50 protein-coding genes and 1 pseudogene (2 of these 51 only partly in view) are annotated in these 56,925 nt (G+C 70.6%); 26 read left to right on the plus strand and 25 right to left on the minus strand.

The window, feature by feature from the left end; genetic code table 11:
- The 4 genes from D456_RS0108010 to D456_RS0108025 form a co-directional block, all read left to right on the plus strand.
- Positions 1–319 carry the 3' portion of an SCO family protein gene (locus D456_RS0108010; protein ID WP_017575652.1) on the plus strand. Its footprint begins 287 nt before the window's first position, so the window shows 319 of its 606 coding nt (coding positions 288–606); its start codon lies beyond the left edge, outside the window; its stop codon occupies positions 317–319.
- A complete protein-coding gene (locus D456_RS0108015) occupies positions 316–1,551 on the plus strand; it encodes a Dyp-type peroxidase (protein ID WP_017575653.1) in 1,236 nt (411 codons plus the stop codon). The genes D456_RS0108010 and D456_RS0108015 overlap by 4 nt, the downstream gene beginning before the upstream one ends.
- A 16-nt stretch (positions 1,552–1,567) precedes the next feature.
- Positions 1,568–2,086, plus strand: a complete 519-nt coding sequence (locus D456_RS0108020; protein ID WP_017575654.1) for a copper chaperone PCu(A)C — start codon at positions 1,568–1,570, stop codon at positions 2,084–2,086.
- Positions 2,087–2,162: 76 nt separating this feature from the next.
- A complete protein-coding gene (locus D456_RS0108025; RefSeq protein ID WP_026115678.1) occupies positions 2,163–2,861 on the plus strand; it encodes a class I SAM-dependent DNA methyltransferase in 699 nt (232 codons plus the stop codon).
- 37 nt (positions 2,862–2,898) lie between these two features.
- On the opposite strand, the gene D456_RS0108030 is transcribed toward D456_RS0108025, so the two are convergent.
- Both D456_RS0108030 and D456_RS0108035 read right to left on the minus strand, forming a co-directional pair.
- On the minus strand, positions 2,899–5,226 hold the full coding sequence (locus tag D456_RS0108030; protein WP_239643785.1) for a DUF6351 family protein: 2,328 nt from the start codon (positions 5,224–5,226) through the stop codon (positions 2,899–2,901).
- A 199-nt stretch (positions 5,227–5,425) separates the two neighbouring features.
- Positions 5,426–5,992 carry a pyridoxamine 5'-phosphate oxidase family protein gene (locus tag D456_RS0108035; RefSeq protein ID WP_017575657.1) on the minus strand — a complete coding sequence of 189 codons (567 nt, stop codon included), beginning with the start codon at positions 5,990–5,992 and terminating at the stop codon, positions 5,426–5,428.
- 278 nt (positions 5,993–6,270) lie between these two features.
- Here D456_RS0108035 and D456_RS0108040 point away from each other — a divergent pair, with 278 nt between their 5' ends.
- Positions 6,271–6,927 carry a response regulator gene (locus D456_RS0108040; protein WP_017575658.1) on the plus strand — a complete coding sequence of 219 codons (657 nt, stop codon included), beginning with the start codon at positions 6,271–6,273 and terminating at the stop codon, positions 6,925–6,927.
- 30 nt (positions 6,928–6,957) lie between these two features.
- Here the strand turns inward: D456_RS0108040 and D456_RS0108045 are convergent, their stop codons facing one another.
- From D456_RS0108045 to D456_RS0108055, 3 genes are all read right to left on the minus strand, one after another.
- Positions 6,958–8,703, minus strand: a complete 1,746-nt coding sequence (locus D456_RS0108045; protein ID WP_017575659.1) for a GAF domain-containing sensor histidine kinase — start codon at positions 8,701–8,703, stop codon at positions 6,958–6,960.
- An 831-nt stretch (positions 8,704–9,534) separates the two neighbouring features.
- The gene (locus D456_RS0108050) at positions 9,535–10,212 is read right to left on the minus strand and encodes a nucleoside/nucleotide kinase family protein (protein ID WP_017575660.1); all 678 of its coding nucleotides are present in this window, start codon (positions 10,210–10,212) and stop codon (positions 9,535–9,537) included.
- Between the two features lie 70 nt (positions 10,213–10,282).
- The gene (locus D456_RS0108055; protein ID WP_017575661.1) at positions 10,283–10,819 is read right to left on the minus strand and encodes an NUDIX hydrolase family protein; all 537 of its coding nucleotides are present in this window, start codon (positions 10,817–10,819) and stop codon (positions 10,283–10,285) included.
- Positions 10,820–11,108: 289 nt separating this feature from the next.
- Here D456_RS0108055 and D456_RS0108060 point away from each other — a divergent pair, with 289 nt between their 5' ends.
- Positions 11,109–11,522, plus strand: a complete 414-nt coding sequence (locus D456_RS0108060; protein WP_017575662.1) for an STAS domain-containing protein — start codon at positions 11,109–11,111, stop codon at positions 11,520–11,522.
- 19 nt (positions 11,523–11,541) lie between these two features.
- Here the strand turns inward: D456_RS0108060 and D456_RS23820 are convergent, their stop codons facing one another.
- Positions 11,542–13,233, minus strand: coding sequence for a PH domain-containing protein (locus D456_RS23820; RefSeq protein ID WP_017575663.1), 1,692 nt, complete (start codon positions 13,231–13,233; stop codon positions 11,542–11,544).
- On the minus strand, positions 13,230–13,727 hold the full coding sequence (locus tag D456_RS0108070; RefSeq protein WP_017575664.1) for a PH domain-containing protein: 498 nt from the start codon (positions 13,725–13,727) through the stop codon (positions 13,230–13,232). The genes D456_RS23820 and D456_RS0108070 overlap by 4 nt, the downstream gene beginning before the upstream one ends.
- Before the next feature lie 95 nt (positions 13,728–13,822).
- On the opposite strand from D456_RS0108070, the gene D456_RS0108075 reads away from it, so the two are divergent.
- The gene (locus D456_RS0108075) at positions 13,823–14,731 is read left to right on the plus strand and encodes an SPFH domain-containing protein (protein ID WP_026115680.1); all 909 of its coding nucleotides are present in this window, start codon (positions 13,823–13,825) and stop codon (positions 14,729–14,731) included.
- Positions 14,732–14,743: 12 nt separating this feature from the next.
- Complete coding sequence (locus tag D456_RS0108080; RefSeq protein WP_017575666.1) at positions 14,744–14,992, plus strand: hypothetical protein; 249 nt, start codon at positions 14,744–14,746, stop codon at positions 14,990–14,992.
- A gap of 131 nt (positions 14,993–15,123) precedes the next feature.
- Here the strand turns inward: D456_RS0108080 and D456_RS0108085 are convergent, their stop codons facing one another.
- Together D456_RS0108085 and D456_RS0108090 are read right to left on the minus strand one after the other, a co-directional pair.
- The gene (locus D456_RS0108085) at positions 15,124–16,788 is read right to left on the minus strand and encodes an FAD-binding dehydrogenase (protein ID WP_017575667.1); all 1,665 of its coding nucleotides are present in this window, start codon (positions 16,786–16,788) and stop codon (positions 15,124–15,126) included.
- A 142-nt stretch (positions 16,789–16,930) separates the two neighbouring features.
- A complete protein-coding gene (locus D456_RS0108090) occupies positions 16,931–18,025 on the minus strand; it encodes an alcohol dehydrogenase catalytic domain-containing protein (RefSeq protein ID WP_017575668.1) in 1,095 nt (364 codons plus the stop codon).
- A gap of 176 nt (positions 18,026–18,201) precedes the next feature.
- Here D456_RS0108090 and ddaH point away from each other — a divergent pair, with 176 nt between their 5' ends.
- Both ddaH and D456_RS0108100 read left to right on the plus strand, forming a co-directional pair.
- The gene (gene ddaH, locus D456_RS0108095) at positions 18,202–19,029 is read left to right on the plus strand and encodes a dimethylargininase (RefSeq protein ID WP_017575669.1); all 828 of its coding nucleotides are present in this window, start codon (positions 18,202–18,204) and stop codon (positions 19,027–19,029) included.
- A 183-nt stretch (positions 19,030–19,212) separates the two neighbouring features.
- Positions 19,213–20,529 carry a GAF domain-containing protein gene (locus D456_RS0108100; protein ID WP_017575670.1) on the plus strand — a complete coding sequence of 439 codons (1,317 nt, stop codon included), beginning with the start codon at positions 19,213–19,215 and terminating at the stop codon, positions 20,527–20,529.
- A gap of 256 nt (positions 20,530–20,785) precedes the next feature.
- On the opposite strand, the gene D456_RS0108105 is transcribed toward D456_RS0108100, so the two are convergent.
- Complete coding sequence (locus D456_RS0108105; RefSeq protein WP_017575671.1) at positions 20,786–21,361, minus strand: hypothetical protein; 576 nt, start codon at positions 21,359–21,361, stop codon at positions 20,786–20,788.
- Positions 21,362–21,736: 375 nt separating this feature from the next.
- Here D456_RS0108105 and D456_RS0108110 point away from each other — a divergent pair, with 375 nt between their 5' ends.
- Together D456_RS0108110 and D456_RS0108115 are read left to right on the plus strand one after the other, a co-directional pair.
- Entirely contained in the window at positions 21,737–23,059 is a 1,323-nt protein-coding gene (locus D456_RS0108110; protein ID WP_017575672.1) for an aminotransferase-like domain-containing protein, read from the plus strand.
- A gap of 26 nt (positions 23,060–23,085) precedes the next feature.
- Entirely contained in the window at positions 23,086–24,072 is a 987-nt protein-coding gene (locus D456_RS0108115; protein WP_017575673.1) for a D-alanine--D-alanine ligase family protein, read from the plus strand.
- Between the two features lie 78 nt (positions 24,073–24,150).
- Here the strand turns inward: D456_RS0108115 and D456_RS27900 are convergent, their stop codons facing one another.
- Entirely contained in the window at positions 24,151–24,654 is a 504-nt protein-coding gene (locus D456_RS27900) for a zinc ribbon domain-containing protein (protein ID WP_017575674.1), read from the minus strand.
- Between the two features lie 1,124 nt (positions 24,655–25,778).
- Here D456_RS27900 and D456_RS23830 point away from each other — a divergent pair.
- Entirely contained in the window at positions 25,779–27,098 is a 1,320-nt protein-coding gene (locus D456_RS23830) for a C4-dicarboxylate transporter DctA (protein ID WP_017575675.1), read from the plus strand.
- Positions 27,099–27,146: 48 nt separating this feature from the next.
- On the opposite strand, the gene D456_RS24990 is transcribed toward D456_RS23830, so the two are convergent.
- The 6 genes from D456_RS24990 to D456_RS0108155 all read right to left on the minus strand — a co-directional run bounded on the left by D456_RS24990 (position 27,147) and on the right by D456_RS0108155 (position 36,307).
- A complete protein-coding gene (locus tag D456_RS24990; protein WP_051049425.1) occupies positions 27,147–29,219 on the minus strand; it encodes a serine/threonine-protein kinase in 2,073 nt (690 codons plus the stop codon).
- Positions 29,220–29,533: 314 nt separating this feature from the next.
- On the minus strand, positions 29,534–30,973 hold the full coding sequence (locus tag D456_RS0108135) for an NCS2 family permease (protein ID WP_017575676.1): 1,440 nt from the start codon (positions 30,971–30,973) through the stop codon (positions 29,534–29,536).
- 171 nt (positions 30,974–31,144) lie between these two features.
- Positions 31,145–33,574: a xanthine dehydrogenase family protein molybdopterin-binding subunit gene (locus tag D456_RS0108140; protein ID WP_017575677.1), complete on the minus strand. Its 2,430-nt coding sequence runs from the start codon at positions 33,572–33,574 to the stop codon at positions 31,145–31,147.
- A complete protein-coding gene (locus D456_RS0108145; RefSeq protein WP_017575678.1) occupies positions 33,574–34,932 on the minus strand; it encodes an 8-oxoguanine deaminase in 1,359 nt (452 codons plus the stop codon). Before D456_RS0108145 ends, D456_RS0108140 begins: the two co-directional genes overlap by 1 nt.
- Positions 34,929–35,447 carry a (2Fe-2S)-binding protein gene (locus D456_RS0108150; RefSeq protein WP_017575679.1) on the minus strand — a complete coding sequence of 173 codons (519 nt, stop codon included), beginning with the start codon at positions 35,445–35,447 and terminating at the stop codon, positions 34,929–34,931. Before D456_RS0108150 ends, D456_RS0108145 begins: the two co-directional genes overlap by 4 nt.
- The gene (locus D456_RS0108155) at positions 35,438–36,307 is read right to left on the minus strand and encodes an FAD binding domain-containing protein (protein WP_017575680.1); all 870 of its coding nucleotides are present in this window, start codon (positions 36,305–36,307) and stop codon (positions 35,438–35,440) included. Before D456_RS0108155 ends, D456_RS0108150 begins: the two co-directional genes overlap by 10 nt.
- A gap of 218 nt (positions 36,308–36,525) precedes the next feature.
- On the opposite strand from D456_RS0108155, the gene D456_RS0108160 reads away from it, so the two are divergent.
- Together D456_RS0108160 and D456_RS0108165 are read left to right on the plus strand one after the other, a co-directional pair.
- Entirely contained in the window at positions 36,526–38,100 is a 1,575-nt protein-coding gene (locus D456_RS0108160; protein ID WP_026115682.1) for a PucR family transcriptional regulator, read from the plus strand.
- Positions 38,101–38,138: 38 nt separating this feature from the next.
- Positions 38,139–38,840 carry a pentapeptide repeat-containing protein gene (locus D456_RS0108165; RefSeq protein ID WP_017575682.1) on the plus strand — a complete coding sequence of 234 codons (702 nt, stop codon included), beginning with the start codon at positions 38,139–38,141 and terminating at the stop codon, positions 38,838–38,840.
- Positions 38,841–38,966: 126 nt separating this feature from the next.
- Here D456_RS0108165 and D456_RS25550 read toward each other — a convergent pair.
- The 3 genes and pseudogenes from D456_RS25550 to D456_RS0108185 all read right to left on the minus strand — a co-directional run.
- A pseudogene (locus D456_RS25550) lies at positions 38,967–39,220 on the minus strand (alpha/beta hydrolase); the annotation flags it as partial.
- A gap of 155 nt (positions 39,221–39,375) precedes the next feature.
- Positions 39,376–40,443 carry an endo-1,4-beta-xylanase gene (locus tag D456_RS0108180; RefSeq protein ID WP_193373819.1) on the minus strand — a complete coding sequence of 356 codons (1,068 nt, stop codon included), beginning with the start codon at positions 40,441–40,443 and terminating at the stop codon, positions 39,376–39,378.
- Between the two features lie 59 nt (positions 40,444–40,502).
- Positions 40,503–41,150: a cytochrome P450 family protein gene (locus D456_RS0108185; protein WP_017575686.1), complete on the minus strand. Its 648-nt coding sequence runs from the start codon at positions 41,148–41,150 to the stop codon at positions 40,503–40,505.
- 361 nt (positions 41,151–41,511) lie between these two features.
- On the opposite strand from D456_RS0108185, the gene D456_RS0108190 reads away from it, so the two are divergent.
- Positions 41,512–43,218 (plus strand): serine/threonine protein kinase, encoded by a 1,707-nt coding sequence (locus D456_RS0108190; protein ID WP_239643787.1) that lies wholly within the window; start codon positions 41,512–41,514, stop codon positions 43,216–43,218.
- Between the two features lie 51 nt (positions 43,219–43,269).
- On the opposite strand, the gene D456_RS0108195 is transcribed toward D456_RS0108190, so the two are convergent.
- Entirely contained in the window at positions 43,270–44,208 is a 939-nt protein-coding gene (locus tag D456_RS0108195) for a LysR family transcriptional regulator (protein WP_017575687.1), read from the minus strand.
- A 70-nt stretch (positions 44,209–44,278) separates the two neighbouring features.
- Between D456_RS0108195 and D456_RS0108200 the strand changes: the two genes are divergently transcribed.
- The 5 genes from D456_RS0108200 to D456_RS0108220 all read left to right on the plus strand — a co-directional run bounded on the left by D456_RS0108200 (position 44,279) and on the right by D456_RS0108220 (position 48,864).
- The gene (locus tag D456_RS0108200; RefSeq protein ID WP_017575688.1) at positions 44,279–45,502 is read left to right on the plus strand and encodes an MFS transporter; all 1,224 of its coding nucleotides are present in this window, start codon (positions 44,279–44,281) and stop codon (positions 45,500–45,502) included.
- Positions 45,503–45,643: 141 nt separating this feature from the next.
- Positions 45,644–46,591 carry a ring-cleaving dioxygenase gene (locus D456_RS0108205; RefSeq protein WP_017575689.1) on the plus strand — a complete coding sequence of 316 codons (948 nt, stop codon included), beginning with the start codon at positions 45,644–45,646 and terminating at the stop codon, positions 46,589–46,591.
- Entirely contained in the window at positions 46,591–47,220 is a 630-nt protein-coding gene (locus D456_RS0108210) for an alpha/beta hydrolase (protein ID WP_017575690.1), read from the plus strand. Before D456_RS0108205 ends, D456_RS0108210 begins: the two co-directional genes overlap by 1 nt.
- A gap of 188 nt (positions 47,221–47,408) precedes the next feature.
- A complete protein-coding gene (locus D456_RS0108215) occupies positions 47,409–48,176 on the plus strand; it encodes a sulfite exporter TauE/SafE family protein (protein WP_017575691.1) in 768 nt (255 codons plus the stop codon).
- A gap of 202 nt (positions 48,177–48,378) precedes the next feature.
- Positions 48,379–48,864 carry a hypothetical protein gene (locus D456_RS0108220; RefSeq protein WP_040698932.1) on the plus strand — a complete coding sequence of 162 codons (486 nt, stop codon included), beginning with the start codon at positions 48,379–48,381 and terminating at the stop codon, positions 48,862–48,864.
- A gap of 29 nt (positions 48,865–48,893) precedes the next feature.
- Here D456_RS0108220 and D456_RS0108225 read toward each other — a convergent pair whose 3' ends face one another.
- Both D456_RS0108225 and D456_RS0108230 read right to left on the minus strand, forming a co-directional pair.
- Positions 48,894–49,283 (minus strand): VOC family protein, encoded by a 390-nt coding sequence (locus D456_RS0108225; RefSeq protein ID WP_017575693.1) that lies wholly within the window; start codon positions 49,281–49,283, stop codon positions 48,894–48,896.
- 275 nt (positions 49,284–49,558) lie between these two features.
- Positions 49,559–49,927, minus strand: a complete 369-nt coding sequence (locus tag D456_RS0108230; protein WP_051049426.1) for a DUF742 domain-containing protein — start codon at positions 49,925–49,927, stop codon at positions 49,559–49,561.
- 427 nt (positions 49,928–50,354) lie between these two features.
- Here D456_RS0108230 and D456_RS0108235 point away from each other — a divergent pair, with 427 nt between their 5' ends.
- Positions 50,355–50,651, plus strand: a complete 297-nt coding sequence (locus tag D456_RS0108235) for a 4a-hydroxytetrahydrobiopterin dehydratase (RefSeq protein ID WP_017575695.1) — start codon at positions 50,355–50,357, stop codon at positions 50,649–50,651.
- Between the two features lie 27 nt (positions 50,652–50,678).
- On the opposite strand, the gene D456_RS0108240 is transcribed toward D456_RS0108235, so the two are convergent.
- Positions 50,679–52,292 carry an AMP-binding protein gene (locus D456_RS0108240; protein ID WP_017575696.1) on the minus strand — a complete coding sequence of 538 codons (1,614 nt, stop codon included), beginning with the start codon at positions 52,290–52,292 and terminating at the stop codon, positions 50,679–50,681.
- 103 nt (positions 52,293–52,395) lie between these two features.
- Between D456_RS0108240 and D456_RS0108245 the strand changes: the two genes are divergently transcribed.
- Positions 52,396–53,436 carry an acyltransferase domain-containing protein gene (locus D456_RS0108245; RefSeq protein WP_017575697.1) on the plus strand — a complete coding sequence of 347 codons (1,041 nt, stop codon included), beginning with the start codon at positions 52,396–52,398 and terminating at the stop codon, positions 53,434–53,436.
- A gap of 8 nt (positions 53,437–53,444) precedes the next feature.
- Here D456_RS0108245 and D456_RS26825 read toward each other — a convergent pair whose 3' ends face one another.
- On the minus strand, positions 53,445–53,597 hold the full coding sequence (locus D456_RS26825) for a hypothetical protein (RefSeq protein WP_160166721.1): 153 nt from the start codon (positions 53,595–53,597) through the stop codon (positions 53,445–53,447).
- Positions 53,598–54,476: 879 nt separating this feature from the next.
- Between D456_RS26825 and D456_RS0108250 the strand changes: the two genes are divergently transcribed.
- The 3 genes in view from D456_RS0108250 to D456_RS0108255 are tightly spaced (at most 48 nt apart) and all read left to right on the plus strand, a layout consistent with a single transcriptional unit that may run on beyond the window.
- On the plus strand, positions 54,477–55,472 hold the full coding sequence (locus D456_RS0108250) for a tyrosine-type recombinase/integrase (RefSeq protein WP_040698952.1): 996 nt from the start codon (positions 54,477–54,479) through the stop codon (positions 55,470–55,472).
- 48 nt (positions 55,473–55,520) lie between these two features.
- Positions 55,521–56,327: an exodeoxyribonuclease III gene (locus tag D456_RS25555; RefSeq protein WP_083904541.1), complete on the plus strand. Its 807-nt coding sequence runs from the start codon at positions 55,521–55,523 to the stop codon at positions 56,325–56,327.
- 2 nt (positions 56,328–56,329) lie between these two features.
- A protein-coding gene (locus D456_RS0108255) for an alpha/beta fold hydrolase (RefSeq protein WP_026115688.1) crosses the window boundary here: on the plus strand, positions 56,330–56,925 show its 5' portion. Its footprint extends 166 nt past the window's final position; 596 of the gene's 762 nt are visible here — the first part of the coding sequence; its start codon is at positions 56,330–56,332; its stop codon lies beyond the right edge, outside the window.

The following is a 56,925-nucleotide window of genomic DNA, read 5'->3' on the forward strand; positions in this document are numbered from 1 at the left end:
AGACCCCTTCGACGTGGTCATGGTCACCACCGACCCCGAACGCGACACCGGAGAACAACTCGGTACCTGGCTCGAACGCTTCGACCCAGGCTTCCAGGGACTGCGGGGCGACGACACCACCACCGTCGAGGCCGCCACCGACTACGGCATCCCCGTCGAGATCCCCGAGGAGACCGAGGACGAGAACTACCACGCCACCCACGGCGAACGCGTCGCCGTGCTCACCCCCGGCGGCGAGGCCGCCGGGTTCATCGACGGCAGCACCGCGGCCGAGGACATCGCCGCACTGCTGCCCGACCTGGCCGAGGACCTGCTGTGAGCCCCGGCCCCTCCAGGCGGGGCCTGTTCGCAGGCCTGGGCGCCACAGGGGTCGCCGGACTGGCCGCCGGGGGCCTGGCAGGACACGCCGTCACCGAAGGCACCCGGTCCGAGAACCCGGCCCTGGCGCCCGCACACGCACGCGTACGGACCACCGGAGGACCTCCACCGGCCCTGGCCCTGCCCACGCCCGCGCACGTCCACGTGCTCGCCCTCGACCTGAACGGCGAGGAGGCCCCCGAAGTGCGCAGGGCCGCGCGCGAGGTCTTGCAGGCCTGGGACGACCACGTCCCTGCCCTGCACGAGGAGGGCCTTTCCGGGCTCGTCGAGGGCTCGCCCACCCAGGGCCTGCACCCCGCCTCCCTCGGGGTGACCACCGGGGTGGGCGCCTCCCTGCTGGAGCGGGCCGGACTCCCCGGACACCGCACCGAGGAGATGGCGGACCTGCCCTCCTTCGGGACCGACGAGCTGGAACCCGAGCACTGCGACGGCGACCTCATGCTGCACGTGGGCGCCGAGGACCCCGTCGTGGTCAGCTCGGCCGTGGACCACCTGGTCGGACTGGCGGGCGAGCACGCACGCGTGCGCTGGGCCCTGCCCGGTTTCCGGCGTTCCACCGCCACCGCCCACGACCCGTCCGCCACCCCCCGCAACCTCATGGGCCAGATCGACGGCACAGTCAACCCGGACCCGGCCGAGGCCCTGTTCGACACCCAGGTCCGGGCGGTCCACGGCCCACCGGACCTGGCCTGGATGGACGGCGGCACCTACGTCGTCGTGCGCCGTATCCGCATGCTGCTCGATGCCTGGTTCGCCCGCGGGGCGGACGAACGGGAAGCGGTCATCGGCCGCCGCCTCTCCGACGGGGCGCCCCTGGGCGGCGAGCACGAGGACGACCTGCCCGACCTGGCCGCACGCCACGACGACGGCACACCGGTCGTACCCGAACACGCCCACATCCGGCTGGCCTCACCCGAGGCCACCCTGGGCGCACGCATGGCGCGCCGCAGCTTCTCCTACGACCTGGGCTGGCAGCCCGGGGGCCGGCGCCGGGCCGGGATGCTCTTCACCGCCTGGCAGGCCGACCCGCGCCGGGGCTTCACCGCCGTCCAGCGATCCCTCGACGAGGGCGGCGACGCACTCAACGACTACGTGCGCCACGAGGGCAGCGCCCTGTTCGCCGTACCGGCCGCCGCCCCGGGACGGACCCACCCGCTCCTCGACCACCTGTGACCCGAGAGGGACCGGCATGAGAGACCACACGGGTGCCCGCCGCACCCTGAGCGCCGTCGCGGTGCTCGCACTTGCCACCGCCTGCTCCACCACCACACCGGAGGAAGAAGGCGGCACCGGCCACGCGCCCGAACGCGGCCACGCCCACAGCGGTGACCTGACCGTGTCCGGCGCCTGGATGCCCGAACCGGCCAACCCCGAGGTCGGTGCGCTCTACTTCGAGATCGCCAACGGGGCCGAGGCCGACCGCACCCTCACCGGTGTGGTCACCAGCCTCTCCGAGACCGCCGAGCTCCACACCACCGGAACCGGCGACAACGGTGCCTCACACATGGAGGAGGTCGAGGAGATCCCCGTACCTGCCGGGGAGACCGTCGAACTCACCTCCGGCGGACACCACGTCATGGTCCTGGACCTTCCCGAACCGCCCGCCGAGGGCGAGGAGTTCACCGCCGTCCTGACCTTCGCCGGCGGCACCGAACTCGACCTCACCGTGCCCGTGGAGGCCATGGCCGGCAACAACGGCGACCACTGACCCGCCCCCGCCCCGGGATGTGCCCGGGGCGGGAAAACGTTGGCTCCCGTCCACCTTGATCAGCCACCATCTCCCCATGGCCGATTTCGCTGTTTTCGACACCCGCAACTACCGAACCGTCGACGTGGCCACCGGCTACGACGGCTGGTCCGCCACCTACGACGGCACCGTCCTGGACGCCATGGACCTGGCCCTGCTGGAGCGACTGGACCCCGGCGACCTGAACGGGACCCGCGCCGCCGACCTGGGCTGCGGCACCGGGCGCACCGGCGAGTGGCTGCGTTCACGCGGCACCGCCCGCATCGACGGTGTCGACCTCAGCACCGGCATGCTGGACCTGGCCCGCTCCCGCGGCGCCCACGACACCCTCGCCCGAGCCGACGTACGCGAGAGCGGCCTGGCGAGCAGCGCCTACGACACCGTCGCCGCCTCCCTCATCGACGAGCACCTGCCCGACACCGCACCCCTGTACGCCGAGGCCGCACGGCTGGCCCGCCCCGGCGGCCGGTTCCTGCTGGCCGCCTATCACCCCCACTTCGCGATGGTCTCGGGCATGCCCACCCACTACACCGACGACTCGGGGCAGGACGTGGCCATCACCACCCACGTCCACCTCGTCAGCGACCACGTCCGCGCCGCCCTGGCCGCCGGCTGGCAGCTGTCCGGCATGGTCGAGGGCACCGTCGACGACACCTGGATCGCGGCCAAACCGAAGTGGGAACGCTTCCGCGGCCACCCCGTCTCCCTCGCCCTGGCCTGGTACCTGCCCGCCTGAGGCCGGAGACGCGCCCGCCGCGGGCGCACCGCCGGCCTCAGAACCGTTGCCAGGTCCCGGCCAGGCCCTGCTGTCCGCGCCCGGGCTCGTCCCAGTCGCACACCCCCTCGGAGAAGATCGCCTCGGCCCGTTCGGCCTGCTGCTCGGTGAACTCCCCGGGATGGCGCTCCGCGTCGAAGGGCCTCAGCGCACACGCCACCACGTCCGAGGCCAACGGCCCGCCCGCCTCGATGCGCGGCGAGGTGTGCACGGGGAAGGCGTCGGCACACCGGTCGCCCCGCCCGGCCGGCAGCGGCACCTGCTCACCCACCACCCGTTCGGCGTCCGGACCGGCCCCGATCCAGCACGAGTCCTGCAGGAAGCCGGGACGGGAGGCCCGTATCGCGTCGATCGGCTCCCAGCGCGGGTTCTGGGCCTGCTGCTCCCGCATCCCGCTCACCCAGGCGTCCAGCTCCACCAAGGAGCGCAGGGCCAACGGCGAACCGGACACGAACCCGTCGGGGGAGCGCTCCTTGTCCTCCACCAGCATCACGTGGTTGTCGGCGGTGCCGTTGGCCTGCTCCAAGCGCTCGCGCACCGAGAACGAGTGGTAGCGCATGTGCAGGTCACCGCCGGGCAGGTCGTCCTCGTAGAAGCGGTGGTCCACGACCGGCACGTCGGCCAGGCCCCCGCCGCCGTTGAGCAGCCGCCCCGACCGGTAGGCCGCCTCGGTCGCCGCCTGGTCGGCCTCGGTGCGCTCGCCGGAGAGCGCACCGTCGGCGTCCAGGCCACCGATGTGCTCGTTCAGGTGCAGGAACTGCTCGGTGTCGATGACCCCCTCCACGAGCGCGTGCAGCCCGTACTGCACACCCACGTTGTCCAACGGCCGACGCGGCAGGCCGCTCTGCGGGTCCGTGCCGTAGACGTTCTGCGTGGCAGCGAAGACCTCGCACCGTGCCCCGCCCGGGTTGTCCTCGGGGTGGTAGAGCACCTCCTCGGGAAGGTCCTGACGGCACGCCCCGCGCGGGTCCACCCGTGAGGCCTCACGCGCCAGCCGGTCGATGCTCTCGAACTGCAGGAAGCCCGACACCGCGTGCTGCTCGACCCGGTCCAGCTCCCCCGGGTGTTCCCGAGCGTACTCACGCAGCAGCAAGGCGTCGGTCACCACCGGGACCACGGAGAAACCCACGTCCGGGAAGGCCTGCGAGACCACGATCCCGTCCAACAGGCCCGGATAGTTGTCGGCGATCTGGTGCGCCTGGTACGCCCCGCCCGAGTTCCCCCATCCCAGAGTCGAGTGCGGCACCCCCATCGTCGTCACGAACCGCTGGTGCACCGCCGACATCGTCTCGGCCGCCAGCAGATCGTTGCAGTTGTTGCCGAACACGTTCAACGACGCCGACGCCACCGCGTACCCGCGCTCGAGCATCGGAGCGTCCAACACCCCCGCGGTGTCGGGGCCCTGTACGTACCAACCGCCCGTGCAGCCGCCCCCGAACTTGTACACCAGGCGACCGTTCCACCTCCGCGGAGCGGTCCACGGGTCGGGCTCCTCCTCCTCCTCGGGTGTGTGCAGCACGGCCGTCTCGTACACCGAGCGGTTGACCGTACCCGTCTCCACCCGCGCCACGAACGGGACCCGCGTGCCGGCCGCGGTCGTGGCCGTGTCCGCGTCCGAGGGCACCACCCCGGGACCGGGCAGGGGATGCCACCGGCCGTCGGTGTCGCGGTAGACGTGGCGCACCACCGTGCGGGCCGAACAGTCCTCGTCCAACGCCGGGCCCAGGGTGGCGCCCCCGCCCCCGGCCGGCTCGAACCGGTCGGTGTCGCAGAGGAACGGCTCCTGGTGCGGGCCCGAGAACACCGGACCCTCGACAGGATGGTTGACCACCGTCAACCCGTCCGAGCCGCCGCCCTCCACCGAGGCCACCAGCTCCGACTCCCCCTCGGCCAGACCGGTGAGCAACCCCTCCAACGCCGGGTTCCCGCCCGCCTCCACCAGCCGCAACCGGTCGGTGACATCCACCCCCGCCGCGCTCAACCGCACCCGTTCCGGGGCCACCGACGCCGGCGGTTCCACCCGGACCAGCGCCCTGCCACCGGTCACCGTGTCCGAACGCGAGGACAGCACCGACACCGACACCTGCGGATCGGTCCGGTCCGCGGCCGGGGCGAAGGGGGCCGCGGAAGACGGAAGGACCCCCGCCGTCGCCGGAGAGCCCGGCACCGGGCCCGTTCCCGAGGCCGCCAGGAGCCCCGCCAACACGGCCGCGCCCGCCACCGACGGGCTGCAGCGGCCCCACAGCCTCACACGCACGGGGTCCACACCCCCGCCGGCACGTCGGTCGAAGAGGCGGCGGGCGGCAGAACATCGTTGCAGTGGCACGGAGCGATCGTGCCGACGGGACCGGAACCGGTGACACCTACACACCGGGGATGAACCGGGCTTTGCACTCCCATGACGGTATCGGTACCCCGGACCCGGCGACCTGCAACACAACACCGGACGACGGGCGCGCACCCGCAGAACGGGCGTCCGGTCCACCCCACAGCGGACCGGACGCCGACGGGAACAGCACCAGGCCTCAGCCCCGGGCGATCCTCCTGCCCGACACACGCCCCGGGGTGATCTTCAGGATCTGGTCCCGGTCACCCTTCGCCCACGGGCGGGGGAGGCGGCCCTGCGGAACACGGGCCAGCTCACCGCTGTGCTGCACCCAACGGCACCGCCCCGAGGCGAGCACACTCCACCCCTCGCGGCGCTCCTCGTCGAAGAGGTCGACCTGGAAGGCCGCATACCCACGGGCGAACCGCATGATCGTCCCGGCCAGCGTCGACCGGAACACGATCGTGTCGTGCACGAGGGCGTAGTTGACCGGCAACACTGTCGGAGCCGCGTCCCCCTCGATGGTGAAGGCCACCCGGCCGATGTCCCGGGAGGCCAGCAGGTTGAAGCAGGTCTGCCGCTCCAGGACCGTGAACTGGGAGTCGTCCGTCTCGGCGAGGTCGGCGCCCTCCAGGAGGACCTCGCCCTCGGTGAGCCGGTCGGACCCCGCGAACTCCTCGCCGGCCTCCCGCTGTCCGGGAGGCGACGCCCCCGACGCCGGACCCCGGCCGCCCCGCGCAGCCTCGGAACCACTCGTCTCAGCCATCACAAGCACCCCCAGGTGGTGTGCCTCCGAATTACTACCCCCGCCATACTCCCGGTTCCAGAACCCGAAGGCATGGTCCGCCGGTCACCCCCCCGCACGGCGAAGGTCCCCACCCCCCGATTACCCGGCGGGCCACACGCCCCAAACAGAAGGGGACGTTCGGCAGCACTACGGACGAGCCGCACTGTCTAAGCTGGTGAACGGGCGTTCTCGGCCCCGCCCCGGGGCGGCATTGCCGCCCCGGGGACCACATTCAGCGCTGAGGAGGTGCGCACCCGATGGGTGGCGACGACAACATCCGGGTGTTCCTGGTCGACGACCACGAGATCGTCCGACGCGGGGTCGGATCACTCCTGGAGGACGAGGACGGTATCGCAGTGGTCGGCGAAGCCGGCACCGCTGCGCAGGCCCTGGCCCGTGTGCCCGCACTCGAACCCGACGTGGTCGTCCTCGACGTCCGCCTGCCGGACGGCGACGGCGTCACCGTCTGCCGAGACATCCGCTCCATGCTGCCCCGGACCCGCATGCTCATGCTCACGTCCTACTCCGACGACGAAGCCCTCTACGGAGCCGTCATGGCCGGGGCCTCCGGCTACATCCTCAAACAGATCCACGGCACCGACCTCGTCGGCGCCGTGCGCACCGTCGCCCAGGGGCGGTCCCTGCTCGACCCCGAGTCAACCGCCCGCATGCTCCAGCGCCTGCGCGAGCAGGCCGGGCGCAAGGACCCCCTGAGCGAACTCACCGAACAGGAACGCCGGGTCCTCGAACTCATCGGCGAGGGCCTGACCAACCGGGAGATCGGCGCACGCATGTACCTCGCCGAGAAGACCGTGAAGAACTACGTCTCCCGCGTCCTGGCCAAACTCGGCATGGCCCGGCGCACCCAGGCCGCCGCCTACGCCGTGCGCCTGTCCATGGAACAGTCCGCCTGACCCCGCTCGGCCCGGCCCCGCCGGAACGGTTCAGCGGAGTACCGGCACCGACCACTCCACGAGCGCGCCCTGCCCCGGCTCCGACCGGACCGACAGGGAGCCCTCGAGTTCCTCGGCACGCACCGCCGCGTTGCGCAACCCGCTGCGCGCTGCTCCCTCGGGGATCCCGCACCCGTTGTCACGCACCCGCAACGCCACCGAACCGTCGGCCACGGCCACCTCCACGTCCACCGATGTGGCGCCCGCGTGCCGGCTCACGTTCGACAGCAGTTCCCGCAGTACCGCCAACAGGTGCTCACCCGTCCGCTCGTCCACGGCGTTGTCGATCGCGCCCTGGGTGAGCAGGCGGGGGGAGAAACCGAGTGTCTCCGAAGCGCTGTTGACCAGGTCCAGGATCTGCGACCGCAACCACGACTGGTCCTCCTCCGCCGAACTCTGCAACGCGAAGATCGTCGACCTGATCTGCCGGATCGTGTCGTCCATGTCGTCGACCGCGTTGCGCACCCGCGTCGCCGACGTCGAGTCCTCGATCCGGCGCACCGTCCCCATCAACGTGATCGCCGTGGCGTACAGGCGTTGGATCACCGTGTCGTGCAGGTCCCGGGCGATACGGTCCCGGTCCTCCAGCACGCTCAGGCGCTCGGAGTCCAGCCGCGCCTCCGCCAGTTCCAACGCGATCGCGGCCTGATTGGCGAAAGAGGACAACATGCTCGACCAGCTGCTCCGGAAGTCCGGCCGCGACCTCTCGCGCGCCAGGACCAGCACCCCGCGCGCACCGTCGGGCGGGCCGAACGGCAACACCAGCACCGGGCCCATACCGAGCCGGCTCAGGAACTCCGTGCCATCGGCGGGGTCCCCGGACACGTCGGCCTGCAACGGCCGGCCGCCCAGGTAGACCCGGCCCAGCAGGGTCTCGGCCGCGCACGAGAGTGTCGCACCCCGGGCTCCCGTGGCCGGGTCCTGGTGGTCGGGGCCCTCCCGGACCCGCACCGTGAGGGTCTCCGGTTCCTCCCCGGGCATCGCGATCACCGCGAGGTCGGCCTGGGCCATGCTCCGTGCCCGCTGCGCCACCAGACGCAGCACCTCTTCCGGGGGAGCACCAGACAACAGGGTCGTGGTGATGCGCCCCGACGCGTTCAGCCATGTCTCCCGGCTGCGTGATTCCGAGAACAGTTGGGCGTTCTCGATCGCCGTGCCCGCCGCCGTCGCCAGGGCCCGCAACAGCAGTTCGTCGTCGCCGGTGAACTCCGAACCGTCCCGCTTGTCGGTCATGTACAAGTTGCCGAACACCTGGTCGCGGATCCGGATCGGCACGCCCAGGAACGTGTGCATCGGAGGGTGGCCTTCCGGGAAGCCGCGCGATTCCGGGTGCTCGGAGACCTCCTTGAGCCGCAGGGGTTCGGGCTCCTTGACGAGGAGCCCCAGGATCCCCTCGCCCCGGGGCCAGTGGTCGATGCAGGAGATCTCGTCCTCGGCCAGGCCCACCGGGATGAACCGGCTCATCTCACCGTCCGGGCCGATCACACCGAGCGCACCGTAGCGGGCATCGACCAGACTCGTGGCGGTCTCGACGACACGGACCAGGAGCGGGTCGAGGTCCAGCCCCTCACCGATGGAGACCACCGATTCGAGGAGTATGCGGATGCGTTCCTGCGTCGCCGAGATCATGCTCATCCGTGAGCGGACCTCGTCCAGGAGGTCGTCCAGGCGCACCTCGGGCAGGGACAGTCGTTCCTGCTCTGCGTTCAGGGGGCGACTGCCGTCGGTATCACTCATGGAAGCTCTTTCCCGGCAGCGGCAAACAGTGCGCTTCCGAGTCTAGGGGGAGTTTTCGGGAAAGCGCGTTGGAGTGCCGTTTGCCGGACGTGGAGCGGATCACAAAGGAAAGAGTGGGGAGGAGGAATCCGGACAGTCGTGTGGGATCGGGGAAACGCAAGGGTCGTGTGTCACCAGTCTGCAGGGTCTTGTGGCCCATGGCGGCCGGTGATTTCCACCGGATTCCGCCGGGAGGTTCCGGATCCGGGCCGGAGGGGACGGGCGCGGTGAATCCGGGGCTGCTGGAGAGGATCGCGGACTTCGGAACACGGCCCCGAAGATCTCGCTCAGGACAATTTCACGGGGCCTGGGGAGGGAAACCCCCTTCCAGGACGCGGAGTGTGTCGGACCGGCCCGTGGCGCCCGCCGGCGAGCCTTCCCGATCCTTCCGGAACAGGGCCGCCCCTCTGAAGGAACCAGGGCATCGGTGGAGAACAGCAGGCCCGTCCCCCGGGTATTGGCGAGAGCGGTTCGGGAAAATGGTGCAGCCCCTCGGAGGCCGGGGCGGGGAGGCCGGCTCGCCGCGTGTTCTGGGGGTCGGAGTGGAACGCCGGGGCGCCGAAAATCTGGAACGGACCCCTCCTCCTGCGCAGCCGGGAGAGGGGAGCCGGTTCCTTCGCATTCCTGCTCGCGTGTGCAGGGAGAAGGGATCCGGTGCGGTATCGGTTTCCGGCGGAAAGAATGGCCGGGGCGGACCGTCCGGGGGCGAACACCGAGAAGGGGCCCCTCCCTTCTCCGTGAATGTCCGGTGAATGCCAGGGCCCGGACACCGGGTACACCCAGAGGAACCCCTCACCCCTGGCGTGGACGCACCGTCCTCCACCACCCCCGCGGAACCCGCCCCCCGGGAACCACACGGGTGCACCGCTCACGCACGGCCTTGACCAGCTCCCCGTTGGGGCGGTCGCTGCGCTCCACCCAGGCCCGCGCCTGGTCCGCGTCCGCGCCCCCGCGTAGCTGGCGGCGCACCAGCCTGTGCTCGCGGTCGGCATCGGGCACCTCCACGTACCACAGCTCGGTGTAGATCTCCCGTGCCGAGGACCACGGCTCCTCGTCGGAGGCCAGGTAATTGCCCTCGGTCACCACCAGCCGGGTGTGCGGAAGCACCACGTGCCGGGCGGCCACCGGTTCGTGCAGGCGGCGGTCGTAGTCGGGCACGTAGACCGGGTGGCCGGTCTCCACCGTCAACCGGTGCAGCAGCGCCACGTACCCGTGGGCGTCGAAGGTGTCGGGGGCGCCTTTGCGGTCGCGCCGGCCCAACCGGTCCAGCTGGGCGTTGGACAGGTGGAACCCGTCCATGGGCAGGTACCCGGCCGCGCCCCTGCCCAGTTCCTCCTCGATCCGGTGGACCAGGTAGCGGGCGAGTGTGGACTTTCCGGCGGCGGGCGGCCCCGTCAACGCCAGGACCGTGCGCCGGCCCTCGCGCGAGGGGACCAAGGACAGTGCGTGCTCGACGAGGGACTCCGGCATGAACGAAAGACTACGGCCCCGGCCCCCGGACCCGGTCCGGGGGCCGGGCAACGGCGTGTGGGCGCCCTCCTCAGAGCGCCTGGCCCACGTGGGCCAGCGCCTGACGCACCAGGGCTCCCTGGCCTCCGGTCATCTCTTCGCGCACCTTCGGGTCCGCGGCCTCCTCCGGTGTGAGCCAGACCAGGTCGAGCGCGTCCTGCCGGGGCTGGCAATCACCGGTGACCGGAACGATGTAGGCCATGGCCACGGCGTGCTGACGGGGGTCGTGGAAGGGGGTGATGCCCGGGGTGGGGAAGTACTCGGCGACGGTGAACGGCTGCAGGGAGGCCGGGATACGCGGCAGGGCCACCGGCCCCAGGTCCTTCTCCAGGTGGCGCAGGAGGGCGTCGCGGATGCGCTCGTGGTAGAGCACACGCCCCGAGACCACCGACCGGTTGAAGTCCCCGCTCTCGTCGGCGCGCATGAGCAGCCCGATGTGGGTGACCATGCCCGCCTCGTCGACACGGACGGGGACGGCCTGCACGTAGAGCAGGGGCATACGCCCCCGGACGCTCTGGAGTTCCTCGGCGGAGAACCAACCGGGTTGGGTGTCGGCGGTGTCGGTCATCGGGTGCGCGGCGGGCCCGGAACGGGAACGCCGCTCCCTCCCTTCGTTGGACGCGAGGTGTGCCCTATCGCTTCTACCGCACAGGCCCGGTGAACGCACAGTGCCGTGAAGGCCCGGAGTGTCCGAGAGAAGACCATGAGCGAACAGTGACCGTGTGCACTTCCGTATGTCCGAGTGGTGAGAAAGGGCTGACCCCGGGGGGTGAAGGCCCCCGAAGCCTCTCCGGAGAGGTTACGATCTCGCAGGCGGTCGCGTAGTGGAAAGAGTGCGTCCAGTGAGAGGTGGCCCAGTGGCGAACGATGCCGGGTTCTCGGTCCGGGAACGCTTCCGCTGCTCGGGGGCGACGGTGGTGCCCGTCCACGGCGAGATCGACCTGGCCACCGCCGACCACCTGCGTGACCGGCTCCTGCGCACGGCTCGCCACCGTGCTCACGACTGCCTGGTCGTGGACATGTCCGGGCTCGACTTCTTCGACGCCAGCGGGGTGCGCTCCCTGGTCGCGGTCCACCACGAGCTCACCCGCCAGGGGCGCCATCTCGCCCTGGCCGAGCCCGCCCCCGTGGCCGCACGGGTCATCCAGGCCCTCGAACTGGAGAGCCTCTTCGAGGTCTACCCCGTGGTCCGGATGGCCCGCGCCCACGCCGACGGGCGCCCCGTCCACCACGCCCCCGACACCGGTTGCACGGTGCCGGGCACGAGCTGACCGGGCGCCCCGCCGGAACTCAGGGAAGCACCGGACGTTCCGGTTGCCCGTCCTGGTCCTCCACACGCTCCACGAACGGCGCCAGCAGATCCGGCACGGCTTCGTCGGCCCATGCCAGACCCTGGCCCAGACCCACGTCGGTGGCGGTGTACTGGCCCTCGCCGGCCGCGGTCGTGGCCGACACGTCCGCCAGGCCCAGCCGCCGTTGGAAGGGCGAGCGGGTGATGCGCCAACCGATGACGGCCGAACGTTCCACCGCCACCGTGGTGCGCACCGCCATGCCGCTCCGCACCACCAGATGGTGCGGGTGCACCGCGTGGCCCAGGTTCCGGTAGGAACCCGCCGCGTACCAGAACGCCGCCGCCCCGAAGAGCACCGCCGCGGCGAACCAGCCCCACACCGGCGCGCCCTCAGCGGCCCCGGAGGTCAAGGGCACGCCCATGGTCTCGACCTCCACCGAGCTCCAGATCCCGGACCAGGGCCCACGCACCTGGACGTGCGCCCACGCCAGCCCCCCTGCCGCCGCCGCGCCCGCCAGTGCGGCCGTCCCCGCGCGGGTGAACCGGCGGCGCAGCGCCGCACGCGGGTGTGCTCGGGGGGCCGGGTCGAAGGGGGAACCGGTGGTCCGCAGCAGGGCGGCGGCCAGCTTCCGTGCGAGCTTCCCGGGCATGGCGGGGGACAGGCGGCTCTTGGCGGCGGTCTTCTCGTCGTCGCCGGCGGAGAGCCCCGTGGCCACCGCCCGGACCTCGGCGCCGCCCACCGAGCGCAGGACGAAGGGTTCACGCAGCGTCACGCCGTTGAGCCGCCGTCCCTCCACCGACAACGACACACTGGTCAGCAGGCCGCGGCGCAGCCGCACCGTCCCGTCGGGCTGCCGGATCAGGCGGTAGTTCCACCAGGTCTCCACCGCCACTGCCAAGGTGACGACCGCCCCCAGGAACAGCAGAGCGAGCAGCGCCCCCGGCACCAGCAGCAACAGCCGTCCCATGATGAACGAGCTGATCTCCGCCCTGCTGGGCAGGCCGAACCGGCCCGAGAGCCATTCCCAGCCCTCGCCGCCCGTCTGGGCGTTGATGCTGGCCAGAGTGGCCAGTACACCGAAGCCGATACCGAGAGTGGCGCCGGTGGCGGGTGCGTAGGCGAACCAGCGCGGGTCCAGCCGCGCCAGCTCCTCGTCCTCCCCCTCGCTCCCGCTCTGCCCGTCCTCACCGGCGGCCTCCGGGACCGGGCCGCGCTGCAGCAGCTCACGCCGCAGCTGTTCGCCCTGTCCGGCGGTGACGAACTGCAGCTGCAGCTGTTCGGAACCGCCCGCCCCTGCAGCTTCCCCGGTACCTACGGTGACCGTGCACAGACCGAACACACGCGCGTACAGGGGCGCGGCCACGTCGACGCTGCGGACCCGCTCGCGCGAGATCGAACGGTAGGCCTTGGCGATCAGGCCCGAACGCATCTCCATGCGTTCGTCGGTGACCCGGTAGCGCACCGCCCGCAGCCGCAGCAGGTCCAGGTAGGTCGTCCCCGCGAGGACGAGGACCGCGGCGGGGACCGGCAGCACCGCCCACCACCAGGCCCAGGGCGCGAGGGCCAGACCGATGGTCAGACCGATCGCCACCGGGGCCGTGAACAGTACCCCGACGGCGGCGTCGGCCCACACGCTCAGCCGGCTCAGGCCTTGCCAGGCGCCGGCCGGTTCCTCCTCGTTCGGGCTCATGTGGCATCCCCCGGGGTGGCCTCGGTGGTCTCGGTGAGCTGGTCGACCACCTCGGTGGCCAGTGTGTGGTCCAGGCCGCTGATCTCGATCGGTCCGGCCGCCGAAGCGGTCGTCACGGTGACGCTGGAGAGCCCGAAAACGCGCTGGAGCGGTCCCCGTGCGGTGTCCACGGTCTGGATGCGCGACATGGGGGCCACACGCCACTCCTGCCACACCCATCCGCTGGAGGTGTAGACGGCGGTGTCGGTGACCTCCCACCGGTGCACCCGGTAACGCCACTGCGGCATGACCACGGTGACGGCCAGACCGACCGCGGCCACGGCCGCCGTCGTGAGCAGGAACCAGGAACGGATCGGTTCGACGAGGACCGCCGGTACGGCCGGGACCGCTGTCACGGCCACCGTGGTCATCAGGGCCCGGGTCGTCCACCACATGATCGCGCGCCGGTCCACACGGTGGCGGGGCGGGCGCAAGCGTAGAACCTGATCGCTCATCGTGGCCTCGTCTCCTCTCGAGGGGGTTGGGGGGTCTATTTAAAGTGATATCACAATGCTATGCTCGAGTCATCACTCGACAAAAGGAGAAATCCGTGCCTGAGGTACCGTCCGTTACCGATACCGCCCCCCAGCACCGCGAACGCGACACCTCCGGGGCAGCAGGGGGCCCCATGCTCCTGGCGTCCCTGGCCCTCGTCCTGGTCGGCATCGCCGTCGCCTTCGCGCCCGCCGTGGGCATGCCCGAATTCCTCATCGGGGTCGGCCTCGCGATCGTCCTGGCGGGGGGCTTCCTCTCCATCGGGCTGACGATGGTCGCGCCCAACGAGGCCCGCGTCGTCCAGCTCTTCGGGCGCTACGTGGGCACCATGCGCGCCGAGGGTCTGCACTGGGTCAACCCGCTCACCGTGCGCACCAAGGTCTCCACGCGCATCCGCAACCACGAGACCTCCGTGATGAAGGTCAACGACGCCTCCGGCAGCCCCATCGAGATCTCCGCCGTGGCCGTCTGGCAGGTCGAGGACACCGCACGCGCCTCCTTCGAGGTCGACGACTTCGTCGAGTTCGTCTCCATCCAGACCGAGGCCGCCGTGCGCCACATCGCCGGCAAGTACCCCTACGACTCCCACGACGACGTCCACGCCTACTCGCTGCGCGACAACGCCGAGGCCATCACCGAGGAACTCTCCGAGGAGGTCGTCGCCCGCGTCGAGTCGGCCGGGGTACGTGTGCTCGAGACCCGCTTCACCCACCTGGCCTACGCCCCCGAGATCGCTCAGGCCATGCTCCAGCGCCAGCAGGCCGGTGCTGTGGTGGCGGCCCGCCGCGAGATCGTCGAGGGGGCCGTCGGTATGGTCGACCGTGCACTGGAGATCCTGGCCGCCGACGAGGTCGTCGACATGGACGAGGAACGCAAGGCCACCATGGTCAGCAACCTGCTGGTCGTGCTGTGCTCCGACACCCCCGCCAGCCCTGTCGTCAACACCGGAACCCTCTACCAGTAGGGGGGAGAGGCCGTGTCCGAGCGCAAGAAGGTGCTGTTGAGGCTCGATCCGGCCGTCCACGACGCCTTGGCGCGGTGGGCCGGCCAGGAACTGCGCAGCACCAACGCCCAGATCGAGTTCGTCCTGCGCCGCGCCCTCGACGAAGCCGGCCGCATGCCCAAGGACGCGGGAGACCTGCCCCGCCGTGGCCGCCCCCGCAAACGCCGCTCGGAAACAGGCGAGGACACACCCGGTGAGGAAGACCCCTCCCAGGACCGGTGAGAGCCCGGTCCACCCCCTGGACCGGCCGCCTCGCACCGAGGCGGCCGGTGGCCTTCCCGAGCGTTCCCGGCGGGCCGCGTGAACCGGGAGCCGAGCGGGGAACGCCGACGGCCGGGCCCGGGAGGCGGGGTTCAGCCGATGGCGGCGGCCGCGGCCCGTCCGGCGGTGCGGCCGGAGAACATGCAACCGCCCAGGAACGTGCCCTCCAGGGCGCGGTAGCCGTGCACCCCGCCGCCGCCGAACCCGGCGGCCTCACCGGCGGCGTAGACACCGGGCAGCGCACTGCCGTCCGAACGCAGCACCCGCGCGTCCAGATCGGTGTGCAGCCCGCCCAACGTCTTGCGGGTGAGCAGGTGCAGGCGCACCGCGATGAGCGGGCCCGCCTTCGGGTCCAGGATCTGGTGCGGGGCAGCCACCCGGCCCAACCGGTCGCCCCGGTAGGAACGCGCGTTGTGGATCGACATCACCTGCAGGTCCTTGGTGAAGTCGTTGGCCATCTCCCGGTCGCGTGCGACCACCTCGCGGGTGACCGTGTCGGCGTCCAGGGCACCGTCGCCGGCGATCGCCTGCATCTTCTCGATCAGCGCCGGCAACCGGTCGGCCACAGCGAAGTCCACCCCGTGCTGCTTGAAGGCCTCCACCGGCCCCGGGGCACCCGGCAGCACCCGCTGCAGGACCAGCTTCAGGTCCTTTCCGGTCATGTCCGGGTTCTGTTCCGAGCCCGACAGGCCGAACTCCTTCTCGATGATCTTCTGCGAGAGCACGAACCACGTGTACTCGTGGCCGCCGGCCATGATGTGCTCCAGAGTGCTCAGCGTGTCGAACCCGGGGAAGTTGGGCGCCGGCAACCGCTCACCGGTCGCGTCCAACCACAGCGACGAGGGCCCGGGCAGGATCCGGATGCCGTGCCGCTCCCAGACCGGGTCCCAGTTGGTGATGCCCTCGGTGTAGTGCCACATCCGGTCGCGGTTGACGATCCGGGCACCGCTCTTCTCCGCGATGCCCAGCATCCGCCCGTCCACGTGTGCGGGCACGCCCGAGAGCATGTGCTGCGGAGGACTGCCCAGCCACTCGGGCCAGTTGCGCCGCACCAGGTCGATGTTGCCGCCGATCCCCCCGGAGGTGACCACCACTGCCTGCGCCGACAGCTCGAAGTCACCGACCGTGTCCCGGCTGCTGGCCCGGCCGCGCTCGACGTCGCTGGGGGCGAGCACCGCCCCGCGCACGCCGGTCACCGTGCCGCCCTCGACCACCATCTCGTCCACCCGGTGACGGAACCGCAGCTCCACCCGGCCGCTGTCCACGGCTGCGCGCACCCGGCGTTCGAAGGGGGCCACCACCCCCGGCCCGGTACCCCAGGTGATGTGGAAACGCGGAACGGAGTTGCCGTGCCCGCCGGCCAGGCCCCCGCCGCGCTCGGCCCAGCCCACCACGGGGAAGAAGGACATGCCCATCTTCTTCAGCCAGGCGTGCTTCTCCCCGGCGGCGAAGTCGACGTAGGCCTCGGCCCACTTGCGGGGCCAGGCGTCCTCGGGGCGGTCGAAGCCGGCCGTTCCCATCCAGTCCTGCAGGGCCAGCTCCGCGGAGTCGCGGACCCCCATACGCCGCTGCTCGGGTGTGTCCACCAGGAACAGTCCGCCCAACGACCAGTGCGCCTGCCCGCCCAGGGACTGCTCGGGCTCCTGCTCGACCAGCAGCACCCGTTTGCCCGCCTCGGCCAGCTCCGCCGTCGCCGCCAACCCGGCCAGACCGGCACCCACGACGATCGCGTCGGCCTGTTCGGCTCTCTCGCTCATCCGCTTCCCTTCGTTCTGCGGTCCGTGCCCCGGACCCGGCGGGCGCGCTCGCCCCGACTGTGCCGCGCACCGCGACGCGGCCACAAGGGCCGGACCTACCGCGGTACACATCGGTGACCGGAGCGTGACCGGCGCCCCGGCCTCAGGCGCCGAAACGCACCAACGAACGCCCGCCACGGCCCCGGCGCATCCGGTCGAAGGCCTCGGGCAGCTCTTCGAGGGCGATCTCGTCGGTGATCATCGTGTTCAGGCGCAGATCACCCGAACGCACCAGTTCGGCCACCACGGGGATGTCGCGGTCGGGATCGCTGGAGCCGTACACGCACCCGCGCAGGGTCCGTGCCTGGTGGAAGAGTTCCAGGGCGTTGAAGGAGACCTCGTCCTCCACGCTGCCCACCCCCACGACCGTGACGGTGCCCCCGCGCCTGGTGGAGTTCCAGGCCGCACGCACGACCTCGGCCGACCCCACGACCTCGAAGGCGTGGTCGACGCCGCGCCCCTCGGTCCGGGCACGCACGTTCTTGGCCAGGGACCCGTCGGCGAGCACGAAGTCGGTGGCGCCCAGGGAACGTGCCAGCTCCTCCTTGTCGGGGGAGCGGTCCACCGCCACGAGCGGGTCGGCGCCGGCCAGGCGGGCCGACTGCAGCAACGACAGACCCACACCGCCCAGCCCCAGCACGGCCGCGGACTGTCCCGGACGCACCTGGGCGGAGTTGTTGACCGCGCCCCAGGCGGTCAGGACCGCACACCCCAGGACGGCGGCCACACCCGTGTCGATCCCCTCGGGGAGGGGGACCACGGCATTGGCGGGTACCACGGTGGCCTCGGCGAAGGCCCCGATGTTGAGGCCCGGGTGCAGGGGGGTGCCGTCGGGGAGCTCGGCGTAGGGACGGGCCGCCCCGTCCAGGGCGTGCTCGCACAGGTGGGGTTCACCCTGGCGGCAGTGCCAGCACGTACGGCAGGCCGGCTCCCAGTTCAGCGCCACGAGCCGGCCGGGGGACAGGCCCGACACACCCTCACCGACGGCCTCGACGGTCCCGGCGCCCTCGTGGCCCAGCACGGCGGGCCACTTCTGGGGCAGAGTGCCGTTGGACAACGACAGGTCGGAGTGGCACACGCCCGCGGCCGACAAGCGCACACGCACCTGACCGGGACCGGGATCGGGCAGGACGATCCCGCTGATGCGCGGGTCGGCGTTGAGACCGTCGAACACGGCGGCCTTGACAGTGGTGGGCATACGGGGGGCCTCCAATCGCGGAACTGCCGCGACTCTAGCAATACCGACCAGTCGGTCAAGGATGGGGGCAGCCGCTGAGGGAGACACACCCGGGCAAGGGTCTTTGCCCGAGCATGCCCGGGTATATCCCCAGCATTCCCACTCGGAAGCCAGAACCCGGCCCACAGGGAGGTCCCATGGCCCGAACGAGCGGCGCACGGACACAGCGCCACTTCCTGATGTGTCCGCCCACCCACTTCGCGGTCGAGTACGCCATCAACCCCTGGATGGACCCCTCCGTGGCCGTCGACCGCGACCGCGCCCTGGACCAGTGGTCCCGCCTGCGCGACCTCTACCGTGCCCTGGGGCACCGCGTCAGCGAGATCGCCCCCATCGAAGGCCTGCCCGACATGGTCTTCGCCGCCAACGGCGGCCTGGTCGTCGACGGACGCGTCTACGGAGCCCGCTTCGCCAGCGCCGAACGCACCCCCGAGGGCCCCGCCTACCTCGACTGGTTCCGCAAGGCCGGCTACACCGAGACCCGCGAACCCAAACACGTCAACGAGGGCGAGGGCGACTTCGTCGTCCTCGACACCCTCGCCCTGGCCGCCACCGGTTTCCGCACCGAGGCCGCCGCCCACCAGGAGGCCGAACGCTTCCTGGGCCGCCCCGTGGTCACCCTCCAACTGGTCGACCCCCGCTTCTACCACCTGGACACCGCCCTGTTCGCCCTGCCCGGCAACACCGTCGCCTACTATCCACAGGCCTTCTCCGCGGGGAGCCTGCGCGTACTCGAGGCACTGTTCCCCGACGCCCTCCTGGCCACCGAACACGACGCCGCCACCCTGGGGCTGAACTCGGTGTGCACCGGCACCGACGTCGTCATGGCCGCCGAGGCCGCCGACCTGGCCGAGCGCCTGCGCCGCCGCGGGCACACCGTGCACACCGTGCACATGGACGAACTCCGCAAGGCCGGCGGCGGAGCCAAGTGCTGCACCCTCGAACTGCGTCCGACCCCCGACTGAGGAACGCCGCCGCCCCGGGTGCTCCCGGGCACACCGGGGCGGCCACGGCCCGCGCGAGTCCCAGGACCCGACGTGTGCGGCCGTCGGCGGTCCCCGAACACGGGCCCGTCCCGGCCGGGTGGCTTCCACCGGCCCGAGGCACGACACTGGTGTATCCACAGCGAAGACGAGCTCAGGGGACTCATGTCTTTTCCGTCCTTGGACACGGCGCTACCGGCAGGGGTCGACGTCCGTGAACACGCACGTCTGCTGCGCCGCGTACACGACGCGGCTCTGAGCGGACGCCCCGCCCCGGCACCACCGCGACCGGTCGTGCGGGACTCCTGGGCCCGCGTGCGGCGCTTGGGAATCGACCCCGACAGCGGGCCGCCTCCGCGCACCGCACGCCCGGAGGAACTGCACCGCGACCGCACCGCCTCGCCCATCGCCGAAGTCCTGCCGCTGATCCGCCGCTCACTGGTACCGGTGGCCGAGCAGGCCGACCACATCATGCTCGTCACCGACGCCGCCGGACAGATCCTGTGGCGCGAGGGCTCCTACCGCGTACGCTCCGTGGGAGACCGCCTCGGACTGATCGAGGGCGCCTACTGGAACGAGGCCAGCACCGGGACCAACGCCATCGGCACCGCCCTGGCGGTGGGCCGGCCGGTGCAGATCTACTCGGCCGAACACTACGTACGCAACCTGCACACCCTCACGTGTGCGTGCGCGCCCGTGCACGACCCCCGTGACGGCCACCTGATCGGCGCCGTCGACGTCACCGGCCCGGTCTCGACCGTGCACCCCTCCACCCTCGCCCTGGTCCACACCGCCGCCCGGCTGGCCGAGGCCCACCTGCAGAGCATGCACCACACCCACCTGGAGCGCCTGCGCTCGGTGGCTGCGCCCATGCTGGCGGGGTTGAACGAGCCGGCCCTGGTCGTGGACGAGTCCGGTTGGACAGCTGCGGCCGTGCACATGGAGCCGGTACGCAGGGTCCTGCTGCCCCGCCACCGGAACGGGGCCGGGACCACCACGTGGCTGCCCGCTCTGGGGGAGTGCTCCCTGGAACCGCTGCCGGGCGGATGGCTGGTGCGTCCCGGACCCCGCGGCGAGTCCACCCCCGTCTCGGTCACGCTGGACCTGGCCGCTCCCGAGCCGACCGTGGCCGTGGCCGGACACAGCGGGGAGTGGGCCTACCGGCCCTCCCCGCGCCACACCGAGCTGTTGCTGCTGCTGGCCGTCCACCGGCACGGGCGCACCGCCCGCCAGCTCTCCCAGGACCTCTTCGACTCCCCCGAACACGTGGTCACCGTCCGCGCCGAGCTCTCACGCGTGCGCCGCAGGCTCGGGGGCATCATCGAGAGCCGCCCCTACCGGTTCGACAGCGAGGTACGCGTGCGGGTGCACGTGCCCGGTGGCCCTGAGGGGCTGCTGCCCTCCTCCACCGCCCCGGCGGTGCGGCAACTGCGGCAGACGGACGCCGAGAGGATCACGGGCATGACCATCGGTCACCCCTAGGCAACCCGGTGCAACCGTTGCTGTCGTTGCGCGGGTGTACTGGACTGGGAGCGCGCAGCCCGGGCGGGGCCGTACTCCGAGCACGGCCCCGCCCGGGGAACCGGGTACGGGCCCTGCCGTGCCACGAGGGGGGCTGCGGGAGGGACACGAGCACGACGTACCCGGTGCCTGTGCGCGCGGGAGCCCGGAAGCTCGACAGCCGGGCTCCCGCCGGTGGGACCGCCAGGGGCGGGGACGGCTCAGGGGCGGGGACGGCTCAGGGGCGTGGCCCGCCCCCGTCGGAACACTGCAAGCAGTCCGTGCTGAAGAGCTCCTCCCGGTCCACACGCCCTACGAACTCTCCGGACAGGCCGTCCCCGCCCTCCTGCCCGGACAACAGGGCCCGGCGCGGCAGCGTTGCCTCGAAGGAGGCCTCCTCCCCCTCCTCGGTCCTACCGGTGCACACCACCATCAGGTACCCCTGCGGCTCCTCCTCGGGAGCCGCGGTGAAGGTCGGCCCCAGCTCGGGGGCGGCGGTGAAGGTCGGGCCGTCCCCGGCCGGCCCGTCGGCCGGCGTCCCGCCCTTCTCCGAGTCCGAGGGTGTTCTGGAGGGGGAGGGCGACCCCGGTGCCTCGACCGAGCACACCAGCCCTTCGGAGAGGGGATGGCCGTGGCTCGCGAAGGCGCGCTCGGCGCCCGGGCGCAGGGCCGTCGCGGACAGGTCCTCGGCGGCCCGTTCCAGTTCGGCCCTCGTCGCGTCGGGCTCCTCCTGTCCGGACGAGCACGAGGCCAGCGCACCGCACAGCAGCACCGCGGCCAACGGTGCGAGGGCGGCGGTCGAGCGCACTCCCATGGGTCCCTCCTGGATCATCGGTGCAGGCACGCAGCCGTGAGGCACACGCACCCCGGCGCCCAAACTCGCCGATGCGAGCTATCAGTGATATGTCCGACTCGGGTTAAAAGAGTGAAAAGTTACCCATGTTCTGGTCAAGCTGTATGGACGCGAGCAGGCTCGGGTAGAGCACCCGATGCCCTAGAATCGATCGCATTTACCGGTCCGTCCTGCGAGCACGGCCGGTATGTGCAAGCACACCCCGCCCGCACTCACGGGCGCACCGGGTGAACCACGGCCCCGCGCCGGGAGTCGAACCGGGCACCGACCTCGACATCCGTACTCGACGACCGCACCGCGACGGCCCACAGACCGTCCTTCCTCCGGAGGTGGATCGTGTCCGCTGACCACCGAGAGCAGCAGCCCGGCCAACAGGGTTCGCGCATCGACCCGCACGTGGATCGCTACGCGCTCCGAGCGCAGGGCATGGTCGCGTCGGAGGTCAGGGCACTGTTCGCCGTCGCCTCGCGTCCCGAGATCGTCTCCCTGGCCGGCGGCATGCCCAACGTCGCCGCCCTGCCCCTGGAACAGATCGGGGACCTGGTCAAGGACGTCGTCTCCGAGGAGGGCCCGGCCGCCCTGCAGTACGGCTCGGCCCAGGGCGACCCCGTCCTGCGCGAACAGCTCTGCGAGTACATGACGCTCGAGGGCATCGATGCCGCACCCGACGACGTCATCGTCACCGTCGGCTCCCAGCAGGCCCTGGACCTGATCACCCGTGTCTTCGTCGACCCCGGCGACGTCGTGCTCACCGAGGCCCCCACCTACGTGACCGCGATCAACACCTTCGCCGCCTTCCAGGCCGACATCCGCCACGTGTCCATGGACGAGGGCGGTGTCGACGCCGGAGAACTCGACGAGGCCCTCACCCGCGCCGCACGCGAGGGCAAACCCGTCAAATTCTTCTACACCATCCCCAACTTCCAGAACCCCGGCGGCATCACGATGACCGCCGAACGCCGCGCCGAGGTCATGCAGGTCTGCGAGCGCCACGACGTGCTCGTGGTCGAGGACAACCCCTACGGCCTGCTGCGCTACGACGGCCAGGCCCAGCCCACCCTCTACTCCCAGGGCAGGGGCAACGTCATCTACCTGGGGTCGCTGTCCAAGACCCTCTCGCCCGGCCTGCGCATCGGCTGGGCCCTGGCCCCCTCCGCCGTCCGCGCCAAACTGGTCCTGGCCGCCGAGTCGGCCATGCTCAGCCACTCCACCTTCAACCAGCTCGTGGTGCGCCGCTACCTCGACACCTTCCCCTGGCGCGAACAGATCAAGACCTTCAACACCATGTACGGCGAGCGCCGCGACGCCATGCTCTCGTCCCTGTCCGCTCTCATGCCCCGGGGTTGCACCTGGACCGAACCCGAGGGCGGCTTCTTCGTCTGGGCGACCCTGCCCGAGGGCATCGACGCCAAGGCCATGCTCCCGCGCGCGGTCACCGAACGTGTGGCCTACGTGCCCGGCACCGGCTTCTACGCCGACGGCCGCGGCCGCGCCTCCATGCGCCTGAGCTTCTGCTACCCCACCCCCGAACAGATCCGTGAGGGCGTGCGCCGCCTCGTCGGCGCCATCGAGGGCGAGCTCGACCTGCGTGATACCTTCGGCTCCACCCTCGGCCCGTCGGCCGAGGGCAGCCAGGCACCCGCGGCCGACCTGCCCTGAGCATCTCCCAGAGGGCAATGAGCACGATGACAGAAGAACAGAAAGAGGTCCCCGCCGTGGCCGACCTGGACCGGGTTCTCGTCCTCGCCGGAGGACTGTCCCCCGAACACGAGGTGAGCCTGAACTCGGGCCGCAGCGTCGCCGAGGCCCTGCGCCGCCTGGACGTGGAGGTCCAGGCCACCGACGTCGACTCCGGACTCCTGGACCGTCTGGCCCAGGACCCGCCCCAGGTCGTCTTCCCCGTCCTGCACGGCGCGGCCGGCGAGGACGGCGCCATCCGCGAGGTCCTGGAACTGGCAGGGGTGCCCTACGTGGGCGCCCGACCGCAGGCCTGCCGCCTGGCCTACTCCAAACCCACCGCCAAGGCGCTGCTGGCCGACCGGGGTGTGAACGTGCCGCGCGGGGCCACACTGCCCAAGTCCCTCTTCCACGACCTGGGCGCCCCCGCACTGCTGGAGCGCCTGGCCGACCGGCTCGGCCTGCCCCTGTTCGTCAAACCCGACCGGGGCGGCTCGGCCTTCGGTGCCGCACCCGTGGCCTCCAGCCAGGACCTGTCGGCCGCACTGGTCTCCTGCTTCGCCTACAGCGACTCCGCCCTCATCGAGGAGCAGGTCCGGGGCACCGAACTGGCCGTGGGGGTGCTCGACACCGGCCAGGGTCCCCAGGCCCTGCCGGCCGTGGAGATCGTGCCCGACGGCGGGGTCTACGACTACGCCGCCCGCTACACCGCCGGGCGCACCGAATTCTTCTGCCCCGCCCGCCTGGACGGGGCCACCCTGGAGGCCGCCGCCGAGGTCGCGCTCACCGCCCACCGCACCCTGGGCCTGCGCGACTTCTCCCGCACCGACCTGATCGTGCGCCCCGACGGCGAGGTCGTCTTCCTGGAGACCAACGTCGCCCCCGGGCTGACCGACACCTCCACCTTCCCCATGGCCACCGCGGCCGCAGGGACGGACTTCGCCGTGTTGTGCCGCGAACTGGCCCAGCAGGCCTACCTGCGTTCGTCAACTTGACCCGGCCCTGAAGGGGTCGGGCTCGGAGGTGGCGCCCAACTGGCTGCCGGGTGGGCTCCTCCGTCCTGCCACCCCCTGCTATGGGGTGGCAGGGGCGCGTGACTCACGCCCCGCGTTCCACACGCTCTGGCCGCGGGCGGCGAGGTTGCGGGAAGCGTTCCGGTCGGCGTGGACAACGACCCCGCACCCCCGGCAGATGAAAAGTCCCTGGCCCACACGGTTGCGCTTGCCGGCGTGGTCGCACGCGGCGCACGTCTGCGACGTGTAAGCAGGATCAACGAAAACCACGGGCACACCCGCCCGCTCGGCCTTGTAGACGAGGAAGCCGGCGAGCTGGGCGAGGGCCCAGGAGTGGAGCGCGACCCGTTGGGGCGTCGGAAAGAGACCGCGGCCGCAGGCCGTCGTTCTGGCCCGCAGGGCGAGTTGGCGCTTGCGGTGGCGGTTCAGGCCCCGCCCGGCGGCCCTGTAGCCGGTGGAGGTGGTGGCGCTGTGGGCGATGCCCAGCTCCACACCGATGAACCCCTCCGGCTCGTACTGCTCGGCCTCGGCCACCTCACACGTGGCCAGGGGGTAGAAGAACACCCCCTCGCGCTCGATCAGGTCGGACCCGCCCTGTGCCGGTACTCCCGGAGCATTTTGAGTGCCTCGGCCGAACAGGCGAAGCCGATGTTCTTGACACGGCCGGCCGTGGTCCGGATCGAGACGGTCTGCGCGTCCAGCTGCCAGGACAGGCACCGCTCGTCGTAGGGATGGACAGCCTCGGGCCGGAACCCGACGGGCTCGGACTCCGCCGTACCACGTGCTGGGCCGCCTGCGCGCCCAGCCCGCGGGCCTTGGGGTCGGCGTAGGTGTGCTTGCGCAGCTCGTGCTCACGCGGCACACCGCGCTCGAACGCGACCTGGGAGACCCGGTTGGCGGCCCCGTTGACCGCGCCCAGGGTCGCCGACAGCGCCGACGCCTGCTCGGCGCCCGGGGTGAGCTCGACCTGCACCGTGATCTTCACACGCGTGAGCACAGCGCCGCCCTCTGGCACCTCGGGGGCCAATCCCGGGATCCGCAGGGCCCGCGCTCGTCTGCGCCCGGCCCGGGCCCGTGTCACCGGCCCGGGTCCGCCAGAGCCTCCTCGAGGGCCCACGGCCCCACACAGAATGGGCCGACTTGTTCGGGAGCCGGGTAGGCCCGGCACTTGTACGCCGTCCGCATACACCGAAGATCACAGAAGTCATGTACAGCAGGGAGCCGTTTCCCGGTTCCCTCCCCCTGAAGGTCGGGGCCTCCTCCGGAAGACAACGGTGACCGCACGCCCCGAGTCGCAGGTCACTTTCGTTCCGGTCGGGCCCAGCCGCTCACGCAGATGCCCGGCGGTCGTCCCGGACTCGGGAACCGGGCCGCTGCGCCCGTTGACGTCGGTGTCCATGAGGGGACCTCGGAGCAGGGCGTGATGTGGACATCGGCAACGTAGAGGCGCTCCCTCTCCCCGTCAGTTTCCGCGCCCGGCCCCTCGGGTCGATACGGATCGCCTTGTACCCATTGCCCAGTGTGACGTGGTGCATTAATCTGCCGGAAACGGTTTCCGCTATAAGGAAACAAAATTCCACAAAGCCCCTGCGTGCGGGAGACACCATGGCCGTCCGTTCCGGCAGCAACCCCCCCCTGATCGCCGCCCCCGCTTCTACCGTTCCCTCCTCTTCCAGGTCCTCGCGGCTGTGGCGATCGGCGTCACGATCGGCCACTTCTGGCCCTCGCTCGGCGAGAGCCTGAAGCCCCTGGGGGACGGTTTCATCCGCCTGATCAAGATGCTGATCGCGCCCCTGATCTTCTGCGTGATCGTCACCGGGATCGCCAAGGTCGGTGACCTGGGGTCGGTCGGCAGGATCGGTGTCAAGGCCTTGGTGTACTTCCAGGTCGTCACCGCCTTCGCCCTCTTCTACGGGATGGTGGTCGCCAACCTGCTACGCCCCGGCGACGGGTTCGACGTCGACTCGGCCGACCTGGACACCGCTTCCCTGGACGAGGTGACCGGGGGAGAGGAGATCCCCGGCATTGCCGACTTCTTCCTCGACGTGATCCCCGAGAGCGTCGTGGGCGCGTTCGCCGAGAACGAACTTCTCCAGGTGCTCTTCTTCGCCGTCTTCACTGCTCTGGCTCTGAGCAAGATGGGCGAGCGCGGCAAGCCGGTGCTCGACCTCATCGACCGGTTCACCGACGTCATCTTCACCTGCATCGGTTGGATCATGCGCGTAGCGCCGTTGGGCGCCCTGGGGGCCATGGCCTTCGTGATCGGCGCCTACGGCCTCTCCTCGCTGGGCAGCTTCGGCATGCTCATCTTCGCCTGTTACACCGCGGCACTCGTCTTCTTCCTCGTCCTGGTCGTCATCGCCCGGACCTTGGCCGGGGTCAACCTGTTCAAGTTCCTGCGCTATACGCAGGAGGAGTTCGTCCTGGCCATCGGCGCGGCCTCCTCCGAAGCGGTCATGCCCCGGATCATGCAGAAGCTCAGCAACGCGGGCTGCTCGCGGGCCACCACGGGGCTCGTCGTCCCGACCGGTTACTCCTTCAACCTCGACGGTGCCGCGATCTACCTGCCCATCGCTGCTCTCTTCCTCGCGCAGGCCTTCGGTGCCGACCTCTCCGTGGCCGACCAGCTCATGATGATGCTCGTTCTCCTGCTGACCTCCAAGGGGATGGCCGGGGTCCCCGGCTCGGCCTTCCTCGCCCTGTCCGCCACCGCGATCGGCGCCTTCCCCGCCGCGGGGGTGGCGCTGCTGCTGGGCGCCGACCGGCTCATGGACAGCATGCGTGTGTCCATCAACCTGCTCGGCAACTGCGTGGCCACGTTCGTCATCGCCCGCTGGGAGGGCCAACTCGACATGGCCCGGATGCGCGCCGTGCTGGATCGCGAGGAGGTACCGGTCGAGGCCGCCGACGACGAGGACCGGCCGGAACAGGGAGGAGTCGAACCCGCGACCGAGACCGGAACGGCACAGGCCGACCGGGCCGGTACCCGGCCCCACACACGCGATTGACCCGACCGGACCGTGTCTGCTCCAAGAGTCCCGCCCGCGCCCGGAGCCTCAGACCGGATGCGGGCGGGACGTCAACGGACCCACGTCCGAGGCGCGGGTGACGAACGGATGGGTGTCGGCCCGGCCCCGGGCGTGTACCAGCGCCGACAACTCCCGGTGGAAACGCTCACCCTCGGCGCGGAAGGCCCGCGAGAACCCCGGGCGCCCACGCGCCACCGCCGTCCACGGCGGCCGCCGCAACCCCCAGTACGCCAGACACACCCACACCGGCAACAAGCACGCCAAGGTGTGGAGCACTACCCGCCCCGCCGTCCCCGCCCAGGGCACCAGCGTCAGACACAGCCCCACCGAGGCCGCCACCGCTGCCACACCCGCGGCCATGTGCGCCCCGAACTGCCGGCGATGGGCCTGCCACTCCCGCAGGTGCTCACGCAGTCGCCCCTCCGAACGGGCCAACTGCTCCAGCGCCCCGCACACCGCCACCGTCACGAACCCCATCCCCGCCCGGGCCGTGCGTGAGGCGTCGGCGTGCCCGTGCGGGACCAAGTGGTGCCAGGAACGCGGGACCCGTTCCAGGGCCTGTTCCACCCGGCGGTGTCCGCGGTCGGGGGCCAACAGCACTGTCAGCACCCATTCGGTGGCCTCCGCTCCGCTCGGGTACACCCGCGGCGGATCGTCGAGCAGTCCGTCGAAGGCGGACAGCCACAGGTTGTGGTCGGCCGCCGGCTGCCCGGCGGCCGCCAGCGACCCCCGCAGATCCTCCACCAGCGTCCGGTAGCCGGCACACGGGCGCCCCGCACAGGTGTGTTCGGGTTCCGCACAGTGGTGCTCGGCCATGACCCCCATGACCTCCGGACCGGCCCGCGCCGCCACCGGCGCCGACCCGCTGCGCGCCCGCGCCCCCATCGACGTCAGATCCATCTCCCGGCCCCGGAAGACCGGCGGCAGGTCCGGGCGCGACTGCGCCACGAACCGGGCCACCGCCAGATCAGCGTCCAGGGGAGGACGCCCCAGCAGCTCGGTGTCCACCGGCGCAGAGGGGTGCTCCGCCGCGAGCCAGAGGGCCAGCGCCAGGCGTTCACCGTGGTCGGTGAACAACTGGCGCGCGTCGACCCAACGCCGCTGCATCGTCTCGGACAGGTCCCCGGGTGTGCGGTGGTACCGGCCGGCGAACAGCAACGCACCGGCGGGGCGGTGAGGCCGCTGCTCCTGCGTGGGCGCGTGCCGCTCCGTGGCCCGGCGGGGTCCGGGTACCACGGGCAGCGGTTCGGTCGCCTCCGGGTCCTGCCCGTCCGCGTCCGCGGCCCCGCCTGCACCCTCGGGCTCGGTCGGGGCGGTGGTGAGCAGGTCGATGAGTTCACGGGCCGTGGGTCTGTTCTCGGGCTCCTTGCGCAAGCACCGGGCCACCACCGTGCGCAGCGGCTCCTCCAGCACCGCGCAGTCGGGGGTGTCGCACAGGATCCGTTTGATGAGTGCGCTCCGGCGCGTGGCTTCGAACAAGGGCCGGCCCGCCGCGGCGAAGACCATGACCGCGCCCCAGGAGTAGACGTCCAGGGCGGGGGTGAGCCTGGTGTCGGACTCCAGCTGCTCGGGCGCCATGTAGTGCGGGGTGCCCAGGATCCCGCTCGCGGTGAAAGCGGTGGCCTCATCGAAGGCGCGGGCGATCCCGAAGTCGATCACCCGCGGACCGTCCGGGCCGATCATGATGTTGCTGGGTTTGAGGTCGCGGTGCACGATCCCGGCGGCGTGCACGGCCGCCAGCGCGGTCGCGGTCGCCACCGCCAGGCGCTGCAGCGAGGCGCCCGCGCGCGGACCCTCCGCCCGGACCTCCTCGGACAGGGTCGGCCCGTCGATGTATTCCACCGCGATCCAGGGCTGCTCGGCCCCGGGGTCGGCGTCCAGGACCTGGGCGATGCAGAAGGGGCTGACCTTGCGGGCGGCTTCCACCTCCCGGGCGAAGAGCGTGAAGAAATGCGGATCGGTGGCGGGGGTGGTGTGCAGCAGCTTGACCGCGGCGCGCCGACCGTCCTCGTGTTCGCCCAGATGGACCGAACCGAACCCTCCGCGTCCGATCTCCCGGACCAGTCGGAATCCGCCGATCTCGTTGATCCTCGGCCGCATGTTCGTCCTTCGCCGCTCGGGGGTTCGGTGAAAGACCTACCCAGCACGAGAGGTGGATGCTCCGGATCGTGTATATCGAACCGGTGACCGTGCGAGAGGGATCGGCCTGTCCCGATGAGACCAGCAGAGGCCTTGTGCGCGCAGGTGCGAGGACGTTTTCCGTGCTCTTCGTTCACTCGCTGTTGCACGAGCAGGAGGGATTGTCGGCCGATATGGACAACAGTCCTTTTCACGGTGTTCGCGCGAAGGGTCGGTGACAGCCGTTTCTGTTTCGGCTGTCACCGACCCGTGTCTTGTTCCCGGTCAGTTTCCGGTCACAACCCCAATGCGTGCATGGAGAAATGGAAGAGGAACACGAGAGTGAGGATCCACATGAGCCATCCCACGTCCTTGATCCGGCCCTGGGCCGTGCGAAGGAGCGTGTAGGCGATGATCCCGATCCCGATCCCGCTGGCGATGTCGAAGGCGAAAGGCATCATGGTGATCGTCAGGAACCCCGAGACCGAGATCGCCGGGTCCGACCAGTCGATCTGGCTCACCTGGGTCATCATCAGCGCCCCCACCATCACCATCGCCACCGAGGCCGCCTGGGCCGGGACCATGGTGAACACCGGGGAGAACAGCAGGGCAGCCATGAACAGAAGCCCGGTGACCACACTGGCCAGACCCGAACGCGCGCCCTCACTGACACCGGCGGTGGACTCCACGAAGACCAGCGTCGCCGAGGAGCTGGTCAGCCCGCCCACGATCGCGCCGGTACCGTCGGTGGCCAGGATCTGGTTGGTGCGGGGCATGTTCCCTTCGGGCCCGGTCAGATCGGCCTTGCTGCCGATGGCCAGGATCGTGCCCACCGCGTCGAAGAACCCGGCCAGCACCAGGGTGAAGAGGATGACCCCGGCGGTGGTGGGCCCGGCCGAGCTCCAGGCGCCGAACAGGTCCACCTGGAAGAGCAACCCGAAGTCGGGCATGGCGATCACGCTCTCGGGCAGGCTGGGCACACCTCCGCTCCAGGCGTCCTCGCCCAGGCCCGCGGCGTAGTGCACCACCACGGCCAGGACGGTGGCGGCGACGATGCTGTAGAAGATCGCCCCCGAGACCCCGCGGGCCAGCATGACCCCGGCCAGGACCAGACCCACGACGAAGACCAGCATGGGCCAGCCCACCAGGTTGCCGTCCCCGGCCGAGGGGCCGATCTGCAGCAGGGTCCCTTCGCCGGCGCTGACGAAACCGGCGTTGTCCATCCCGATCAGGGCGACGAACATGCCGATGCCCACGCCGATGGCCAGCTTCAACTGGTGGGGCAGAGCGTTCATCACCGCGGTACGCACCCCGGTGACCACCATCAGCACGATGGCCACGCCCTGCCAGACCACCAGCCCCATCGCCTCGGGCCAGCTCATCGCGGGGGCGGCCTGGTAGGCCACCACCGCCATCACGCCCAGAGCGGCCGCGCACGCGATCGGAGCCCGTCCGACCACCCCCATCAGGATGGTCACCAGGCCGGCGGACAACGCCGTCATGGTGGTCAACTGGGCGGGGGAGAGGTAGTCGCCGTTGGCGTCGGGCACACCGCCGAGGATGACCGGGTTCAGGACGATGATGTAGGCCATCGCCATGAACGTGGTCAACCCGCCGCGCACCTCGGTCCCCACCGTCGACCCGCGTTCGCTGATGTGGAAGAACCGGTCGAGGAAGGACCGCTGCGGCCGAGGTGGCGCCGTCGAGCCACGGTCGGCCTCGTGTTGTTTGCTCATGCCCGCTCCTAGGGGGACCCGTCGGTTTCGACAACCGACTGTTCTTTATTTATTACTCTGCGTAACTGAAGAGGGTGTGTGCAGCGACGGCGTGCAACCCCCTCCCGGGGAGTCCCGTCACGCAGAACCGGGAGGGCGGTGCCGGGGGCGCCTCCGGCACCGCCCGGCCTGTCACACGTCGATACCGACGATGTCCTCGGGCCGCACCGGCGCGTGCGTGAGCGGACGCCCGGTGGCCTCCCGCACCGCCGCCACGATCGCCGGCGTCGACGACAGCGTCGGCGGCTCACCCGCACCGCGCAGCCCGTAGGGCGCGTGCGGGTCGGGCCGCTCCAGCACGTCGATCCGCATCGGCGGAGTGTCCAGGATGGTGGGGATCAGGTAATCGGTGAAGGAGGGGTTGCGGATCTCGCTGCCCTCGACCTGGATCTCCTCCATCAGCGCCAACCCCAGGCCCTGGGTCGAACCACCCTGGATCTGACCCGCCAACTGCTGGGGATGCAGGACCTTGCCCACGTCCTGGACCGCGTCCAGGGCCACGACCTTGACCAGGCCCAGGTCCACGTCCACATCCACCACGGCACGGTGCACGCACATCCCGAACTGGGTGTGCGAGGCGCCCTGGCCCAACTGCGGGTCCAACGCCTCCGTGGGACGGTGGTGGAACTCGCGCGTGTGCTCGACCACCGCGCCGCCCTCGGCCGCCTCACCCAACAGGTCGGCCAACGACACCAGCGCCCCGGCCGTGGCCGAGACCACCTTGCCGCCCGTCAGCGACAGGTCGGTGTCCTCCAGCCCCTCGGGGACCAGGCCCTTGGCCCGGGCCAGCGAGAACACCTCGTCACGGACCGATGCGCACGCCACCTTGACCGCGCCACCGGTCATGTACGACTGGCGCGAGGCCGAGGAGGAGCCGGCCGAACCCACCTGGGTGTCGGAGGGTGCGATGACCACCTTCTCCACGCCCAGCTCGGTCCGGGCGATCTGGCCCTTGACCGTCACCAGCCCCTGGCCGACCTCGGCGGCCGCGGTGTGCACCTGCACCACCGGCTCACCGCCCGCGACCTCCATGCGCACCCGCGCCGTGGAGTAGTCGTCGAACTCCTCCGAGTAGCACAGGTTCTTCAGTCCCACGCCATAACCCACACCGCGCACAACACCCTCACCACGGGTCGTGCCGGCCACACCGCCGGGCAGCATGCGCTGGTCGGAGGGGTCGGCGAGGGTCGAACGCTCCGGGGGCATGGGCAGATCACGGCAACGCTCGAGCATCTCCGCCATCGGCAGGGGCATGTCGATCTCCTGCCCCGTGATGACCTTCGATCCCTGCGACATCGCGTTGCGCACCCGCAGCTCCACCGGGTGCATCCCCAGCTCGGCAGCGAGCTTGTCCATCTGCGACTCGTAGGCGAAACACGACTGCACCGCACCGAACCCGCGCATCGCACCGCACGGCGGGTTGGTCGTGTACACCCCGTAGGCGTCCATCAACGCGTTCGGGATCTCGTAGGGGCCCAACCCCAGCGAGGAGGCCACACCCACCACCGCCGGGGTCGCCGACGCGTAGGCGCCGCCGTCCACGATCACCTCGGCCGTGGCGTAGAGCAGGCTCCCGTCGGCACGCGCCCCGTGCTCGTAGCGCATCTTGGCCGGGTGCCGGTGCACGTGCCCGTAGAAGGACTCCTCACGGTTGTAGACGAACTTGACCGGCTTGCCCGTGTGCAGCGCCAACATGCACGCGTGGATCTGCATCGACAGGTCCTCGCGTGCACCGAAGGCCCCGCCCACACCGGCCAGCGTCAACCGCACCTGCTCCTGGTCCAGACCCAGCGCCGGGGCGATCTGGCGCTGGTCCGCGTGCAACCACTGCGTAGCTACGTACAGGTCCACGCCGCCGTCCTCGGCCGGCACGGCCATACCCGACTCCGGACCCAGGAACGCCTGGTCCTGCATCCCCACCTCGTACTCGGTGGTGACCACGGCCGCGGCCTCGGCGCGCAACCCCTCCAGGACCTTCTCCTCACGCTCGGCCGAACCGGCGGCCTCGGTGAAGGCACCCGTACGGATCGGCTGGTACCGCAGCCGGTTGCCCCTCGGGTTGTACTCGGGGTGGTGCGGCACCTCGTCGGCCTCGTGCACCAGCGGGCAGTCGGGGTCCAACGCCGCCTGCCGCGAGTCACTGACCGGGTCCAGGACCTCGTAGTCCACCCGGATACGCTCCATCGCCCGGCGGGCCGTCTCCGGGTGGTCGGCCGCCACCACGGCCACCGGCTCACCCTTGTAACGCACCTTGTCGAAGGCCAGCACCGGCTGGTCCTGGAACTCCAACCCGTAGCGCTTCTCGCCCGGCACGTCCTCGTGCGTGAGCACCGCCTGCACACCGGCGACCTTCAACGCCTCGGTGATGTCGATCCCCAGGATCCGCGCGTGCGGATGCGGACTGCGCAGGGTCGCCCCCCACAACATGTCCTCCATCCACATGTCCGACGAGTAGGCGAACTCACCGGTCACCTTCAACGTCCCGTCCGGCCGCCGCGGGCTCGTGCCCACACCGTCGCGGGTCGTGCTCGACAGGTCCGTCACACGTGTCGTCGCCGCCATCAGCGGCTCACCTCCTTGGTCAGGGCCCGGTGGGCCGCCCGGCCCCGGGCCGCCGCCTTCTCAGCGGGCAGCGTGCGCAACTCACCGCGGTCCACGACCGTCCGGCCGCCGACCCAGAGCCGCTCCACCGGCGGCGGAGCACCGAAGACCAGCGCCACCACCGGATCGTCGATCACGTCGTGACCGAGCCCGTCCACACGCCACAGCGCCAGGTCGGCGACCTTGCCGACCTCGACCGTGCCCAGCTCCTCCTGGCGCCCCAGCACCCGGGCCCCACCAGTGGTGGCCAGCTCCAGGGCCTGGCGCGCACTCAACGCCGTGGGCCCCGACCGGGCCCGCGCCATCAGCATCGCCTGGTGCATCTCACCGGCCATCGTGCTCATCTCGCTCGACGCCGGACCGTCCACACCCAGCCCCACAGGGGCACCGGCCTCCACCAGCTCCGGGACCCGGCAGATCCCCGCGCCCAGACGCCCGTTGGAGGTCGGGCAGTGCGCCACACCCGTGCCCGTACGCGCGATCTTGCCGATCGCCTCGTCCGACAGGTGCACCGCGTGGGCGAACCACACGTCCTCGCCCAGCCAGCCCAGCGACTCGGCGTACTCCACCGGGGTGCACCCGAACTCGGCCAGGCACTGCTCCTGCTCGTCCATCGTCTCGGCCAGGTGGGTGTGCAACCGCACGCCCTTGTCCCGGGCCAGCTCCGCGCCGCGCACCATCAACTCACGCGAGACCGAGAACGGCGAACACGGGGCCACCGCCAGACGCGTCATCGAATCGAAGGAGGGATCGTGGTGGGCGTCGATCGCAGCGGCCGTGGCCTCCAGCGCCCCCTCGGTGGACTCCACCACCTCGTCCGGGGGCAGACCGCCCAGACTCTGCCCGCGGTCCATCGACCCGCGCGCCAGGTCCAGGCGCACACCCACCTCACGGGCGGCCTCCACCTGCGCTGCTACCAGGTCACCGCGCCCCGACGGATACACGTAGTGATGGTCGGAGACGGTCGTGCACCCCGACAGCGCCAGGTGCGCCAACCCCGCCGACGTGGTCTGGGAGGCCACCGCAGCGTCCATGCCCGCCCACATCCGGTAGGAACCGACCAGCCACTCGAAGAGCGTGCCGTCGGCGAACAGCCCCTGGGTCGCCCACTGGTACAGGTGATGGTGGGTGTTGACCAGACCCGGCGTCAGCAGGCACCCGCGCCCGTCCACCCGCTCGGCCCCCTCCGGGACCCACGGGGCCGGACCGGCGCCCACCGCCGCCACACGCCCGCCCTCGACCACCACGTGGCCGTCGACGAACTCCTGACCGGAGACCGTCACCACATGGGCGCCCTCGACGACCAACGCCCCGCTCATGCGCCGCTCCCGGCCTGCGCACGGCGCTCGGCCGCCAGATGCACCGCGTCGATGATCTTCTCGTAACCGGTGCACCGGCACAGGTTGCCCGCCAGCGCCTCGCGGATCTCCGCGTCGTCGGGCGCCTGACCACGGGCACCGACCGTACGCTCCAACAGGTCATCGGTCTGCACCAGCAGCCCCGGCGTACAGAAACCGCACTGGACCGCACCGGCTTCCACGAACGCCTCCTGGACCGCGCCCAGGGGCCGCTCGTCGGTGCCCTTGCCGTGGCCCTGGGCCAGCCCCTCCACGGTGCGCACCTGGCGCCCCTGGGCCTGACCGGCCGCGATCATGCACGAACACGCCGTCTCGCCGTCGAAATAGACGGTGCAGGAACCGCACTCGCCCTGCTCGCAGGCGTTCTTGCTGCCCGGCAGCCCCAGCCGCTCACGCAGCACGTACAGCAGGCTCTCACCCGGCCAGACGTTGTCGGCACTCACGTCTTCACCGTTGACGTTGAACGTCACGCGCATCGCGTGGCTCCCTTCCGGTAGTCGGTCACCGACCAGCTCAGCGCACGCCGCGCCATCACTGCGAGCGCGTGCTTGCGGTATTCCGCACTGCCCCGCTGGTCGTCGATGGGGCGGGCCGCCGAGGCCACCAGGTCACCGAAACGGCGCACCGTGGCCTCCGACAGGTTCGACCCGTTCTCCCAGTCGAACTCCGCGGCCAGGAACTCCTCGGCCGTCTCCGCACGCACCGGTGTGGGCGCGGCCGCACCCAACCCGGTGCCCACCGTGCGCGTGTGCGGGTCCAGTGCCAGCGAGAAGGAGGTCACAGCGATCACCATCGAGTTGCGGGTCCCGATCTTGGCGAACTGCTGGGGCCCGGTCGGCTCCGGCAGCAGCACCGCAGTGATCAGCTCGTCCTCGCGGCAGGCCGTCTCGCGCAGCGACAGGTAGAACTCCCGCGCCGGGACCGTGCGCCGGCCCCGCACCGAGGCCAGCTCCACCACCGCGTCGGTGGCCAGCAGGGCCGGATGGGTGTCGCCGGCGGGGGAGGCCCCGCCCAGGTTCCCGCCCACCGTGCCCCGGTTGCGGATCTGCGGGGAAGCCACCGTGCGCGAGGCCTTGGCCAACGCCGGAGCGCTCGTACCCAGCCCGTCCACGATCCGGGTGTAGGACACCCCCGCACCCAGACGGATCCGCCCCTGCTCGGGGCCCGACTCGGCCAACTCAGGAACACGCGAGAGATCGATCAGGGTCTGGGGGCGGCGCTTGTCGAAGTTCAGCTCCACCATCACATCGGTGCCGCCCATGATGGGCACCCCGTCCGGATGGGCGTGCTTGGCCTCGAGCGCTTCCTCCAGAGTGGAGGGGCTCAGGAATTCCATGCTCGTCCTCGTCGTTGCCAGTGCGCCGTCACAGCCGACGCACGATCGGGTCCTGGGCACCACTCACCGGTGCCCGTTTGTGGAGTACATCACTGTCCCGGGCAGGCCAGCCAGAACGTGATGACATGAAGAGTTTTTGCGACCAGGCGTTACAGTTGGTCTTTCCTACAAGTGAACGAACACCCACCACCGATCCATCGGAGCCACAGAGGATGTCCATGCAGATCAGCGAACTGATCGCGGTCAAAGGGCTGCGTCTGCGCTTTCTGACAGGTGCCGACCAGGCCCACCGCACCATCCGGTGGGCCTACACCACCGATCTGCTCGAACCCGCCCGCTACCTGCGCGGCGGAGAGTTCGTCCTCACCGGCATGATGTGGCACCACACCCCGAAGGACTCCGAGACCTTCGTGTCCTCGGTCGCGGAGGCCGGCGCCGTGGCAGTGGGGGCCGGGACCGCCCTGGGCGACGTACCCCCCGACCTGGTCGCCGCCTGCCGGGAACACGACCTCCCCCTGGTCGAGGTTCCCACCGACACCTCCTTCGGCGCCGTCACCGAAGAGGTCCTGCGCTCACTGACCCGGCACCGCTTCACCACCATCGCCGAGACCCGCGACCGCCACCGCCGCCACATGGCGGACCTGGCCGCCGGCGCGGACTTCCCCGCCGCCTTCACCCAGGCCGCCACCCAGGCGGGCCTGCGCGCCTGGGTGCTCTCCTCCACCGGCAGACCCGTGGCCGCCTCCACCGCCCCCCTCGCCCCCCACGAGGCCGACAGCCTCGCCGCACGCGCCCTGACCTGGTCGGACTTTCCCCACACCGCACGCCTGGAGGAGTCCGACCACACCCTCGTCAGTCTCTGGCCCGTCCAGAGCAAGGACTCCCACCCCCTGGCCACCTGGCTGCTGGTGTGCGCCGGGGACCACAACGACTGGAGCGAGGAAGAGCACGAGGCCGTCGCCGAACTCACCTCCATGGCCGTGCTGGGCCGCAGCCGCACCGACGAACGCGCCCTCACCCACGCCCGCCACCTGGAAGGCCTGCCCCGCCTGCTGGCCGCCCAACGCTTCGACGAGGTCACCGCCCTCATGCAGGGCGTGGACCCCACCGACGACGACCACGACACCGGACACGTCGTCGTCAGCGCCACCATGCTCCCCGGCCCCCGCGTCCCCGACCTGGCCCGGCGGGTGCTCGCCGAACTCGTCGCCGCCTGGCCCGGTTCCGTGGTCACCGGCGACCAGGACACCCTCGCCGTCGTGCCCGTCACCGACATCGACGGCCCCGCCCGCGAACGCGCCGACCACATCCGCGCCGACCTGGTCCACCGCGCACGCGTGCTGGAGGGCGGCCTGCTCGACCACCGGCTGGCCATCGGGCTCAGCTCGGCCGCCCGCGGCGTGGCCGAACTGCGCGGGGCCGCCGTCGAGGCCCGGCACGCCCGCCGCCTGGCCGAACTGCGCGGCGGACGCTCCCGCGTCATCGCCGGCGCCGAGATCGACTCCCACGAACTCCTGCTCGCCTCGGTGCCCGAAGAGGTCCAGTCCTCCTACCGCGACCGCCTGCTGGGTCCGCTGCTGGCCTACGACCGGGACCACCGCTCCGAACTCGTGGACACCCTCCAGCGCTTCCTCGACCATTCCGGCTCCTGGCAGCGCTGCGCCGCCGCCATGCACGTGCACGTCAACACCCTGCGCTACCGCATCGGCCGCATCGAGGACATCACCGGCCGCGACCTGAGCAACCTCGAACACCGCGTCGACCTCTTCCTGGCCCTGAAACTGCAGGAATGAGGCCGGACTGTCGGGACCCCCTCCTAGGATCGGCGCCCATGAGTATCGATCCCGACACCAGCCACCACACCGGGGCCGACCTGTCCGGCGCCGACCTGCGCCGGACCCTGTCCGCACCCGCGCCGGACCCGCGGGTCTTCACCCGCTGCGACCTGTCCGGCGCCGACCTGCGCGGGGCGGACCTGGCCGGGGCCGCTTTCGCCGACTGCCGCCTGGACGGGGCGCGCCTGGAACGGGCCGTGCTGGACCAGGCCCGCCTCACCGGCGGCAGCGCCTCCGGAGCCGTCTTCTCCCACACCGACTGCACCGACGCCCGCTTCGAACGACTGGACCTGGCCAACACCCACTTCCGGGGGGCCCTGCTCGCCGACACCGCCTTCACCGCCTGCCGCATGACCGGCGCGGACCTGACCGGCCTGCGCGGGGTCGGCCCCACTTTCGCCCAGTGCAACCTCATGCTCGCCCGCTGCAAGGGACTGAATCTGCGCGGGCAGCGGCTCGAAGGGCTGCGGATGGACGAGGCCGACCTGTCCGGAACGGACCTGCGCGAGAGCGTCTGGGTCGACTCGCGCCTGCGCGGGGCCACCTGGGTGGCGGCCGACTTCCGGGGGGCCGACCTGCGCGGAGCCGACCTGGGCGAGCCCACCCTGCAGGAGGCCGGCGCTCTGCGCGGGGCCAACATCGGGCCCGCTCAGGCCGGCGCGCTCCTGGCGGCCCTGGGCATCACTGTGCTGGCCTGACCCCGGCGCCCACCGCGCCCGAGGGGAGAATCTACACCGTCAAGGCCGGGCTCGCGGCGCCCACCGAGCGCCTGCAGCACTCCCTCCACCGGGGAGTGCTGCAGGTACTCGCCCCACACGGAACCCTCAACGACCCAACACCCGCAACAACCACGGCAACCGCTGGGCCACCACCGAACGGCTCACCGAGGCCTCCGGGGCCAGCCCGTCGAAGGCGTGGCAGGCCCCGGCCACACGTGCAGCTCCGCGTGACCGCCCGCGGACCAGACACGGGAGGTGAAAGCCACCACCTCGTCCCGGAACGTCTCGGCCGAACCCACGTCCAAGAAGGCCGGCGGCAACCCCGACAGGTCCTTCGCGCGTGCCGGCGCCGCATAAGGGCGCGGGTGCACGGGGACTCCAACCGGGGCGGGGCAGCGAACCAGCCCAATGTGCGCACGCCCGCATCTTCGGCAACAGAGGGCATGGAAGCCCCCGGGCCCTCAACACCCCGGTACCACGGCGTCCCGGTCCCGGCAGGGCCCGGGGGAGCCGCTCACCGGTCGGACCGAGGACCCCCTCCCGGCCGGCGGCTGAGCGCGTCGACCATGCCGCTGCGTGCCGGCTTGGGAACGTAGTGCTCGTCGAAGGGCAACGCCTCCGCGGTACCCGGGAACCACTCGGGCACCCACGAATGGTGGTCGGCCGCGCCCCAGACCGTCACCCCCGGACAGCGCTCCACCTCCAAACACGCCTGCACCACCTGCCGGTACTCCTGCCCCTGTTCCTCGATCTGCTTCCGATCCACGGGTTCGGGGATACGCACGTCCAGCTCGGTGATGGCCACGTCCAGCCCCAGATCGGTGAAGCGCTCCATCTGCTGCACCAGGTCATCGGGCACCCGGCCGTGCACGAAATGGCTCTGGAAACCGATCCCGTGCAACGGCACGCCCCGCTCCAGCAGGTCCGAGGCCAACTCGTACAACGCATCGGACTTGGCCCCGCCGCCCTCGACGTTGAACTCGTTGATGTAGAGCTCGGCCTCGGGATCGACCGCGTTGGCCGTCCACAACGCATGGGCGATGTAGTCCTCGCCCATCGTCTCCAGCCACAGGTTCTCCCGCAGCTCGGGCCCGTCGTCCTCGAAGGGTTCGTTGATCACGTCCCACGCCTGCATCCGGCCCTGGTAACGCCCCAGGAGCGCCTCGGTGTGCTCCTGCAGCACCTGGCGCAGCTCCTCCTCCTGCCACTCGCGCTCGGTCAACCACCCCGGCAGCTGGTTGTGCCAGGTCAGTGTGTGCCCGCGCATCGACATCCCGTGCTCGTCGGCGAAATCCACCAGCGCGTCCGGCCCGCTGAAGTCGAACCCGCCCCGCTCGGGCTGGACCAACGACCATTTCATCGTGTTCTCGGCCGTCATCGACGTGTAGTTGCCCGAGACGACATCCTGATACGTGCTGTCCTGGGCCAAGGGCTCCACCGCCACCGCCACACCCAGATCCATCCCCCGGGCATCGGCCAGCCGGCGCAGATTCCCCTCGGCGTGCGGGTGCTCCTGTTCGTCCGGCCACGGCACCAGCACCAACGCGGCGGCCACGGCCAGCACCACCAGCCCCACAACCAACGCCGCCAGGCCCCCGAGGCGCCACCGCAACGCCCCTGACCCGCCCCGCTGCCGAACCACTAACACACACCCACCTTCACCGGGAGGTCCGACAACCCCCGCACCGTCAACATCCGGCGTCGCCGCGGCGCCGCCACCGGAACCGACCCCGGCGCCTGCTCGGCCGGCACCTGCAAGGCCGCCCCACCCTCCGACCGGGCCGGCGGAGCCCCCGAGCAGTAGCGCGCACACGGGGAGAACGACAGGTGCTCACCCGCCCCCTCGGTGTCCCGGTGGGCCCAACGGCCCGTGGTCTGCGCGGAGGAGCCGTAACGCAGCGCCTCCTCCACCGCCGCGGGCGCCAGGCAGGAGAGCACGTCCTCACGGGGGAGGGTCCGGCGCTCGGCGAACAACCGGTCGAAGAGCACGTCCAATTCTGCCCCCGCATGCCGGATCCGTCCCGGGTGCCGCGCCGACCACGCCAGGACCGCACCGATGGTGGTACCGGACCTGACGGAGCGGACATGATCGGACTCGGGTATCCCCAACAGGTGCGCGACCCCCCGGACCGGCAACGGCCGGGCCGGAACCCGCACCAGATCGAACCCGCCGCGCGCCAGGGCCTGCTCCACCAGCTCCCGGTCACGGCGGACCATCCGCGGCACGAACGCCGGACGCGCCACCTTCCGCAACCGCGCGTCGACGCGCAGCCCGTCGAGGAGGTCCATGTCCTGATCCTTCCCGTGATGTCACCGACCCTAGAGCCCCATACCCGCCCCCGTCCCGCCTCCGACACCGATGGCCGCACACGGCCAACCAGGCCCTCGCCCCTGCGGGCCACCGCCCCGTCCCGACCAGCACCACCCCGGCAGAACACCCGGACCGGTGCGAACCCCGCGGGCCGGCAGGAGGCCCGCACACTGTGCACACACACCGCCGCCGTGCGGCGCCCGGCCCGGGCGCCGCACGGCCGATGACGCGCCCCGCGCACACCGCTGCGTCCCCGGCACCACGCGTGGTTGGCTACGATCACTGGAGCCGCAGGCAAGACAGACACGGCAGAGTCGGAGGGTGAGGACGTTGGGTCCTTTGGAGAGCAACGACCCGGAGCGCATCGGCCGGTACCGGTTGATCGGCCGGTTGGGCGCCGGCGGGATGGGTCAGGTGTTCTTCGGACGCTCCGCCGGAGGCCGCGCCGTGGCGATCAAACGCATCCATCCGCACATGGCCGCCGACGCCTCCTTCCGCGAACGTTTCGCCCGCGAGGTCAACGCCGCACGCCAGGTCAGCGGCGCCTTCACCGCACCGGTCATCGACGCCGACCCCGAGGACGAGGTCCCCTGGCTGGTGACCTCCTACGTGCCCTCCCTCCCACTGGACGAGGCGGTCCGGAACCACGGGCTCCTGCCCGAGCCCACCGTGCGCGTACTGGCCGCCGGACTGGCCGAGGCCCTGGCCGAGATCCACCGCGTGGGCCTGATCCACCGCGACCTCAAACCCGGCAACGTCCTGCTGGCCGAGGACGGGCCCCGCGTCATCGACTTCGGTATCGCCCGCGCCACCGACGGCACCGCCGCCACCCAGTCGGTCATCGGCACACCCGGCTTCATGAGCCCCGAACAGGTCCAGGGCCAGACCCTGACCCCCGCCGGCGACCTGTTCACCTACGGCGCCGTCCTGTCCTACGCAGCCACCGGGGACGGCCCCTTCGGCGAGGGCAACATGCCCACGATGGTCATGCGCATCATCAACCACCAACCCGACCTGAGCCACCTGCCCGAGAGCCTGCGCCAACTGGTCTCGGCCTGCCTGGCCAAGGACCCGGGCGCACGCCCCACCCCCGGCCAGATCCTGGACTACGTCGGCGACGTGCCCGCAGGAACCGCCTGGCTGCCCCCCGCCGTGATGTCCGGGGTGCAGGAACAGGTCGCCCAGGTCAACAAGGCCCTGGCCACCTCCGCCGGCGAGACCGCCGCACACGAGCGCACCCAGCAGGGCACGGGCCCGGGCGGAACCGCACTCCTGGGCGGAGCCGCAGGGGCTGCCGGCGGCTCCGCGGCCGCACACGCCCTGGGCGACGACGCCCGGACCCGGGTAGCACCCCAGGACGCACCGACCGGCCAGAGCACCAACGACGCCACCTCGGTCCTGGGCCAGTCCCAGCAGGGTCCCCGAGGCACCGCACCCCTGCCGGCCACCCAGCAGCAGAGCCCGCCCACCGCCCAGTACGGACCAGGGGCACAGAACCAGGACCCCTACGCGGACCTGTACGGCGAGCCGCGCTCCCGGACCGGCCCCCAGCAGGGCCGACAGGACCAGGCCGGCCGACAGCAGGAGGAACAACGCCGCAGGCAGCAGGAGGAACAGCGCCGCAGGCAGCAGGAGGAGCAGCGCGCCCACCGCGAGCGCCTGCGCGCCGAGCAGGACGCCACCCGCCGTGCCCAGGCCCAGGCACGCCGCGCCGGACAGCCGGGCCTGTGGAGCTTCGTCAAACTCCTGCCCCTGCTGCTCCTGCCGCTCCTGCAGATCCCCCTCGGGTACGGGGCCGCCCTGGCCTGGTCCTGGTTCACCACCGAGACCGACGTGTGGACCGGGGCCCCCTCCTACTTCGAGCCCCTGTCCGTGGACTCCTTCTGGCACGCCACGATGCTGGGATACTTCCTGCTCAACAACCTGGTCTCGTTGGAGTACCTGATCCGGTCGCTGCGCACCTCCTACGTGGTGGGCTCGGTCCTGGCCCTGGGCGTCATCGCCGCCACCAACGGACTGCTGTACAGCTTCGGTTTCTGGGCCTGAGCACGGACCCGCACCGCAGAAGGGGCGGGCCCGCACGTACGGGACCGCCCCTCACCCGGTCAGGTCCGGGATGACCTGCGGCCCCACCCGGCGCACGTAGTCCCGGAACAGGCCCACCGCCGGCGGCTCGTACCCGCCCCCCGACCCCTCCACGGGCCAGACCACACCGATGGGGCGCTCGCTCTGCCCGTCCGCGATCGCCCGCTCCACCGTCCCCGGCAACGGACCCTCCGGACGCGCCGGCAGCACCGACACCCCCAACCCCGCGCCCACCAACCCGCGTGCGGTGGCGATGTCGTCGGCCTCGAAGGCCACCCGGGGCGTGAAACCGGCCCGCTCACCCAACCGATCGGTCAGGTGCCGCACCCCTCGTCCGGGCTTGAGCAGGATGAACTCCTCCCGCACCGCAGCCAGAGGCACCTCCGCCGCACCGCCGGAGGCCAACCGGTGGTGCTCGGGCAGCACCAACCGCAGCGCCTGCGTGTGCAGCACCGCCGCGGCCAGCCCCGGAACCGAGGGCAGGGGAGAGGTCAGCGCCAGATCCGCACCGCCCGCCGAGAGCCTGCGCAACGACTGCGCCCACGGCTCCTGGGTCAGGGAGAAACGCACACCCGGGTGCTCGACCCGGAACCCCCGCAGCAGCGCCGGCACCACCTCCACCCCGAGCGTGGGCAGGAAGGTCAGCGCCACCCGGCCCTGCTCCCCACCGGTGAGCTCGGACACCCCGTGCGTCAGGTCCTCGAGCGCACGCTCCACGTGCGGCAACAACAACCGCCCCGCCCGGGTCAGGCGCACACCCCGCCCCGTGCGCTCGACCAGGGACGGCCCCAGCTCCTCCTGCAACCGCGCCAAGGACCTGCTCAGCGTGGGTTGGGGCATCTGCAACGACTCCGCGGCCTGGGTGATGTGCTCGGTACGTGCCACCGCCCTGAGCATCCGCAGCCGGGGCGCCAACGCCCCCAGGAACCGATCCACCTCGGGAGAATCCATACGTAACAGTATGCAACAACGGCAAATCATGCATTGGACGTATGAAAACGCGTCTTCCTAGCGTGGAATCATGACCGTGACCAGCACATCCACACCCGACCGAGACTCACGCCCCAGGGCCGGGACCCCGGCCTACCGGCGCACGGTCATCGCCCTGATCGCCGCAGCAGTGGCGACCTTCGCCCAGCTGTGGTCGGTCCAACCGATCCTGCCCGCCGTGGCCCAGGACTTCGACACCACCGCCGCCCAGGCCGCCCTCACCATCTCCCTGGCCACCGGCGGCATGGCCGGCTTCACCCTGGTATGGAGCGGCCTGGCCGACCGCTTGGGCCGGGCCCGCGTCATCACCCTGTCCCTGGCCCTGGCCACCCTCGTGGGATGCGTGGCCCCCCTCACGGGCGACCTGCTGCCACTGCTGGCCCTGCGCGCCCTCCAGGGCGCCGCCCTGGGCGGGGTCCCGGCCGCCGCCGTGGCCTACCTCGCCGAGGAGATCCATCCCGCCGACGTCCCCCGCGCCACCGGCCTCTACATCGCCGGCAACCCCCTGGGCGGCATGGGCGGACGCCTGCTGGCCGGTATGGCAGCCGAGTACGGCGGCTGGCAGTGGGGCGTGGGCGCCAACACCCTGCTGGGCCTGCTCGCCCTGGCCGTCTTCGTCCTGGTCCTGCCCCGCACCCGGACCCGCTCCACCGCCCCCCGCCCCCACGACAACGGGGGAGAGAACATGGCCGCACGCCTGCGCGCGGCCCTGAGCACCCGCGGGCTACTGCCCCTGTACGCCCAGGCCCTCCTGCTCATGGGCGCCTTCATGACCGTCTACAACCTGCTGGGCTTCCGCCTCATGGACCAACCCTTCGGCCTGAGCCAGGCAGCCGCCTCCCTGCTGTTCCTGGCCTACACCGCAGGCATGGCCGGCTCGGCCGCGGCCGGGCCCATGACGGTGCGCTGGGGCGGACACACCGTACTGACCCTGGCCGGAGCACTGATGGTGGCCGCACTGGCCACGCTGGCCGCCCCCTCCCTCGCCGTGGTGATCGCCGCCCTGCTCGTGCTCACCTTCGCCTTCTTCAGCGCCCACGCCACCGCCTCGGCCTGGGTGGGCAGACAGGCCGTACGCGCCCGCGCCCAGGCCACGTCCATCTACACCCTGTGTTACTACCTGGGATCGAGCCTGTTCGGATGGATGGGAGGGCTGGTCTACGACGCGGTGGGCTGGAACGGGGCCCTGGCCTTCGCTGCCGTCCTGACCGTGCTGGCCGCCCTCGTGGCTCTGCGCCTGCGTCGGCTGAGCTGAGACCGCAGGCGGCCTTGGGGCTGTGTTGGGCGACAGGGGAGCCGCCTGCGGGCAGAGTGGGGAAGACAGCGCCGGAAGATGTCGTTTAATATTCAACTACATGGGCCGAGAACCGGCCGGCCCCACGGAAACGGAGACGACATGGACGTGCGCCCGGCGGGGATCCACCACGTGACCGCCATCGCCAGCGACCCACAGGCCAACGCCGACTTCTACCTCAACGCGCTGGGCATGCGCATGGTCAAGCGCACCGTCAACTTCGACTCCCCCGAGACCTACCACTTCTACTACGGGGACCGCGCGGGCAACCCCGGCACCATCATGACCTTCTTCCCCTGGCCCGACGCGCCCAAGGGCCGCATCGGCGCAGGCCAGGCCACCACCACGACCTTCTCCGTCCCCGAAGGCTCCCTGGGCTGGTGGGCCCAGCACCTGGCAGCTCTGGACGTGCCCACCAGCCGCCCCACCGAACGCGCCCAGGAGGACGTGCTCACCCTGCGCGACCCCGACGGCCTGCTCATCGAACTCGCCGCCGGCCCCGACCACCACGACACCGAACCCTGGGACGGGGGAGCGGTCCCGCCCCAGCACGCCATCCGCGGCATCCGCTCGGTCACCCTGACCGAACAGGACGTGGACGGCACCGTCGAGATGCTCCACGGCCAGCTCGGCTTCCGCCTGGAGAGCGAGGACCAGGGCCGCCTGCGCTTCCGCACCAACGCCGCCACCGAGGGCGTGGGCACCATCGTCGACGTGCTCGCCCGCCCGGCCTCCGAACGCGGACTGGTCGCCGCGGGAACCGTCCACCACGTGGCCTACCGCGCGCCCGACGGCCGGGCCCAGGAGTCCTGGCGCCAGAGCCTGGCCCAGGAAGGGGTGGGCGTGACCGAGATCCGCGACCGCAGCTACTTCACCTCCATCTACTTCCGCGAACCCGGGGGAGTGCTCCTGGAGATCGCCACCGACGGACCGGGCTTCGACTACGACGAGCCCCTGCTGGAGCTGGGCCGCTCCCTGAAGCTCCCGCCCTGGCTGGAGCCGCGCCGCGAACAGATCGCCGCCTCCCTGCCCGAGCTGGAGGTGCGCTGATGGCTCTGGGGGACTACGAGCACGTGTGGGAACCGGCCACCGAGGCCGATGCGCCCACCCTCCTGCTGCTGCACGGCACCGGCGCCGACGAACACGACCTGCTGCCCCTGGGCCGTGCCCTGGCGCCCGGCGCGGCCCTGCTGTCCCCGCGTGGCACGGTCGACGAGAACGGCATGAACCGGTGGTTCCGCCGTTTGCGCGAAGGGGTCTTCGACGTCGAGGACCTCGTCGAGCGCACCGGCGAGCTGGCCGCTTGGACCGGTGAGGCCGTCCGGGCCTACGGGCTGGACCCCGAGCGCATCGTGGTCAGCGGGTTCTCCAACGGCGCCAACACCGGCGCGGCCCTGCTGCTGCTCCACCCCGGCCTGCTCGCCGGAGCCGCCCTCTTCGCGGCCGGGGCCCCGTTGCAGGGGCGCGAACCCGCCGCGGTCGACCTGAGCGCCACATCGGTCTTCCTCGGCTCGGGTGTGGCCGATCCCATTACCACCATCGACCAGGCCCGTCTACTGGGCCGTCAGCTGCGTGAGCGAGGGGCGCGCTTGAGCGAGCACGAGCACCCCGGAGGCCACCAGCTGGCCCCGGACGTCCTGGCAGAGGCGCGTTCCTGGTTCTCCGCCTCCGGCTTCTGAGCCTCTTCGGCCGACGGTGAGGCCCCGTGCCCCGGGTCTCACCGTCTTTTCTCCACCTCAAGGAATCTACACCGTAAAACAGAAATTTCTGTGTAATCTCCTCTCCGTCCGACACGAACCCCATCTCTGGTGCCCCCGCCAGGAAAGAACCCATGATCCTCTCACTCCCGTCCCCGGAGCAGTGACCGATGGAACCCGAACTCCTCGGCCTCCTGCTCGCCGTCGCCCTCGCCGCCGGTTGGATCGATGCCGTCGTCGGGGGAGGGGGACTCCTGCTCCTGCCCGCCCTCCTGGTGGGCGCCCCGCAGGCACCCCTGGCCACACTCCTGGGCACCAACAAACTCGCCTCGGTCTTCGGCACCACCTCGGCCGCCCTCACCTACGCCCGCAAGGTCAGGATCCGACCGCGCGTCGTCGTGCCCACGGCCCTGCTCGCCCTGGTCGGCTCCGGCCTCGGCGCGGGCCTGGCCACCGCCCTGACCAGCGAGGTCCTGCAACCCGTCATCATGGTCGTGCTCGCCGGTGTGGCCCTGATGGTCTACTTCCGCCCCACGATGGGGGCCGCACCCGACCCCGGCCTCGACACCCGCAACCGCCTCCTGGCCACGATCGCCCTGGCAGGCCTGGGCATCAGTTTCTACGACGGCCTCATCGGACCCGGCACCGGCGTCTTCCTCATCATCGCCCTCACCGCCGTCCTGGGGCTGGACTTCGTCACCGCCTCCGCCACGGCCAAGATCGTCAACGCCTGCACCAACCTCGGGGCTCTCGTCGTCTTCGCCGTCGGCGGCCACATCGACTGGGTCCTGGGCCTGACCCTGGCCGCGTGCACCATCGTCGGCGCCCAGATCGGTGCCCGCACCGCTCTCGAGCGCGGCAGCGGCTTCGTGCGCGCCGTCCTGCTCGTGGTCGTGCTCGCCCTGCTACTGCGCATGGGTTGGGATCTGTTCGCATGAATGAGTATCCATCCGCAAGAACGGCAGTTCTGCTGGCGTGAGCGTCCGAATCTCTTGAACTCTCACCGGCCGGAGAGGGGCGAAACGGAACCCAGGTGTCGGTCTCCGGCCGGGTACGGCAGGATCCGGCCGACCAACGGACAGGGGCGCTCGGGCCGTGGAATGATCGGGTCCCGAGCACCCGATCGAGGAGTTGGTCGCCTTGGCACTGCACATCTGTTCCCTCATCCGCGACCTCGACCAGACCGTGCCCGACGACGGTGCCTACCACATCGTGCGGTTCCCCTTCGGGGACGAGGAGTCCTACGACGCCCACGGGATGCACCAGGTCCGCCAACCCGACGGCCACGTGGTCGAGGACTGGGACGAGGACGCACGCTCCGGCCTCGTCTGGCCCTCCGTCTCCGGCTGGGCGAGCCTGATCGCCATGGTCCAGTGGGAGGCCGGCAACTACAGCGAGCTGCGCGACCGTTTCGTGCGCGACCCCCTCGGCCTGGCCGGCGGTGCCGACTCCACCGCCACCGACCACCGGGTCCCCGGCCCGGGCATGCAGTGCTTCACCAAACACCACGAGATCTTCGTCGACCCGGACACACCCCTGGCACTGAAGGTCGCCCACAACGCCGGCGCCGGCGCCCGCCTGGTGCACGCCCAGTTCAAACTCGCCATCGACGACGACGTCGCCTGAGACCGGTCGGGGCCCGCACCAGGCGGGCCCTACCCGTGGTGCTGGACGATCTGGATCAGGTTTCCGCAGGTGTCGTCCAGCACGGCCGTGGTCATCGCGCCCCTCTCGGCCGGTTCCTGGGTGAAGCGCACACCCAGCCCGCGCAACCGCTCGTACTCGTTCCGCACATCCGCCACGGTGAAGGAGGCGTAGGGGATCCCGTCGGCCATCAGAGCCTCCTTGAACGGCCCCACGGCCGGATGCCCGCCGGGCTCGAGCAGCAACTCGACCCCCTCGGGGTCCTCCGGTGAGACCACCGTCAACCACCGCGGCCCACCCATGGGCACGTCGTGCTTCCCGATGAAGCCCAACACCTCGGTGTAGAAGCGCAGAGCCTGCTCCTGGTCGTCGACGAGCACACTCGTCAGCGTGATCCTCATGGTCCTTCCCCCGTTCGGTCGCCCCCAGGCCCGCCCAGCCACCGCTCGAGGGTCGGACCGAGCGGGGCGGTGCCGAGGTCGTGGCACGTGAAGCGGCCCCTGCGCTCGGCACGGACCGGTGCGGACCTGCCCGTCGCGGGTGGTCCGCCCCTCCGGGACCGTGCGGCGTGTGTGGCCGGTCGAGGCCTCGAAGGGCCCGTTCCCCCTCCGGGCGGCGGGCAAGCGTGTACGTGCCTGTCCACGCAGCCGCAGGCCGGGGCGGGGGAGCGGGATCGTCAGAGATCGCGCATGCGGTCCAGGACCAGGCGCAACGTGTCCAGGCTCGGCCGCTCGCACGTGGGGCCGGCCTCGCTCACCATCAGCAACCCCTGGTCCAGCAGGTCCGACATCAGGATCCGTGTCACGCCCAGGGGCAGGGTGGCCCGCGCGGCCACTTCCGCCACCGACAGCGGGCGCACACACATCGCCAGGATCTCGCGCAGCTCGGTGTCCACCTGCGGTTCGTCCACCGCCGGCACCGCCACCACCTGCGCGGCCAGGGACAGGTCCGACCGTGAGGGGCGGGTGCGGCCGTCCGTCAACGAGTAGGGCCGGATCAAGCTCGTCTCGGGGCCCGGCTCCTGGGGCCACAGGGAGCGGCTCACCGGGTCGCTGCCCTGGCAGGGAAATAAAGGGCGGGTGCAGGTGCACTCTCGCGGGACAGGGGGACTCTTGGGTGCTCGTGGGTCATGGTCTCGCTTCCGGGGAGAAGCGGCGGGAACGGGGGGTGTTCTCGCCTGGGGGGTGACCGGGCTCTTCCAGAGTGAACAACTGCCGAAGCCCGACGCGCAAGACCCGGCACAGCGCGAGGGGGCAGGAACAGGACATCGTCCCAGGCGAACCCGTGCGGGGCCGAGTCCGGCCACCTTAAAATCTACGCTGTAAAGGTGCCAAGGTTTTTCTCCCGAAAAGCCTTGAAGAAATATCGTGCGGCTACGCCGCACCTGTTGCATAGCGCCCCGCCGTGTAGGGGATCCCAGGAGGCTGTTGGGTAGGACAACGGCTGACCGTATACGAGGGGAGAGGTTTTCCGTGCAACTCACCGACGCACAGATCGACGAAGGCCTGGGGCGGCTCCAGGGGTGGGAACGTGACGGATCGGCCCCGGTCATCCGGCGTACCGTTCGTCTTCCGGGCTTCACCCAGGCCATCGCCCTGGTCGGCGACATCGCTCAGGCCGCCGAGCAGGCCGATCACCATCCCGACATCGACATCCGCTTCAACAAGGTCCACCTGGCGTTGAGCACCCACTCCGAAGGGGCTCTGACCGAGAAGGACCTGTCCTTGGCCGCCCGTATCGACGAGCTCGTGCCCGCCCACGAGCACTGATCCGCCGACGGGCCCGGGGGAGCAGTGTCAGCGCAACCGGGCCCGCCGCATCTTGCCCGAGGCCGTACGGGGCAGCTCCTCCACGAAGTCGATCTCCGCGGGTGCTGCGTGCGGGGCGAGCCGGGAGCGCACCCATTCACGGAGCTCATCGGCCAGAGCGTCGCCGTTCTCGTAGCCGTTCGCCGGCACGATCCGGGCTCCGACCAGCTGTCCGGCGATCTCGTCGGGCACGGAGTAGACCCCGCACTCATCCACCGCGGGATGCTCGTTGAGCACGGATTCCACTTCGGCGGGTCCGATGCGGTAGCCGTGGGTCAGGATCGCTCCGTCGTCACGTGTGGAGAAGTGGAGCCGTCCCTCGCGGTCCAGGATCCCGGTGTCGCCGGTCAGGTAGTAGTCCCCTTCGGGGGTGAAGCGCACCTGCGATGCCGCTTCGTTGTCCAGGTATCCGGTGAACCAGGACAACGGGCTCGCTGCCAGGTCCACGCCCACACGCCCGTAGGCGCCCACCGGTGCGGGTTCGTCGCTGATGGCTTCCAGTACACGTACCTGCCATCCCGGTAGTGAACCGCCGACCGCTCCCGGGACCAGGGGCTGGTCCGGTTCACCGGTGTCGCCGTTGGGGACCCCTGCGCACCATCCCAGTTCGGTCTGTCCGTAGTGGTCGCGTACAGGGACACCGAACATGTCGGTGGCCCAATCGATGACCTCGGGGGAGAGTTGTTCGCCGGCGCTGGAGAGGCGCTGGACGACGATCTCGGGTGGCAGGGTCTTGATGGCTGCTCTGAGGGTGCGGTAGGTCGTGGGATCGGTGGCCAGGTTGGTGACCTGGTACATGCCCAGGACGTCCAGGGTGAGTTCGGGGTCGAAGAAGCCGGCTCGTAGTGCCAGGGAGCCGTGGCCGACCAGTAGTGGCGAGATGAGGCCGTGGTAGAGCCCGTAGGCGCTGCCGGGGTCGGAGGTGTTCCAGTAGACGTCCTCGTCCTCCACGCCCAGGCCGTAGTGGTGGTAGGAGTGCATCGCTGCCAGGGCTCGTGCGGGGATCACTACGCCTCGGGGTGGGCCGGCCAGTCCGGAGACGAATGCTATGGCGATGGTGCCGTGGCCGCCGACGGCGGTGTCGGGGGTGGGGCCGGTGCCTCGTCGGGAGAGGTCGGCGAGTGTGTGGTCGCCGTTGCGTGTGGGTTCGGGGCCCACGGTTGCGATCTGCCAGGTGGGGTTGTCGGTGGTGCGGGGGTCGAGTTTGTTGCGGTGTTCGTCCAGACACACCACCAGGGCGGCGTTGGAGCCTCGGAGGCGGTCGTCGATGGCGGAGGGGGCGAAGGAGGAGAGGAGGGGGACGAGGGTTCCGCCCAGTCGCCATACGGCCAGGGCGGTGACGGCGAGGTCGATGCCTTTGGGGAGGAGGGTGGCCACGCGGTCGCCTTGGTTGATGCCGAGGTCGGCCAGGCCTGTGGCGAGGGCGCGGGAGCGTTCGGAGAGTTCTCCGAAGGTGAGGGTGGTGGGGGTGAGGGTGGGGCCGATTTCTGTGATGGCGGTGGTGTGGGGGTCGTGGCGGTCGCAGAGCAGGTGGGCCACTGACGTGGTGGGGGTGTCGTAGGTGGCGAGCCAGTCGGCCACGTGCTGTGCGGGGTCGGGCATCGGTGGTGGTCCTTGTTCTTGGTGGTTGTGGGTGGGTGTGTGTCAAGACTATGCCCAGTTGTGAGGGTGGCCTCACTTGCGTGGGTGGTTGGAGAATGGGGGCATGGAGAGCAGCGTTGTGGTGGAGCGGTTCGGTTTGGGTTCGGTTGTGGGGGAGTGGTTGGCCGAGGCGGAGCGGTTGCCGGTTCCGGAGTGGCCTTTGCGGGTGCCTACGGGGGCGGAGGCTGCTGCTGTGTTGGACATGTTCGGGTTGGCGGGTCGGGATCGGGTTGAGGTGGAGGCGTTGTGGCCGGGTGATGCTGGTGGGGGGCGTGGGGGGTCTGTTGGGGAGTGGTCGCCGGAGTTGTGGCACGTGGTGGAGTGCATGTATCGGCGGTTGTGGGCGGATGTGAATTTGCCGGTGGGGGAGTTTCGGGTGTGGCCGAAGTTGGTGGAGGTGGGGGATCGGCGTGTGCGGGTGGCGGCTTTGTGGGCGTTTGCGGCGATGGTGCCGGCGCAGTTGGCGGTTCAGGCGCGGTGGGGGGTTCCGCGTTCGGTGACGGTGGCGACGTTGGCGGATGTGGGGGTGCAGGTGGCGCGGTCGCGTCGGATGTGGGGGTGGTTGTCGTTGGAGACGTCGGGGTGGGTGGCTGCGCAGTTTCGGGGGCGTTTGTTCTGGGTGGGGGGTTTGCAGTTGGAGCCTGCGCGGTTGGTGTGTGAGGCGGGGGTGGAGTGGTACGGGCCGGAGGAGGCGGCTGGGTTGGGTGCGGGGTTGGGTGTGGGGGATCCGGTGTTGCGGTTGCATATTCCGTCGGGTGGGTTGGATCCGGTGGGTGTGGATGAGTCGTTGGGGCGTGCGCGGTCTTTTGCGCGTGGGTGTTTGGGGTTGGATCCGGTGGTGGCTACGTGTACGTCGTGGTTGTTGGATCCGCAGTGGGCTGAGGTGTTGGGGGAGGGTTCCAACATTGTGGCGTTTCAGCGTCGGTTCACGTTGGTGGGTGAGGGGCGTGCGGGGGAGTCGGATGTGTTTCGGTTTGTGTTCGGGATGTCGGAGGTGGATGTGGGGGGTGCTCCGCGTGGGACGCGGTTGGAGCGTGCGGTGGTGGATCGGTTGGAGCGGGGTGGTCGGTGGTGGGTGAGGACGGGGTGGGTGCGGTTGCCGTAGGTGTGGGGTTATCGGGTGGTGGCGGGTTGGGTGTGGTGGCCGTTGCCGTGGCAGTCGGGGCAGGGGCGTTTGGTGAGGGCTTGGCCGGTGTCGCGGTGGGCGTGGAGGTCTATGCGGGTTCCGCTGCCCAGGCAGGAGCGGCACATGAGGTGGATGAGCATGGGGGCAGCATAGGCAGGTGTGGTGTGGGGGTTGTGGGGTTCTTGGCTTGCTTTACTTTACATAATGTGCATTATCGGCGTTGCGGGTGGGCTTGTGGGGAAGGGGTGTTGGGCTTGTCGTGTGGTGTGTTGCTCTGCGGGGTGGCCCGGCGGGCTGTGTGGGGTGTTGTGCTCGGTTCGGTGGGTGGTTGAGCTGTTGGTGTGCGGCTCTGGTGGTCGCGGGCTGTGGTGTGTGGTCCGGCGGGTGGTGTTCGGCTGGGTCGGTGTGTCTGCGGGGCTTGCCTGTATGGCGTCGGAGACGCTGGAGGTCCTCGCGTCTTGAGTTCTGTTGTGTGTTCTGTCCTGGGGTTCTGTGGGTTCGTGTCTTGGGCGCGTGGGTGTAGGTCTGTGGTGGTTCTGTGGGGTCCGTGTCGGGTGGTTTCTGTGGGCTTCCCTCTGGCTCCTTCTCGCTCATGTTTCATGCATAAACTGTGTTATGCATGATTTTGTAAGCTTTGTGGTTGTTTGGGTGTTTCTCGGTCGTGCCGTGGCCCTCTCACGGTGAAGCCGTGAACAGCGCACGGCCGGGGCGGCCTTCCTGGGCCGTCGGCGTCTGTGTCTTCCTCTCCCCCGCACGCGCCCTGTTTCTGTTCGTTGTGCGCACGCGCCGCTCCCCTGGGCTGCTCTGTGCCTGATCCGCTGTGCCCCTCCCCTGCCCTGCTGTTGGGCCCTGTGTTCTGTGTTCGTTGTGCGAACACCGTGAGTACTCCCCTGTCTTCGGGGCTGCTTGCTGGTGTGTGCGCTCCCCTGCCCTGCTGTGGCCGGGGCCTGTGTGCGGGTGGGGCCGGGGCGGGTGGATGGGGGATGCTGTGGGGCATGGGTGTGCAACGTGACGAGGACATGGACGGCTCCGTCCACCGCGGTGGTGATCGGGTGGTCGATCTGGTGGAGGAGTACTTGCGGGCTCGCGGGGCGGCCAAGCCGTCGGCGCACACGGTGGCGGCCTATCGGCGGGATCTGCACGCGGTGCTGGGGTGTGTGGCGCGTGTGGTGGGTCTTCGGCCCGAGGAGGTGGAGATGGGCCTGCTCGAGGTGGTGGTGTTGCGGTCGGCGTTTGCGGAGTTCGCTGCTGAGCGGGCTGCGTCGAGTGTGGTTCGGGCGTGGTCGACGTGGAACGGGTTTTTCCGGTTCTGGGTGGCTGAGCAGGTGGTGGCGGGCAATCCGATGTCGGCGGTGCCGCGGCCGAAGGTGCGTGCGGGGGCTCCGAAGCCGTTGCGGGGTGAGGACACTCCGGAGCAGTTGTTGCGGGCTTTGGCGCAGGGGGCGCGTAAGGCACGGGATCCGTGGCCGGAGCGGGATCTGGCGGTGTTGGCGTTGGCGTTGCTGACGGGGATGCGGTCGGCGGAGATGTTGTCGTTGCGGGTGGATGCGGTCAGTGGTCGGCCCGGGGAGCGTCGGGTGCGGGTGGTGGGTAAGGGCGGTTCGGAGCGGGTGTTGCCGATCGAGGGGCCGTTGGAGGCTCTGTTGGAGGCGTATCTGGTCTCGCGGCGTGTGCGGTTCGGGCGTGAGGTGCGTGCTGAGGAGGCGTTGTTGGTGGACAACCGTGGTCGTGGGTTGCGGCGCGGGGGTCTGCAGTATTTGGTGCAGCAGTGTTATCGGCATGCAGGGGTGGGTGATCGGGTGGCGCGGGGGACGTTGGTGCATGCGTTGCGGCACACTTTTGCGACGCGGTTGGCGGAGGACGGGGCTTCGGTGACCGAGATCATGCATTTGCTGGGGCATGCGTCGGTGTCTTCGTCGCAGGCCTATATCGAGGTGAGTGAGGGTGCGCGGCGTGAGGCGGCGTCGGTGAACCGTACGTATGGGGTGTTGCGGGAGTTGGCGGCTGAGGAGTAGGGCCGGTGTGGGGGTGGGTGAGGTTCTAGTCTTTGGTGTGTGAAGCGCATCGAGATTTCTACGGTCAATGTCAATGGGCTGCGTGCGGCGGCCAAGAAGGATCCGGGGTTCGTGGGCTGGTTGGCCGGCACGGATGCTGATGTTGTGTGTGTGCAGGAGAGTCGTGCGTTGGCTGAGCAGTTGCCGGGGGCGGTGTTGGCTCCTGAGGGTTGGTATGTGCAGTTGTGTCCGGCTGCGGTGAAGGGGCGTGCGGGGGTGGCGGTGTATTCACGCCGTGAGCCCGATGCGGTGCGTGTGGGTTTTGGTGTGAGTGAGTTCGCTGATTCGGGTCGTTATGTGGAGGTGGATCTGGGGTCGGTGACGGTGGCGAGTTTGTATCTTCCTTCGGGTGAGGTGGGTACGCCGCGTCAGGAGGAGAAGGAGCGTTTTATGGAGGCGTTTCTTCCTTATTTGGTGGAGACTTCGGCGGAGGTGCGTGCGCGGGGGCGTGAGTTGGTGGTGTGTGGGGATTGGAATATTGCCCACAATGAGGCGGATCTGAAGAATTGGCGGGGTAATCGTAAGAATTCTGGGTTCTTGCCGGAGGAGCGTGCGTGGTTGGGGCGGGTATTGGAGCAGGCTGGGTTGGTTGATGTGGTGCGGGGGTTGTATCCGGATCAGGTGGGTCCGTATTCGTGGTGGTCTTATCGGGGGCGGGCTTTTGATAATGATGCGGGGTGGCGGATCGATTATCAGATGGCTACGGCGGGGTTGGCTCGTGGTGCGGTGTCGGCTCGGGTGGAGCGTGCGGCCGAGCACGGGTTGCGGTGGTCGGATCATGCTCCGGTGACGGTGCGTTATGAGTGGGAGGGGTAGTGATGGGCGTTCCGATTGTTCTTGTGCACGGGTTGCGGTTGTCGTCGAGTATGTGGCGGCCGCAGGTGGAGTTGTTGGCTTCTGAGGGGCGGCGTGTGGTGGCGCCGGATCTGCCGGGGCACGGTTCGCGGCGGGGTGAGGAGTTTTCGCTGGGTGCGGCGGTCGATGCGGTGTTGGGGGCTGTTGATGGTGTGGGTGGCCGGGCGTTGTTGTGCGGGTTGAGTTTGGGTGGTTTTGTTTCGATTGCTGCTGCGGGTGCTTCTGGGGGGCGGGTGGCGGGGTTGGTGGCGGCCAGTTGCACGGCCAAGCCGGCTCAGGCGTTGGCGCAGGTGTATCGGATTCCGTCGGTGTTGATGGATCGGTTGCCGGATCGGGGTGCGGCGGTCAATGAGCGTTTTCACCGGTTGACGTTGCGTGATGGTGCCGCGGATGCGGTGTTGGACGGTGGTTTGGCTGTGGAGGCGGCTACGGCGGTTATTGATGAGGTTCAGGGGTTGGATGCGCTGTCGGCGTTGTCTTCTTTTGAGGGGCCGGTGTGGTTGATCAATGGTGCGCGTGATCATTTCCGGATTCATGAGAAGAGGTTTTTTGATGCGTG

It is taken from the genome of Nocardiopsis kunsanensis DSM 44524 (assembly GCF_000340965.1).
GTDB classification, from domain to species: Bacteria; Actinomycetota; Actinomycetes; order Streptosporangiales; family Streptosporangiaceae; genus Nocardiopsis; species Nocardiopsis kunsanensis.

Excerpts from the sequence above, each read along its gene's own strand:
- D456_RS0108115 (WP_017575673.1), top strand. The coding sequence starts at position 23,086 with ATGACAGAAGAACAGAAAGAGGTCCCCGCCGTGGCCGACCTGGACCGG.
- D456_RS0108215 (WP_017575691.1), top strand. The coding sequence starts at position 47,409 with ATGGAACCCGAACTCCTCGGCCTCCTGCTCGCCGTCGCCCTCGCCGCC.
- D456_RS0108250 (WP_040698952.1), top strand. The coding sequence starts at position 54,477 with ATGGACGGCTCCGTCCACCGCGGTGGTGATCGGGTGGTCGATCTGGTG.
- D456_RS0108100 (WP_017575670.1), top strand. The coding sequence starts at position 19,213 with ATGTCTTTTCCGTCCTTGGACACGGCGCTACCGGCAGGGGTCGACGTC.
- D456_RS0108050 (WP_017575660.1), bottom strand. The coding sequence starts at position 10,212 with ATGCCGGAGTCCCTCGTCGAGCACGCACTGTCCTTGGTCCCCTCGCGC.
- D456_RS0108085 (WP_017575667.1), bottom strand. The coding sequence starts at position 16,788 with ATGAGCGAGAGAGCCGAACAGGCCGACGCGATCGTCGTGGGTGCCGGT.
- D456_RS26825 (WP_160166721.1), bottom strand. The coding sequence starts at position 53,597 with ATGCTCATCCACCTCATGTGCCGCTCCTGCCTGGGCAGCGGAACCCGC.
- D456_RS0108210 (WP_017575690.1), top strand. The coding sequence starts at position 46,591 with ATGGCTCTGGGGGACTACGAGCACGTGTGGGAACCGGCCACCGAGGCC.
- D456_RS0108195 (WP_017575687.1), bottom strand. The coding sequence starts at position 44,208 with ATGGATTCTCCCGAGGTGGATCGGTTCCTGGGGGCGTTGGCGCCCCGG.
- D456_RS0108105 (WP_017575671.1), bottom strand. The coding sequence starts at position 21,361 with ATGGGAGTGCGCTCGACCGCCGCCCTCGCACCGTTGGCCGCGGTGCTG.
- D456_RS0108045 (WP_017575659.1), bottom strand. The coding sequence starts at position 8,703 with ATGAGTGATACCGACGGCAGTCGCCCCCTGAACGCAGAGCAGGAACGA.
- D456_RS0108165 (WP_017575682.1), top strand. The coding sequence starts at position 38,139 with ATGAGTATCGATCCCGACACCAGCCACCACACCGGGGCCGACCTGTCC.
- D456_RS0108040 (WP_017575658.1), top strand. The coding sequence starts at position 6,271 with ATGGGTGGCGACGACAACATCCGGGTGTTCCTGGTCGACGACCACGAG.
- D456_RS0108025 (WP_026115678.1), top strand. The coding sequence starts at position 2,163 with ATGGCCGATTTCGCTGTTTTCGACACCCGCAACTACCGAACCGTCGAC.
- D456_RS0108205 (WP_017575689.1), top strand. The coding sequence starts at position 45,644 with ATGGACGTGCGCCCGGCGGGGATCCACCACGTGACCGCCATCGCCAGC.
- D456_RS0108185 (WP_017575686.1), bottom strand. The coding sequence starts at position 41,150 with ATGGACCTCCTCGACGGGCTGCGCGTCGACGCGCGGTTGCGGAAGGTG.
- D456_RS0108145 (WP_017575678.1), bottom strand. The coding sequence starts at position 34,932 with ATGAGCGGGGCGTTGGTCGTCGAGGGCGCCCATGTGGTGACGGTCTCC.
- D456_RS0108245 (WP_017575697.1), top strand. The coding sequence starts at position 52,396 with ATGGAGAGCAGCGTTGTGGTGGAGCGGTTCGGTTTGGGTTCGGTTGTG.
- D456_RS0108200 (WP_017575688.1), top strand. The coding sequence starts at position 44,279 with ATGACCGTGACCAGCACATCCACACCCGACCGAGACTCACGCCCCAGG.
- D456_RS23820 (WP_017575663.1), bottom strand. The coding sequence starts at position 13,233 with ATGAGCCCGAACGAGGAGGAACCGGCCGGCGCCTGGCAAGGCCTGAGC.
- D456_RS0108055 (WP_017575661.1), bottom strand. The coding sequence starts at position 10,819 with ATGACCGACACCGCCGACACCCAACCCGGTTGGTTCTCCGCCGAGGAA.
- D456_RS0108070 (WP_017575664.1), bottom strand. The coding sequence starts at position 13,727 with ATGAGCGATCAGGTTCTACGCTTGCGCCCGCCCCGCCACCGTGTGGAC.
- D456_RS0108225 (WP_017575693.1), bottom strand. The coding sequence starts at position 49,283 with ATGAGGATCACGCTGACGAGTGTGCTCGTCGACGACCAGGAGCAGGCT.
- D456_RS0108140 (WP_017575677.1), bottom strand. The coding sequence starts at position 33,574 with ATGGCGGCGACGACACGTGTGACGGACCTGTCGAGCACGACCCGCGAC.
- ddaH (WP_017575669.1), top strand. The coding sequence starts at position 18,202 with ATGGCCCGAACGAGCGGCGCACGGACACAGCGCCACTTCCTGATGTGT.
- D456_RS0108155 (WP_017575680.1), bottom strand. The coding sequence starts at position 36,307 with ATGGAATTCCTGAGCCCCTCCACTCTGGAGGAAGCGCTCGAGGCCAAG.
- D456_RS0108035 (WP_017575657.1), bottom strand. The coding sequence starts at position 5,992 with ATGGCTGAGACGAGTGGTTCCGAGGCTGCGCGGGGCGGCCGGGGTCCG.
- D456_RS0108240 (WP_017575696.1), bottom strand. The coding sequence starts at position 52,292 with ATGCCCGACCCCGCACAGCACGTGGCCGACTGGCTCGCCACCTACGAC.
- D456_RS0108150 (WP_017575679.1), bottom strand. The coding sequence starts at position 35,447 with ATGCGCGTGACGTTCAACGTCAACGGTGAAGACGTGAGTGCCGACAAC.
- D456_RS0108090 (WP_017575668.1), bottom strand. The coding sequence starts at position 18,025 with ATGCCCACCACTGTCAAGGCCGCCGTGTTCGACGGTCTCAACGCCGAC.
- D456_RS0108160 (WP_026115682.1), top strand. The coding sequence starts at position 36,526 with ATGCAGATCAGCGAACTGATCGCGGTCAAAGGGCTGCGTCTGCGCTTT.
- D456_RS0108135 (WP_017575676.1), bottom strand. The coding sequence starts at position 30,973 with ATGAGCAAACAACACGAGGCCGACCGTGGCTCGACGGCGCCACCTCGG.
- D456_RS0108020 (WP_017575654.1), top strand. The coding sequence starts at position 1,568 with ATGAGAGACCACACGGGTGCCCGCCGCACCCTGAGCGCCGTCGCGGTG.
- D456_RS24990 (WP_051049425.1), bottom strand. The coding sequence starts at position 29,219 with ATGCGGCCGAGGATCAACGAGATCGGCGGATTCCGACTGGTCCGGGAG.